This is a genomic window from Actinophytocola sp. NPDC049390 (assembly GCF_044466355.1).
Taxonomy (GTDB): Bacteria; Actinomycetota; Actinomycetes; order Mycobacteriales; family Pseudonocardiaceae; genus Actinophytocola.
This window is the reverse complement of sequence record NZ_JBITMQ010000009.1, coordinates 1-56,714: the sequence shown is the minus strand read 5'-3', so window position 1 is coordinate 56,714 and position 56,714 is coordinate 1. Positions and strand designations below refer to the sequence as shown.

Here is a 56,714-nt window from a genome sequence, read left to right as displayed (position 1 = left end):
CAGCTGCCACCGCTGGAGGACGTGCGCGACCCGGAGCTGCCGGAGGACGACGAGGAGACCGAGGGCACCACCACGTCCGACGGCGAGCCGTTCCCGTGGGCCTGGGTGCTGGGCGGTGCCGGGGTGCTCGTCGTCGCGTGGGTCGGTGGCGTGCCCCTGTTCCGAGCGCTGCGAACACGACGGCGGCGCCGCCGTCCCGGCGCCGCGGCGGTGGTCGGCGCGTGGGCGGAGGCGAGGGACCGCCTGAGAGCCCACGGCGTGCCGTACACCCCGGGCATGACCCCCCGAGACCTGGCCGCCGCGACGAACGACCCGCTGGTGGTCCCCGGCCTGCACGCACTGGCACGGTCCGTGGACGTCGCACTGTGGTCACCGACCGGCCCGGCACCGACCACCGCGACCGAGGCGTGGACGGCGGTGCGTGCCGTACGCACCGGACTGGCCAAACGGCCCTTCGGTGCCAGGGTGAAGGCCGCACTGGACCCGCGAACCCTGGTGTCACCCCGCTGAAAGCGGGCGGAACCCGTTGGTACTGGCCGGAAGCGGCCAGCAGGCCACCGGGTGCCGCGCCGGTGCCCGACACTCCCTCCAGGAACTGACCGACGGGTGGAGGTCGCGGTGTACGGGAGTGCCGGGCTACCGGGTGAGGTGGCCGAGCGGGAGCGAATGGCCCGCGCGGTCAGGCGGGTCCAGGACAAGCTGGTCGACATCGAGGTCACCGAGGAGTCCGACGACGGGCTGATCGCGGCGACCGTCGGAGCGCGCGGGGAGTTGCGTGCGCTGGACCTCGATCCGCGGATCTACCGCACCCAGGACGCCACCGCGCTGGCGGACGACATCCTCGCGACGGTCAGGAAAGCCGCCGACACGGCCGGGCGCCGGGCGTACGACGCCGCGGTCGAGGTGCTGCCGCCGGGCGCGACCTACGAGGACACGGACGTCGCGTTCGACCCGGTGCTGCACCGGCTCGGCGCGTTCACGGGACGGCGGTGACGGGCATGGCGGGCGAGGGAGACCGCGCGACGATGGATCCGGCCGCGGTCGCCGACGCGATGCGGGCGCTGCGGACCGCGGGCACCGACTTCGTCAGCGGCTGGTCCTCGGCAAGCTCGCGGATCAGCGGACTCGACGGTCAGCTCGGCAAGGGCCCGCTCGGGCAGGCGTTCATGGCCGGCTATCGCCCCGGGGCAACGGAGATCGCCGGCTCGGCCGACCGCGGCTGCCGGATTCCCGGCCAGTACGCCGATGCGGGCGAGGGGTGCATCGGCCACTACACCGGCATGGACGCCGACTCCGCCGCGGGCTTCGGTGGGGCGGGCGGTCATGGGCCTGCCTGAACCAGCGGGTCCACTGTGGACCGAAGTGAAGGGCGTCTACGACCCGTGGCCGCCCGACGACGAGCAGGCGGCGCTCGACCTCGGCCTCGCATGGGAGCAGGCGGCGACGACCGCGCGCAGGGCGGGTGAGCAGTCGGTCGCCGCGGGCGGCAACGCCTACGCGGCGTGGCAGGACGACGCCGGGCAGCTCCTCGACGCCCACACCCGCGCCTACGGCGAGCAGGTGGGCGTGCTCGACCAGGGCATGCTGATGCACCGCGACGCCGCGCGGCGCTACGGCGAGCAGGTCCGCTCGGTGAAGGAGACCATCCAGTCGGTCATCTCCACCTACCAGCCCTTCTACGACCTGTTGAGCAACCCCCGGTTCGGCGAGGCGGGCCGGGCCATGCGGGACTGGCTCGTCCAGGACGTCGCCGGCCGCCTCCGCGACATGGTGCTCGGCGCGGCGGACCAGCTCGGTCTTCAGCTGTCCGGGACCGGGCCGGGCGCCGGCTTCGAGATGAAACCCCCCGAGGGCGGCAAGCTCGGCGAGATCAAGGCGTGGGCGGACCTGTTCAAGGTCGGTGCCCAGAACGCGGACGGCACGTTCAAGGCGGAGGCCAACCTCGGCGCCGAGGCGTCGGCGTCCGCCGCGCTGACGAACGAGGGCCTCAAGGCACAGCTCGAGGCGGCTGCCGGGCTGAAGATCAAGGGGGAGTACAAGAACGCGGTCGGCCCGAACGGCCTGGTCGGCTACGGCGGGGAGGCGGAGGCCTTCGCGGGCGGCAAGGCGGGTGCCGGGCTCAACGTGGGCCCGAACGGGGTCGAGGCCAAGGCCGAGGCGTTCGCGGGCGGGCGTATCGGGGGGAAGGTCTTCGGTGACGTCGGCGGTATCGGCCTCGGGCTCACCGCCGAGGGCTGGGCCGGGCCGGGCGCCGAGGCCGGGGTGACCGCCAAGAACGAGAACGGTGTCTTCACCCTCGGCGCCTCCGCGGGCGCCTCGCCGATCCTCGGTGGGAAGCTCGGCGTCGAGTTGCGGGTGGACACCAACAAGGTCGTCGAGACCGCGGGCCACGTCTGGCAGGCCGTCGAGGACGGCGTCGCGGAGGTCGGCCGGGGCTATGAGACCGTCAGACAGGGCGTGGAGGACGTCGGCCGCGACATCGGGGCGGGCGTCGAGGACTTCGGTCGAGACGTCGGGCGGGGCGTCCAGGACATAGGCGAACGCGTTGGCAAGCTGTTCTGACCCAGGGAGTTGAGCACGATGGCCACGGATCTTCCGGTTCCGATCGAGTTCCGGCTGCCTGACGGCTGGCACGCGGCGTCGCCGGACGAGGCCGGTCTGCCGGACGTCGCGTTCATCGCGCTCAACGCGGCCACGCACGGCTCGGGCTTCACCGCGAACATCACCGTCGACGGCGAGGTCCGCACCGACGGGGCGTCGCTCGCCGAGATCGCCGACCAGTCGGTGGCGAGCCTGCGCGGCACCGCGCCGACCGTGACCGTCGCGCACCGGGCCGACCTCGGTGTCGGCGACGCCCCCGGGCTTGCCCAGGACCTCCGCATCACCCTGCGCGAGGGCGCGGTCCGTGAGCTGGTCCAGTCGCAGGTGTACCTGACCGTCCCGGACGCCGTGGACACCGCGCGACGCGCCGTGGTGCGCGCCTCGCTCACCGCCGCGCTGGACCAGGTGGACACGGTGATGGCGGACTTCCGCGAGTTCCTCTCGTCCATCCGGCTGGACACCCACCGGACCTGACCCCCGTCGGTCCACAGTCGACACACATACGACAGCGGCCCCGGACTCTCGTCGCGGGGCCGCTGTGCTGTGCCGGTGCCGTCGGGTCAGCCGCCCACGGCGCGCTTGGCCGCGTCCAGTGCCTGCTGGCCGTTCATCTGTGCGATGCCGACCTTGGTGGACAGCTCCATCTGGAAGTCGTTGGTCGCCTGGGTCGCCTTGTCCCAGATGGTGTTCAGCTCGCCGAACAGGCCACCCGCGCCGTCCAGCCAGGTCTCCATGGTGAGACCGACGGTCTGCATCCAGGTGTCCTTCTCGGCGCCGATCTCGTTCGCCGACGCGGCCAGCTGCGCCTGGCCGTCCCCGAGCGCGCTGAACTCGTAACGAATGGGGCCACTCATCGCGTCTCCTTTGGTGCTCGTGCGGAACTACCCGCGGAAGTTCAGTCCAGTGAGGACAGTGCTGTTGACCTGGCTGGTGGTGTCGTCGTCGGAGGAGGTGTAGGCCGTGCCGGAGGTGTTGGCGGCCGCCCCCACCCGCTCCAGCTCGGCGACCAGCGCGTCGACCTGCTGGCGCCATTCCCGGTGCTTGCCGTCGAACGCGACGGGGGCCCGGCCCTGCCAGGTGGCCATCATCGTGGCCACCTGACCCTCGATCCGCCCGATCGCCGCCTGGATGTTCGACGCCGAGTTGTTCGCCGCGACGGCCGCGTTGTGCAGGTCCTCCGGTGTGCCCCACTGGAGATCGCCGTTGGGCATCGATCGCTCCTTTCCGGTCATGTGTCTATGTCGGATGGGCCCGATGAGCCCACCGCGCGAAGGCGGTCACCTGAAAGCTAATTGGGACAACGAGTTCCGGACGGCGCTCCGGCACGTTCCTGCCAACCCCCGCCCACGGGCGGTCCGCGACGGCGACCATTCATCGGGTAAGGCAGCCGATGGAAGGGGCCGAGGAACGTGGCGACCGTGGTGGTGCGCCGGCCGTTGCGCCGGCCCGCGCCGGACATGCCGTCCGGCGAGCTGGTGCTCGAGGCGCCGCCGGAGATCCCGGCGCCACCTGCCCGGCAGTGGACCCAGGTACTGATGGTGCTGCCGATGGTCCTGATGATGGGCGCGATGATCCTGCTGTTCAGCGGGCGGTTCGGCGCGTCGGGGCTCGGCGCGCTGCGCTACGTGGTCTTCGGGGTCTTCGGCGTGGCGATGCTGATGATGGTCGGCGTCTCGCTCCTCAACGGTGGCGGACCGAGCAAGCGCGAGATGGGCAACGCCCGCAGGCTGTACCTGCGTGGTCTTGCCCAGCACCGGGTCCGCGTCGGCCGCACCGCACGCAGGCAGCGGACCGCGCTCTGGTACCTGCACCCCGATCCGGCGACGCTGTGGTCGGTGGCGGCGAGCTACCGGCTGTGGGAACGCCGCCGCCTCGACGCCGACTTCGGTGTCGCCCGCATCGGAGTGGGCCGCCAGAGCCTCGCCACCACGCTGGTCGCCCCCGACACCAAGCCGATGGAGCAGCTCGAGCCGCTGTCCGCGCTCGCGCTGCGGCGGTTCATCACCACCTACTCGGCGGTGCCGGACCTGCCGCTGGCCATGGCGGTCAACGGTTTCAGCCGCATCCACCTCCGCTCCGCGAACCCGGCCGACGGCCACGCCGCCGAGCACGTTCTCGGCCTGGTGCGCGCGATCATCGCCCAGCTGGCCACCCTGCACTCGCCGGACGACCTGCGCATCGCGGTGTGCGTCGCGCCGGAACGCCGCGCGGGCTGGGAGTGGCTGAAGTGGCTACCCCACGCGCTGCACCCGGAGCGGAGCGACGCGCTCGGCCCCCAGCGGCTCGTCGCGCACACGATCCCGTCGCTAGAGGCGGTCCTGGACAACCTGCTGGCCGACCGGCCGCGGTTCGACCCCGAGGACGGCGGCAGCCGGTTCGCGGGCCCGCACCTCGTCGTCGTGCTCGACGGTGGCGCGGTCGCCGGTTCGGACCACCTGCTGGCGGGCGCCGGTGTCGAGGGCGCCACGGTGATCGACCTGTCGACGGTGCCGCCGCGCGTCCCGGACCGGTCCGCCGTGGTGCTCGACGTCGCCGCCGACGCGACGCTGACCAGCCGCACCGCGGACGGCGAGATCGAGCTGGGCCGCGCCGACTCGATGCCGGTGGTGGCCGCCGAGGCGCTGGCCCGCCAGCTCGCGCCGCTGCGGCTGACCTCCGGCGCGCAGGGCGAGGCGCCGATGAGCGCGGAGCTGGGGCTCGAGGACCTGCTCGAACTCGGTGACCCGTTCGCGTTCGACCCCGCGGACACCTGGGTGCAGCGGCCGAACCGGGACCGGCTGCGCGTCAAGTTCGGCATCCGGCCCGACGGCACCCCGATCGAGCTGGACCTCAAGGAGTCCGCGCTCGAAGGCATGGGCCCGCACGGGCTGCTGATCGGCGCGACGGGGTCCGGCAAGTCCGAGCTGCTGCGCACCCTGGTGCTCGCGCTCGCGATCACCCACCCGCCGAACTCGCTGAACTTCGCGCTGATCGACTTCAAGGGCGGCGCCACGTTCACCCGGCTGGACCGGCTGCCGCACACCAGCGCGGTGATCACCAACCTGGCCGACGAGCTCCCGCTGGTCGACCGCATGGCCGACGCCATCAACGGCGAGCTGCTGCGCCGACAGGAGCTGCTGCGCGCCGCGGGGAACTTCGCCTCGCTACGGGACTACGAGAAGGCGCGCGCCGCCGGGGCGCCGCTGCCCGAGGTGCCGACGTTGTTCGTGGTGGTCGACGAGTTCAGCGAGCTGCTGTCGGCCCGGCCGGACTTCATCGACATCTTCGTCCAGATCGGCCGGGTCGGCCGGTCGCTCGGCGTGCACCTGCTGCTCGCGTCGCAGCGGCTCGAGGAGGGCAGGCTGCGCGGGCTCGACGCCCACCTGTCCTACCGCGTGGGCCTGCGCACCTTCTCCGAGATGGACAGCCGGACCGTGCTCGGCGTCTCGGACGCGTTCTCGCTGCCCGCACGCGAGGCGGGCCACGGCTTCCTGCGCCACGGCGACGAGCCGTTGACCCGGTTCCGCGCGGCCTACGTCTCCGGCGTGCACAGCCCGGAGCTGCCGAGCAGCGCGTCCGGCGCGCCGGAGCCGATCGGACTGGCCGAGTACTCGACGACCTTCGTCGCGCTGAAGGTCGAGGACAAGCAGGACACCGAGAAGAAGGACACCGGAAGCAAGGACGACGACGCCGTCGGCGAGAGCCTGCTGGACATCCTGGTCGACCGGTTCGCGGGCCGCGGCGTGCCCGCGCACCAGGTGTGGCTGCCGCCGCTGGCGGACCCACCGCCGCTCGACGAGCTGCTCGGCGGGCTCACCACCGACCCCGAGCGCGGGCTCCAGCCGACCGACCGCTCGATGCGCGGCGCGCTGCGCGCGGTGGTGGGCGTCGTGGACCGCCCACTCGACCAGCGGCGCGACCCGCTCGTGTTCGACCTGTCCGCCGGTGCCGGGCACGCGGTCGTCGCGGGCGGCCCGCAGTCGGGCAAGAGCACGGCCGTGCGCACCGTCATCGCGAGCCTCGCGCTCACCCACACGCCCGCCGAGGTGCAGTTCTACTGCCTGGACTTCGGCGGCGGCACCCTCGGCTCGATCCGCGGGCTGCCGCACGTCGGCGGCGTCGCGGCCAGGCTGAACGTCGGCGCCGTCCGCCGCACGATCGCCGAGGTGGCCTCGGTGCTCGCCGAGCGGGAGCGGCGCTTCGCCGAGCAGGACATCGACGGCATGGCGACCTACCGGGCCATGCGGGCGGACGGCCGGGTCACCGACGACCCCCACGGCGACGTCTTCCTCGTCATCGACGGGTGGCTGACCCTGCGCAAGGAGTTCGAGGACCTGGAGGACGTGGTCACCAGCATCGCCACCCGCGGTCTCGCCTACGGGGTGCACCTGATCGCGACGTGCGCCCGCTGGTTCGACCTGCGCCCGCAGGTCCGCGACCTGTTCGGCAGCAAGCTCGAACTGCGGCTCGGCGACCCCATCGACACCATGGTCGACCGGACCAACGCGCTCCGGGTGCCCGAGAACAGCCCCGGTCGCGGTCTCGCGCCGAGCAAGCACCACGTGCTGACCGCCGTGCCGCGCAGCGACGGTCGCGCCACCGGCGAGGGCCTGTCCGACGCCGTGGCCGCCATGGTCGCGTCGGCGCGCGAGGCGTGGACCGGCGAGCCCGCGCCCGAGGTGCGGATGCTGCCGGGCAAGCTGCCGTACCTCACGTTGCCGTCGACCGACGACCCGGCCGCGCTGGCGCTCACCGTCGGCATCGCCGAGCAGGACCTCGCGCCGGTCCGGCTCGACTTCGGCACGGACGCGCACCTGCTGCTGTTCGGCGACGGCGACTCGGGCAAGACGACGTTCCTGCGCACACTCGCCCGCCGGATCGTGGACTCCTACCCGCTCGAGAAAGCCCGGATGATCATCGTCGACCACCGGCGCGGCCTGCTCGGGGAGGTGGGCACGGAGCACCTGCTCGGCTACGGCACCGACCGGCAGACGACAGGCGCACTGGTCGCGGACGTCGTGACCGTGATGCGCGACCGGCTGCCCGGCCCGGACGTGACGCCCGAGCAGTTGCGCAGCCGCAGCTGGTGGCAGGGCCCGGACCTGTTCCTGCTGGTCGACGACTACGACCTGGTCGTGACCGGTGCGGACAACCCGCTGCTGCCGCTGATGGAGTTCCTGCCGCAGGCGCGGGACATCGGCCTGCACATCGTCGTCACCCGCCGCACCGGCGGCGCGGGCCGGGCGATGTACGAGCCGTTCCTGACCCGGCTGCGTGACGTCGGGTCGATGGGCCTGCTGATGTCCGGCAACCGGGAGGAGGGTCCGCTGCTCGGCGGGCTCAAGCCGGAGGCCCTGCCGTCCGGCCGGGGCCGGCTGGTCTCCCGGCGCGGCGAACCTCGGCTCGTGCAGCTCGCCTGGCTGCCGCCCGCGGACGAGTGACCGACCACAACCCGACCAGAAAGTCGATCAGGAGGAGACATGGGCGATCTGCTCGCCGGGACACCGGCCACGATGATGGCGTTCACCGCGGACGCGCCGACCGTGAACGGCTCGGGGGGTGGGCTGCAGGGCGCGATGGAGGAGAGCGAGGCGTTCCGAAGCGCGCACGAGCAGGCGTTCACACGGCTGCAGACCTTCATCGCCGAGACCAACACGCGCGTCGCGAGGCACATCGACGTCGCGAAGGGTGCCGGCCGGAGCTACCTGGAGACCGACGAGGTCAGCGCGGCCAATCTCAGCATCGCCGACTTCAAGCGACCGAGGTGACCCATGGACTACACGACGATGGAGCTCCCGCAGCAGCTCGAACGGATCAACGCGGAAGTGGCCAACAAGGGACCGCTGCAGGACAAGGCGATGGTGTGGAGCGTCGCGCAACACGAACTCACCGTTTCGGCCCAGACGTTGGGAGCCGCGACCAACCGGATCGAACCGGACTGGCCGGACTCGTCAGGTGACTCGTTCATCGCCGATGCACGGGAGACCGCGCGAAAAGCCGACATCTGGGCCTCGAACATCGGCTCCGCGAACCCGCAGCGGCTGATGCGTGACGTGGCAGGTCTGCTCGGGCCGACCCAGAAGGTCGTGCAGGAGAACCACGACCGGTGGCAGCAGGCGGTGCGGGACTCGGCCGTCGCGGGCGGGGGCACCCCCTCGGCGGCGCTGGCGATTCCGTACCAGATCGCCGCGGGCAACGCGATGAACGCGTTGGCAGACCTGTACGACAAGGCGGCCAAGGCACTCGCCGACGCGAGCACCGGTGAGGCGATGGGTGGACCGTCGAGCACGGCGGCACCCACCGCGAGCCCCACCGCCGTCCCAGGCGGTGCTCCTGGTGGTGCGCCGGGCGGTGCGCCTGGTGGTGCGCCTGGTGGCGCTCCTGGTGGTGCGCCCGGCGGCGCCCCGGGCGGGGCACCCGGCGGCGCGCCCGGTGGGGCTTCCGGTGGGGACCCGTCACTGGCCGGTGGGCTCGGCACCGCGCCGCCGGTGGCTCCGCCGGTGCCGCCGCCCGCGGTGCCACCCATCGCTCCGCCGAACATCCCGCCTGTCGGCGCCATGCCCGTGATGCCGCCGCCGGTGATGCCGTCCTCGGTCGGTGGACTCGGCCGTGGCGGCGGTGGTGCCGGTGGTGTCGGTGGTGCGCGGATCCCGGGCGTCAGCGTCGGTCCCGTGCCCGGCGTCGCCGCCATCCCGGCGGCGGCCCAGCCGGTCAACTCCGCCTCGGCCCCGAAGCCCGCGGTGCCGCCGACCGGTGTGCCGGCGGCACCCGGCGGTGGGTCGTCGCCGACCACGGGCGGCGGCGTACCGATGATGCCGATGGGCATGGGCGGTATGGGAGCCGGCGGCCGCGGCGGTGGTCCCGGTCCCGGCTCCGGCGCGGTGCGGCGGCCGGGCGGGCGTGGCCGCACCGACGGACCGCCGCCAGGGCTCCCACCCGCGCTCAGCGGCAAGGCGGGCCGCAAGGACGCGCACGGCTTCGTCGTACGGACCCGTGACCAGTCGGCCGAGGCGGACGTGCCGAGCACCGTCGAACTGATCGACGAGGACCTGTGGCGGGTCGAGGAGAAGGCCCCGGCCGTGGTCGCGGCCGAGCCGCCACCCCGGACCCGTCTCCGCCGCTGACCCGATCGACGAAAGAGCAGGACGGCCCCGGGGAGCGTGACCGCCCCGGGGCCGTCCGTGCGCCGGAAGGAAACGACATGACCAGCAGGACCGCCGCCGTGCTGATCGCCGCCGCGGTCGCCGCACCGGTGTTCATGGCCGCACCGGCGCACGCCGCGCCGCCCGAGGGTGCCTGCCGCGACCCGGAACCCGCGCACCCGGTGGTGACCGAGGAGCCGTGGGCGCAGAAGATGCTCGACCTGCGCGGCACGTGGAAACACAGCACCGGAGCCGGTGTCGTCGTCGGCGTCGTCGACTCCGGAGTGGACGCCGACCACCCGCAGCTGCGCGGCAAGGTGCTGCCCGGCCGGGACTTCTTCCTCGTCGGGCAGCTGCCGGGCAACTTCGACTGTGTCTCCCACGGCACCGCCGTCGCCTCGATCATCGTCGCGTCGCCTGCCAAGGGCACCGGTTTCCGCGGGGTCGCGCCGAACGCACGGGTGCTGCCGGTCCGGATCACCGACCGCGATCTCAACGACTCCGGCGAACCGACCCCGATCGACCCGAACGCCATCGCGCGCGGCATCCGGTACGCCACCGACCAGGGCGCCAAGGTGATCAACCTGTCGCTGTCCGGGTACCGCGACTACCCGGCGGTGCGCGGCGCCGTCGCGTACGCCCGGTCGAAGGACGTGCTGCTGGTCGCCGCCGCGGGCAACCGGCAGACCGACGGGACGACCACGATCGCCTCGTTCCCCGCCGCCTACGACGGCGTGCTGGGCGTCGGCTCGATCGACGTCGCGGGGCAGCGCTCGGGCGACTCGCAGATCGGCCCGTTCGTGGACCTGGTCGCACCCGGCGACGCCGTGCTCGCCGCGACCAGGGCCGGCGGCCACAACTACTGGAAGGGCACCAGCTTCGCCGCGCCTTTCGTGTCCGGCGTCGCCGCGCTCGTCCGATCGGCGTGGCCGGAACTGACCGCGGCGCAGGTGGCGCGGCGGCTGGTCGCGACCGCGGCACCGGCATCGGGCGGGGCGGCCAGCCCGGAGTACGGCGCGGGCATCCTGGACCCGTACCGCGCGGTCGTCGAAGGTCTGTCCGATGTGGACCCCGCCGGTCTGCCCGCCGTCGTCACCCCGCCGAGGGACCTGGCCCAGGAGCGGAACATCGCGTGGTGGCAGGACATGGGTACCGGCGCGAAACTGGTCGCGGGCGGCGTCGTCGTGGCGATCGGGCTGGCCGCGTTGCTCGCCGTCGTACTACCGCGTGGCGGCCGCCGCCGCTGGGCCCCGGCCCGCGCCGCCGCACTACCGGCCGCACCACCCCGGGACGAACCTCCGGAGGAGGTCTTCCTCTTCCCGCCACCGCCGATGGAACGCACTTCGGGCTGAGCACACGAGGAAGGCCCCGGGCGTCCGGGGCCTTCCTCGTGTTCAGGCCGTGAACGACACGGTGGAAAGGATCTCGGCGAACAGGTGGGCGTCCGCCGCCCGGCGCTCGCCGTCCTGGACACCCAGCGTGAACACGACCACCCGGCCGGCCGGGTGGTCGACGAACGCGTGCTCCTGGACCAGGGCCGGTTCGCCGGGGAGGCGTACGTGCTCGGTGCAGGTCAGCGCCGGGCCACACGGCAGCTCGACCGGGCGTACGTCACCCGGCAGCCGCGCGGCCAGCGCCGCGAGGTCGGCAGGCGCACCGTCGGGCTCGGTGATCGCGAAGTAGGCGGGCCGCCGCGGCGGCAGCATGAACACCGCCCCGTAGCAGGCGCGGCTCGCCAGCAACCCCTGGGCGAACTCCTCGTGGCGCGCCACCACGTCGTCGACACCGGGGACGGCCGGCAGCCCGGCCCGCACCGCAGCGGCGCGTCCGGCCGGGCTCACGGTCAGGTCGACGGGTGTGAAGCCCGCGGGCACCTGGAAGTTCACCGGCGCCTGGGTCGTGCTCAGCGCCGTCATCGCAGCGCCCCGACGATGTCGACGCCCCGGCCTGCCGTGTACCCGGCGGTGCCGAGATCCGAGGCCCCCTGGAGTTCGGACTGCGAGCCCGGCGTGGTCAGGTCGATCACGGTCGGCACCTGGGGCAGGACCTGCGTCCCGGCCTGCAGCCCGGTGGCGACCTCCGGGGCGTTCGCGCCCAGGCCCGTCGCCACGTGCGTCCAGCCCGGGGCGGTGCTGCTGACCGCGTCGGCGAACGCGTTCGCGCCCTTGCCGAGCGCACCGACGCCCGGAATGAGCGAGAGCGCGTCACCGCCGGCGGTGACGATGTTGCCTGGCGTGGGGTCCGCGACGGCTTCCCGCGTGTGCTGGAAGAAGGCGAAGGCGCCGGTGGCCAACGCGACGGCGCCGAGCGCGAGCGCGACCGGCGGGAACGGCGCGGCGGCCAACGCCGCGGTGGAGGCGACGGCGGACACGGCACCGGCCCAGTCGGCCGCTTCCGCCATGCCGAAACCGTCCAGGTCGTCCGGGTCGATGTCCACCTTCGGCCGCTCGGCCTGCGAGGCGACACCGGGCCGGCGCCCGGCGACGATCGCGGTCATCTCGCCGACGAACGCGACGATCGCACGTGCCACCTCGGCGGCGAACGTCTCCATGGCGGCCGCGCCCGCGCCGTCGGGCAGGGCGGCGAGTTCGTCGAAGCCCGCGGCGTTGGCCTGGATCGTCTGGACGATCTGCTCCTTGGTGTGGATCACGTCGTCGGCGAACGCGGTGGCGTGCGCGGCGAGGGTCCGCATCTCGGTGCCCTGCTTGGCCAGGTCGGCGCCAAGACCCAGCCGGCGGGTCGTCCACGTGATACCGGCGTCGTCGGGCCACGCGTCGCCCTCGTTCGCCACCGGGCCCACGAACCCCGGCGGCCGCTGGTTGCCCGACATCGCCGAGCCGAACACCGCACCGGCGTTGGTCCACTGCGTGGCGAGGGCGCGCACGGCTTCCTCGTCGGTGTCGATCCAGCCGCTGCCACCGAGCGCACCGGCGACCTGGGGCTTGACCGCCGCCCAGAGTGGCGACTGTGGTTCCTGGATGGGCATGTCACCGTCCTCCGAGCGGGCTCGACGGAGCGCCCGCGCCCCCGAAAAGCGCGGTCGTCCCGTCGTCCATGCCTGTGTAGATGCCGGAGGCGAGCGAGGTGTCGGCCGCCAGGTCGGCGAACTTCGGCGGAAACGCATCGGCGTTCGTCCGGACCGTCTGGCTCGCGGGCAGGTACGTCTGCCGGAACGCGTCCGCCAGCCGCCCGGTCCCGATGCCGCCCTCGGCCCCGGCGATCCCGGACTTCGCCGTGCCCCAGTCGGTCGCGAGCTGCTCCCCGTACTGGCGCAACCGCTGCGCGGCTGCCTCGACGGGGGCGGGATCCATGGCGGCGAACCCGGTCATCGGTGCACGCTCCCCGGGTCGGCGAGCAGGGAGCGGGTCAGCTCGTAGAGTCGCGTGCGTACCCGCTCGGCCGCCCGGCGCGTGGTCGCGAGGATGTCGGCCGCCAGCGCGGTGGAGTTCGGCGAGCGGAGCACGCGCGGGTCGAGCCTCAGGTCGAGCAGCTCGGTGCGGGCACCGACCGTCACCGTGATCAGGCCGTCGTCGGATTCGGCGGTCTCCCGCACGTCGGCCAGCCGTTCGCGCACGGCCAGCAGTCCGGCCCGCATCCTGTCGTGGTCGACCGTGGGGCCGACCCGGGGTCGTGGAGCCATCGCATCCTCCGGGGTGGGTGTCGATGTCGCGCTAGGCGACAGGTGGTCGGCGCATGGCCGCGTCGTGCGAGAGTCCCGGCCCCATCGGGATCCGGCTGACCACACCGGCCGGCAGGCGCACCGGTTCGACGTCCCCGTAACCGAGCACCGGCGGCACGTCGCGGCCGGCGAGCGGGTAGCCGACACCCATGTCGGTGACCAGCACCAACGTGCCGGACGGTGCGGACGCGCTCGCCATCGACTCGACTACGGCGGCGCCGCCCGGAGGGACCACCACGCGGTCGGCCAGCGCGACACCGTCCTCGGTGCGGCGCGGCGTGGCCATCATCGGGTCGATCTCCGGCAGCGCCGGGTCCAGTGCGAACCTCGGCGCGGACGAGCCCGCGTCGAACGTCAGGCACAGCGTGGCGGACACCCCGGCTTCCGCGAACTCCGGGCGGACCGTCGGCGGGTCACCGTCGGCGGGCTCGGGCATGGCGGTCTGCTGGGCGGACGCGACGTGCGCCATCCCGACCACGATGCCGGACACGTCGGCGTCCGGGTACGCCTTGGCAGTCGAGGCGAAACCGCGCTGAAGGTCGTACTGCAGCGCGGTGATCGGCCGCAGCCGCGTCGGCTCCACCAGGTAGTACTGGCTGCCCGCGGAGGTCTGCACGACCACCAGCTGACCGGAACGCAGGTCGGGACGGCTGGGGATCGCCTTCGACGGTTTGCCGATCTCCGCCACCGCGATCGGCGCGATCGGCTTGCCCGCCGGAACCGACTCGAGCACGGCCGGGCTGACCCGGATCGGCGGGGTGGCCCGCAACGCGAGCGACACCGCGACGATGTCCGCCTTGCTGATCTCGTGCCGGTAGCCGTTCAGGAGCAGGTGCCGCTCGCCGGTCTCCGGGACGTACGCGAGCACGGCCCGCTCGCCGACGTCGGCCCGCGGCTGCGTGCCGACCAGCATGACCGACTGCGGCCGCAACGTCCCGGTGTCGTCGGGCGACTGCCGCGAGCACAGCGTCCAGCCGCCGCCGAGGAGCTGGTCCGGGCCGGGCAGCGAGTCCGGTGCGTCCGGGATGCCGATCCTCGGCCCGCGTGGCACACCTGCCAGCGAGTCGCGCGAGATGCTCGTCGTCTCGGCCTTGCCGCCGAGCGCGAGCAGCGCCGACGTGTAGTTCTCCACCGGGTGCAACCGCTGGTCGAGGTACACGTACCGGGTGCCGGTCTCCTCCTCGACGATCACCGACTTGCCGTCCCGCCAGGAGTCGTTGCCGCCGGGGTTGATCAACCCGTACACGCCGACAGCGGCGAGCGCGACGAGTGCGATCCCGATCCCGGCGAACGCGGCGGTGCCGGGGCGGCGGAACGGCGGTTGTTCCGGGTCGGTCTCCCTGGTGACGAGCGCGGAGACGGTGCGTTGCACCAGGAACTGGTAGGCGTGCAGCTGATCGCGTTTCGATGCCATGTCAGCCGCCCAGCCCGCGCATCCAGCCGTACAGGCCGAGCACCGAACAGGTCACCGGCACCACCGCCAGCACCACGAGCACCTCCAGGATCTCCGCGTACCGGCCCAGGTACGGGTTCGCCGTGCGGGTGCTGTGCACGATCCCGAGCAGCGCGACGAACGCACCGGCGATCAGCAGGCACGGGCCGGCGACCAGGAGCAGGTCCTCCCGGTCGGCCATCAGCGGCCCCACCGCGAGACAGCACGCCCCGGCCAGACCCGCGCACAGCATCGACACCCGCTGCCGGGTGATGGGGTAGAGGCGGGCACGCAGCAGGTAGCCGACGGTCAGCAGGCCGACCAGCAGGAGACCGGCCTCGCTGGTGCTCCGGACGAGCAGCACCAGGCAGACCGACGCGACGACCGCCAGGCCGGCGACCATCCCCGTCAGCAACGCGTCGGCGCGCAGCACCGCGGCGTAGACGGCGCCGCGGGGCGGCTGCGGGTCGTCACGCACGAGGTCGGCGGCGCCGCGCGGCAGCACCGGCATCGGCACCCGGCACAGCCGCAGGGCCAGCGGGGCCAGCGTGGGTGAGAACGCCAGGCCGATCCCGGCGACCAGTGCCGCGGTCTCGTGGGCCTCCAGGGCGTCCCAGGTCGTGAGCCAGCCGCCGACCAGTGCGAGCAGCCCGACGGTGGCCCCGGCGACGAACACCGTCGCCCGGTCGACCACCCCGAACAGGCCGACCATCGCCGCCAGCAGCAACGCGGCGCCCGCGGCCAGCAACTGCGGGGCGCCGAGCGAGGTGAGTGCCCGATCGCCCGCGAAGAGCAGGCCGCCACCGGCGAAGGCGAACGGCAGCGCGACGATCCCGCAGACCGCGCCCGTACCCGCGTCGCCGCCTGCCCTGGCGAGCGCGACCCCGGCGGCCAGGAGCAGCGCCGCGGCCCCGAGCGACCACAGCGCCGGGCCGGACCACGGCGGTCCCGCCCGCAACACGGCGACCAGGCACGACACGACCGCCAGCGCGCCGATCGCGAGGCTGGCGTGCCGGGTGTGCCGGGGTCCCCAGGTGCTGCCCGCCCGGGCAGAGCCGCTGGCGATCGCGTCGACCAGGTCGTCGTACTCGAGTTCCGGCCAGTCGGTGTGTGCGTGCGTGAGGTGCAGGACCTCGCCGTCACGCACGCGCTGGGCGGCGAGCGGCCGGGCCGGTTCCAGCACCGTGCCGTCCGGGCGGCGCAGCACCCAGCCACCCGCGCGGGCGCCCGTGTCGGCCAGGTCCTCGCCCGCGTGGCGGAGGAGGCCGGGCAGCAACTCGGCCAGGGGCGAGCGTTCCGGCAGGGCGAGGTCGATTCGTCTGGCGGGCGCCGCGACGGTCACCCGGACCAGGCCGGTGGTGTTCATGTCGTCTTCCTGACGGGTTCGTGCGGCGGCGGCAGCAACATGCCGGTCCGGCCCCCTTCGTCGGCGGGCAGACCTACCATGACTGGGAGAACAGGTGACCGGTACCGGTTCGGCAGCTAGCGGACATCTCTGGAGGTGGCTCGGTGGAGGGCGGCACAGGGGTGCTCCGGAACGGCTGCGCGCGTCTCGACCTGGCACGGCGGTGACGATGGCGACGATCGACAGCACGGGACTGACACGCATCGACGACGGCCCCGTCGCGACTGTCTACTCAGGACAGCACGCCGGGGTCGTGGTCGCGCTGAAGGTGTTCCCGAAGCGTCTCGACAAGCGCACGCTGGCCGCCTTCAACAAGGAACAGGCCAAGCTGTCCACCGTCCGCAGGGTCACCTCGATCCTGCCGGTCCACGGTGTCGACGAGCTCACGACCGGCGAGTTCGCCGTCCGGATGGAGCGCTGCACCCAGTCGCTGGCCGCCCTGGTCGACCGCGTCGGCTCGCTGCCGCCGGCCGATGTCGTGGTCCTGGGCCGTGTCGTGGCCGAGGCGCTGGCCGCCGCCCACGGCGCCGGGGTCGTGCACGGCGGGATCTCACCGCACAACGTCCTGTTCCGCACCACCGGAGAGCCCGTGGTGGCGGACTTCGGCGTGACGCTGCGCCAGGCCTTCGCCCGGGATCCGTTGTACGCCATCGAGTTCCTGCCCCCGGAGACGCTGCGCACCGGCACGCTGAACGAGGCCACGGACCTCTACGGGCTCGGCGCCGTGTTGCACTACGCGCTCAGCGGGCGCTCACCCCACCCGGGCCGCCTCGGCGAGCAACCGGGCGAGCGGGTGCTGCGCATCCTGGGCGAGCCGGTACCGGCGATCAACAACCCGGACATCCCCGTCGGACTGTCCACTTTGGTCGCACGGCTGCTGGCCGCCGACCCGGCCCGCCGCCTTGGCGACGCCGCCGCGGTCGCCGACCAACTCGGCGCCATGTTGCCGAACGCCCCCCGCCGCCCGGCAACCGACGACTTCGACGACTTCAGCGCAGCCCACCCGGCGACGCCCACACGCCATGCGCCGCCGCCGCGCCCGGTGACGAGCTTCGCGGCAGACGGCGACGACTTCGACGACTTCGCGGTCCCCGCCTACCACGCGGTACCGCCACGTCCGGCCCCCCGACCCACGGTCTCACCACGGCCCGTCGCCCGCCCGCCGCACCCCCCGGTGCCCGTCGCCCAGCCTCCCGCGCCCTCGCCTGTGGCGCCTCCGGTCGTCTCGCCTTCGATGGAGCGGCCTCCGGCGGCGCCATCGGCCGCGGTGCCTCCTGTGGTCCTGTCGCCGGGTGTCCCACCGTCGGCGGAGCGGCCTTCGGATGCCGGGCCTCCCGCTGCGCCGCCTCCTGCTGTGGCGCCGTTCGTCGCGGTGCCTCCGGTTGCGGTGCCTCCTCCGGTTGTCTCGTCGGTGGCGGGGCCTTCGGTTGCCGCACCCGCCGATGCCGGGTCGTCGGTGGCGGCGCCTTCGGTTGCCGCACCCGCCGATGCCGGGTCGTCGGTTGCCGGGCCTCCGGTTGCGGTGCCTCCTGTTGTGGTGCCGTCCGTTGCGGTGCCTCCTCCGGTTGTCTCGCCGGTGGCGGCACCTTCGGTTGCCGCATCCCCGGTCGCCGGGCCTCCGGCTGCGGTGCCTCCGGTTGCGCCGCCTCCTGCTGTGGCGCCGTCCGTTGCGGTGCCGTCGGTTGTGCCTCCTCCGGTTGTCTCGTCGGTGGCGGAGTCTTCGGTTGCCGCGACCCCGGTTGCCGGGCCGTCGGCTTCGGCGCCGTCGGCTGTGCCTCCGGTTGTCCCGCCGGTGGAGGGGTCGTTGGATGCCGCACCCCCGGTCGCCGGGCCTCCGGCTGCGGCGTCTCCGGTTGTCCCGCCATCGGTGGTCCTGCGTCCGGTTGCCGGTCCGTCGGTCGCTCCGCCCTCGGCCCCCGGTCCCGAGGCCGACGAAGGCGCCGACCCGCACTGGCTGCCGGAAACCGAACCGGAGGAGAAACCCGCCGCAGGGACAGCCGACCAGCCGCACCCGCCGAGGCAGGAACCAGCAGGCCCCGCGGACAGCGGACCGGCCGAGTCACCGGAGCATCCGCCACACGACGCCCCCGCCCCACCCGAGCTGCCTCTGGCCACACTGACCCCCGCGGAACCGCCCACCGCGGCCCTGCCCGTACCGGCGACCGTCGAGTTCGCGGCCCAGGCCCGGCCGCCCGCGTCCGCGGCGGTCGCGCGGCCGGACTTCGACATCGACGACGACTTCGCCGACGCCACCGATCCGGTTCGGGGGCGGGCGCGGGCTCGGGTGCTCGCCAGTCCGCTCGCGCCGCCCGGGCAGGCACCCAAGAAGCTCGTCCGCTACGACGTGCTTGCCGGGGCCGCGCTTCTCCTCGCCCTGCTCGCGCTCGTGCCGTTGCTCCTGCTCCGCGGTGACCCGGAGGAGATCTCCAGCACCCCGCGGGTACCGGCCGCGAACGGTTCGGCGGGCGGGGACGTCGAGATCAAGCTGGACGAGCCCGTCGACCTGACCGACGAGGTGCGGCTGAGCTGGACCGCGCCCGACGACCTCGACTTCATCGTGGTCGTCGCGGCCGAGGGCAAGGAGACCGAGTACGAGCTGGCCGAGCGGAACCGCTCGATGACGCTGACCGTCGACGGTGACCTCAAGTACTGCTTCCGGGTACAGGCGACCGACGGGAACGACACCTACGAGAGCAACGTGGTGTCCTTGCGGAACGCGACCTGCAAGGTCTAGTCAGCCGCCCGAGTGCATCATGTCGGCGCCCGCCGGGACGGTCGGGTCGTCCGGGTCGTCGAGCCAGCCGTACGGGAGGGTGACCTTGCCCGGCGAGCCCTGGCGGCCGCGGGGGCCTTCGCCCGTGGTCGGGAACGGGGCGTCGTGTTCCAGTTCGCCCAGGTAGTCGTCCAGTTCGGACAGGGCCGTCACCATGGCGAACTTGCGGCGCAGGGCGGGTCCGACCGGGAAGCCCATGAAGTACCACGCCATGTGTTTGCGCAGGTCACGCATGCCCTTCTCCTCGCCGTCGTGTTCGACGAGGAGTTCGGCGTGGCGGCGCAGGACCTTCGCGACCACACCCAGGTTCGGCGGGGTGGGGAGCGGGCGGCCCTCGAACGCGGCCTGCAGTTCGCCGAACAGCCACGGGCGGCCGAGGCAGCCGCGGCCGACGACGACACCGTCGCAGCCGGTCTTCTCCACCATGGCGAGCGCGTCGGCCGCGGTGAAGATGTCGCCGTTGCCCAGCACGGGGATCGACGTGACCGCTTCCTTCAGCCGCGCGATGCGCGTCCAGTCCGCCTGGCCCGAGTAGCGCTGCGCGGCCGTCCTGGCGTGCAGGGCCACCGCCTGCGCGCCCTCCGCCTCCGCGATGCGGCCCGCGTCCAGGTACGTGTGGTGCTCGTCGTCGATGCCGATGCGGAACTTCGCCGTCACCGGGATGTCGCCCGCGGCGTCGACCGTCGCGCGGATGATGTTCGCGAACAGCTTCCGCTTGTACGGCAGCGCGGCGCCGCCGCCCTTGCGGGTGACCTTGACGACCGGGCAGCCCCAGTTCGTGTCGATGTGGTCCGCGAGCCCCTCGCCGACGATGATCTTCACGGCCTCGCGCATGGTGGCCGGGTCGACGCCGTACAGCTGCACCGACCGGGGGTGCTCGCTCGGGTCGAACGTCATCATGTGCCACGTCTTGGGGTCACGGATGACCAGCGCCCGCGCGGTGATCATCTCGCAGACGTAGAGACCGGCGCCGTACTCACGGCAGAGTCGCCGGAACGCCACGTTCGTGATCCCCGCCATCGGGGCGAGCACCACCGGCGGGTCGACCTGGTACTGGCCGATCCGCAGCGTTGTCGGCACCGTGGAGGGGGCTGCTGCCATGCCTTCCATTGTGAGCGGTGTCCGGCGCCACTCGCCGTGGGGGTTCACACGAACAGTTCGCGCACCTCCTCCGCGGTCAACGCCGGGCTGAACAGGTCGCCGTCGTCCATGACGCCCTTGAACAGCGCCGCCTTCCTCCGCTGCAGCGCCAGCACCTTCTCCTCGATCGTGCCCCGCGCGATCAGCCGGTACACGAGCACGGTGCGCTGCTGGCCGATGCGGTGTGTCCGGTCCACCGCCTGCGCCTCGGCCGCCGGGTTCCACCACGGGTCCAGCAGGAAGCAGTAGTCCGCCTCCGTCAGGTTCAGCCCGAACCCGCCCGCCTTGAGGCTGATCAGGAACACCGGCGCGGCGCCGTCCTTGAACCTGGCCAGCACCTCGGCACGGTCGCGGGTGCGGCCGTCGAGGTAGCAGTACTCGATCCCCTCGGCCTCCAGCCGCTCACGCACCGTCGCGAGGAACCCCGTGAACTGGCTGAACACCAGCGCCCGGTGCCCGCCGCCGAGCACGTCCCGCAGCTGCTCGACCAGCGCGTCCACCTTGGCCGACGGCAGGTCGGCGTGGTCGGCGTCGACCAGGCCCGCGTGCAGGCACAGCCGGCGCAACGACGTCAGCGACCGCAGGATCGTGAACCGGTTCTGGTCCAGGTCGTCCAGCAGGCCGAGCACCTTCTGCCGCTCCCGCTGCAGCACCGTCTGGTAGAGCTTGCGGTGCTTCGGGTGCAGGTCCACCTCCAGCACCTGCTCCACCTTGGGCGGCAGGTCCTTCGCCACCTGTTCCTTCGTGCGCCGCTTCACCAGTGGCCGCACCCGCCGCCGCAGCTGCGCCAGGAGCGCCGCGTCGTCGTCCTTCTCGATCGGGCGGGCGTAGTAGTCCTTGAACCGGGTCGGGCTCGGGAACAGCCCGGGCGCGGTGATCGACAGCAGCGACCACAGCTCCATCAGGTTGTTCTCCATGGGGGTGCCGGTGATCGCGAGCTTCACCGGCGCGGGCACCCGCCGCAGGCACTGGTACACCTTCGACTGGTGGTTCTTGGTGAACTGCGCCTCGTCCATGATCAGCCCGGCCCACGACACGTCCGCGTACGCCTCGACGTTGAGCCGGAGCAGCGTGTACGACGTGACGACCACGTCCGCGTCGACGGGTAACGGCCCCCGCTTCGTCACCGCCGCCACCCGCAGGTGCGGTGCGAACCGCGCCGCCTCCGCCACCCAGTTGCCCACCACGCTGGTCGGCGCGACGATCAGGAACGGCTCGTCCGCGGCCGCGTGGCAGATCAACGCCAGCGACTGCAGCGTCTTCCCCAGCCCCATGTCGTCGGCCAGGATGCCGCCGAGCCGGTGCTCCCACAGGAACGCGAGCCACTGGAACCCGTCCACCTGGTACGGGCGCAACGTCGCCCGCACCGTCGAGGGCACCGCGGCCCGCCGCACCGAGTCGAGCGACAGCAGGCCGTTCACCTGCCGCGACCACGCGCTCGCCTGCCGTTCGACCACGCCGAGCCGCGCCAGCTCCTCCCACAGCCCGGCCTGGTAGCGGCTGATCCGCAACGTCCCGTCGGACGCCTCGTGCAACGACCGAGCCTCGTCGATCAGGTCACGCAGCGCCCGCAGTTCCGGTTTCTCCAGCGAGAAGTACGCCCCGTCGGGCAGCAGCAGGTGCGACCTGCCCCTGGCGAGCGCGACGAACACGTCGAGGAACGGCACCTCGCGTCCCTCGACCGTGATGGTCACGCCGAGCCCGAACCAGTCGTTGTCGCCCGGTATGTCCGACGTGGACACGCCGATCGTCAGCGAGTCGCCGACCTCGCGGTAGTCGGCGGGCTCCCCGTCCGCCGAGACGAGCACGCCGGGCCGGGCGAGCAGCGGCAGCACCTCGGTGGTGAACCGCATGGTCTCGATGCCACGTAACCGCCCCGGTCGCAGCCGTCGCCCACGGCGCAACCCGAACCCGTCCAGCGGCAGGTCGTCCAACTCGGCCAGCAGCGCCGACTCGGCCGCCAGGTCGCGGTGCGGCTCCGGCTGCTCACCCGGCACGCTGCGCACCAGCTCGTCACCGACCTGGTACTCCCACGCCCACGACACCTCCAGCCGGTGCTCCTCGCCGTAGGCCGCGTGCACCACGAGCGTCGGCGGCGAGACCTTCGGCGGGCCGTTGCGCCAGGCCTCGGTCGCCGCCCGCAGCATCGACCACAGCTCGGCGCCCACGTCGGGTCGCGGCGACGACTGACCCGCCGCGGTCAACACCAGCGCCACGGCGTGCTTGCAGTCCATCTCCACCGGGCAGCTGCACTCGCCCTCCGCGAACGTCAGCGCCGGGCCGCGGCCGGAGCTGAAGTACGCCGTCGTCTCGTAGACCTCACCCCACGAGCCCCGCACCTTCCCCCGCACCGCGTTCGCGTCCTCGTCCCACCACAACGACAGCACGGCACGCTCACGCGCGTACCTCACGCCACGCGCGTACGACGTCCGCCCGGCCGCCTCCTCGAGGCCGGAGATGTCGACACCGGACAGCAACGCTGACTGCATGCCCGCCAAGCTATCCGGCGGCACCGACAATTTCGGCCCGCCGCGCGGCGGGCGCCGCGACCAGCCACAACACCCCGAGGCACGCGACCACCCCCGACCACAGCAGCGTCGCGCGGGTGCCCAGCACGGTCCCGAGCACGCCGCCGAGCAGGCTCCCCAGCGGGATGACGCCCCACATCGTCAGCTCCATCGTGGCGGTGACCCTGCCGAGCAGCGCGGACGGGCACACCGTCTGCCGGATCGTCGCCATCACGACGTTGGTCGCCACGATGCAGAAGCTCGCCACGAACCCGCTCACCACCCACCACACCAGGCCCCAGCCGGGCGTGGTGAAGCCCTGCACGAGGAACCCGGGCCCGAGGCAGGCAGCGCCCACCAGGAGCACCCTGACCTGCCCGAACCGGGCCACGAGCCGCCCCGTCACCGCCGCCGCCAGCAGCGCGCCGACCAGGCCGATCACGCCGAGCAGGCCGATCACCCCGGCGGACAGCCCGATGTCCCGCACCAGGAAGACGATGCTCACACCCATTCCCGCCGCCTGGCACAGAACCACGGTCGCGGTGTTCAGCGCCATGGGCCGCAGCAGCGGGTGACGCGCCACGAACCGCACGCCCTCGGCGATCTCACGACCCAGGTGGCGGTCGGGGACACGGGGTACGGGCGGCTCGCGGTGGGAGATCGACCGGACCCACAGCGCCGACCACACCATCGACAGCGCGTCCACCACGAACACGAACGGCGCGGTCAGCAACTGCACGAACCACCCGCCCGCACCCGCCCCGGTCAGCGCCGCCACGGACGCGTTCGCCGCCAGCTTCGCGTTCGCGTCCACCAGCTTCGCCGGCGGCAGCAGGCGCGGCAGGTACGACTGGTGCGCCACGTCGAAGAACACGGTCAGCAGTCCGACCGCGAACATCACCACGTACAGCTGCCACAGCGCGAGCACCCCGAACAACGCGGCGGCGGGCACGGTCAGCATGAGCACGGCCCGGCCGAGGTCGGTGGCGATGAGCACGGGCCTGCACCGCACCCGGTCCACCCACGCGCCCGCCAGCAGCCCGAACAGCAGGTACGCGAGCGACTCGAACGTACGCACCAGCGCGACCTCGAACGTCGACGCGTGCAGGTACAGCGTCGCGAGCAGTGGCGCGGCCAGGAACGTCATCCGGGTGCCGATCTGGCTGACCGCGTCGGCCAGCCACAGCCGGCGGAAGTCCATGACGACACCCTAGCAACCGCTAGGGGGTGAGATACTCGGAACATGGCAGATCCCGTGCTGCGTGCCCTGGGGCACCCGACCAGGCTGCGGATGCTGTCGCTCATGTGGAGCGGCCCGCTGTCCGCCGCCGCGCTGGCCGTCGAGCTGGGCATCTCCCACGGCCTCGCGAGCCAGCACCTGCGCACCCTCGACCGGGCGGGGCTGGTCCGGCTCGTCGAGGTGCGCCCGAAACGGGGCGGCCGCGAGCGGCTCTACCGGACGGTGAAGGGCAGCCCGCTGTCGGACCGCACGGACGCGTCTCCGCTGCTCACCGAGGCCATGGTGAGCAACCTGCGCCAGCGGCTCGCCGAGCGCGTGCCCGACTCGGAGATGGTGGTGACCGACGCCGAGCTGTGGCTCGAACCCGCGGTCTGGCTCGACGTCCGCAAACGCTTGCGCGACCTGATGCACGAGCTGCACGAGCACTCACGGCCACCACGCACCCCGGGCACGACACCGATCGGGGCGACTCTGATGGCCTTCGAGATGACCGTGGGCGATCCGCCGGGGACCGGTCCCCGGCACACGGACTGATACTGGGGACGAAGCACGGACCCGGGGAGGTCGCATGGACGGGAGCACCCAGCTCGCCGACGGTCAGCGGCTGTCGAGCAACCACGACAGCCTGGCGTTCGGGGTGCCCCGCTCCGCCCCCGGCGCGATCTACGCACTGGCGATCGGCGGCGGGTTCGCCGTCGGCCCGCGCGAGGGGCGCACGGTCGTGTTCGGCCGCAACAAGCCGGAGGTGCACGTCTGCATCGGCGAGGACGACCGGCGCGTCAGCCGCCAGCACGGCCTGCTGACCTGCCAGGACGGCCGCTGGTGGGTGCGCAACACGGGGCGTCTGCCGATCCGGATGCCCGGCTCGCAGTGGCTGTTCGCCGACGAGGAGTCGTTGCCGCTCGCCGCCGGGTACACGCCGCTGTTCGTGCCCGGCACTCGCGGCCGCGAGCACCTGCTGGAGCTGTACGTCGCCGGTGACGACGGGTCCCGGCCCGCGCCCCGCCCCGGGGACGTCACCGAGCCGCCCCGCACGTGGCGGCTGCTTCCCGAGGAACGCCTCGTGCTGATCGCCCTCGGCCAGCGCTACCTGCTGCACGAGTCCGACCCGCAGCCCCTTGGCCGTCAGCAGGTCGCCGAGCAGCTCAACGAACTGCAGCCGGAGACGTGGACACCGCGCAAGGTCGAGCACACGGTCGCGGCCGTGCGCGCACGCCTGTCCAAGGCCGGGGTGCCCGGGCTGACCCGCGAGGAGGTCGGCGAGCCGGTCGGCAACAAGCTCAACGACAACCTGCTGCGCGAACTGCTGCTGTCGACCACGCTCGTGCCGCCGGACCTGCGCGCGATCGACCCCGACGACGGGGACACGCGGAGATGACGGGCACCTTCCCGCCGCAGCCGCTGCCGCCGTCACCGGGTGGGCTCGCGGGCCGGGTGCCGCCCGCGCCGCCGGGCAGCCTGTTCGTGCTCGCCGCGGGCGGCGGGTTCGCCGCACCGCCGAGGCCGAAGTTCGAGGTGGTGTTCGGCCGCAAGGAACCGGACGTGCACGTGTGCATCGGCCCGGACGACCCGAGGATGAGCCGTTTCCAGGGCCGTATCACCCGCGGCGGCGACGAGTGGTGGCTGCGCAACGAGGGCCGCCTCCCGATCCGGCTGCCGCAGTCCCGGTTCCTGCTGTCCGGCAACGAGATCCCGCTCGGCGAGGGCTACAGCCCGCTGTTCATCCGCACGTCCAGCCGCCGCGAGCACCTGCTGGAGGTGCGGATCGTCGGCACGGGCCGCAAGGACACGCTCGCGGGCACCGACCAGCCGACCGAGACGGCCGACCCGGACAGCTGGGAGGTCGACGCCACCGAGCGGCTCGTGCTGACCGCGCTCGCGGTGCGGTACCTGCGCCAGGAGCCACACCCGCAGCCGCAGTCGTGGAAGCAGGTCGCGCTCGACCTGAACGCGGCGATGGGCACCCGCTCGGACTGGACGCACAAGCAGGCCGCCAACGTCGTCCTGAAGGTCCGCGAACGCCTCAGCCCGTACGTCGAGGGCCTGCGCCTGGAGGACTGGGGCGACCCGGCGGGCAACATGGTCAACCACCAGCTGATCCAGGAACTCCTGCAGACCGCCACGCTACGCCCACCCGACCTACGCCTCCTAACCACAGAACCCGACTGACAACCCCGCGAGTCGCGCGCCAAAACACCGCGAGTCGCGCGCCAGGACACCGCGAGTCGCGCGCCCGGACATAGCGAGTTGGTGGTTTCGTGCAGGTGCGGGGTGTGCACGAAACCACCAACTCGGTGTGCGTGGGGGCGCGACTCGCGGGGGGTGGTGGTTACGCTGGGGCGGGTGGGAGATTCTTCAGCGCGTCGGGTGCCGCTCGCCTTCGGGGTCGCGGCCGCGGTGGTCGTGGTCGACCAGGTCACGAAGTTCTGGGCGGAACGTGCGCTCACCGGGCGCGAACCGATCCCGGTCATCGGCGACTTCATCCAGTTCCGGCTGTTGTACAACCCCGGCGCGGCGTTCTCCATGGGCGCGAACGCGACGTGGCTCTTCACCATCATCGCGGCGGTCGCCGCGGGCTGGCTGCTCTGGTACGTCACGCGCCCGCACACCGTCAGCCAGGTGGTCGCGTTCTCGCTGCTGCTGGGCGGTGCGGTCACGCACCTCGGCGACCGCCTGTTCCGCGACCCCGGCTTCGCACGCGGGCACGTGGTCGACTTCATCGACTACAACGGCTGGTTCGTCGGCAACGTCGCGGACATCGCGCTGACCCTCGGTGCGGTGTTCGCGATCGTGGTCAGCGCCAGACAGCCCGAACCGGCCGAGCCCCGCGACTAGAGCGCGGGCCCGGCGCCGGCCCGCCACCACGTGATCAGGTCCTGCTGCGTGTACCCCTGGAACGCGAGGCCGAGGATGTTGGTCCTGTCCGACGTCCAGATCAGGTAGTAGTTCTCGTGCGGGCCGGTGCCGCACATGAGTTTGCCCGTGTCCCCGCCCCGCGAGTACGCCGCGTCCGCGCTGAACCGCGGCGGGTTCGCGAGGCAGTTGCCGCCGCTCACCGTGGACTGCGCGGTGTGCGCCGCGTCCATCGTCGCCTTGTCGGGGAACTGGTAGTAGAAGACGATCCGCGCGCCCGGCGACGGCCCGCACACGACCGCGGCGGTGCTCCCCGACGCCTCGTTCGTCTCGACCTGCCCTGCCGACGGGCGCATGCAGTTCTTGCGGGTGTTCTCCGGGACGTGCCGCAGCAGCTCGGCCTCCGCCGGCTGCGGGAACGACGGCGACGCGGTCCGGTTCGCCGCGTCGACGACCTTCCGCAGCGGCAGCCCGTACGTCCGCTCCCACCAGTCCACGAGGTCCGCGGGCGCGTCGCCGCCGGTCGCGCGGACCAGGAGGCGCAGCGGTTCGATCGTCCACTCCAGCACCGGTTCGCCCCGCGCACCCTGGTAGCAGAGCATCGAGCCGAGGTCGACGCTGCGCAGGTCGAACGGCCGGTTGCCGAGGAAGTTCGCCGGGGCGGGATCGGCGGTGCAGTCCACACCGGTCGGCGCGTTCGCCTCGTCGACGTGCTGGTCGTACGTGCGGCGCAACGAGTCGAGGTCGCTGAACCGGTAGTACGACACGGCGGCCGCGCCGTCGTTGACCGGGTCGCAGTCGATGGCCGCCTCGAGGTCGCGGAACGTGCCGAGCGTGCCGGCCCGCGTCCGTTCACACCGTTGCAGCTCGACCAGGTCGACCAGCGACTTCTCCGCCGCGGTCGGGAACTCCGGGATGCCGACCCAGTCCCGCCACGCGTCGACGAGCCGCTGGTCGTCCGCCTCGCGGATGTTCGCCTGGGCGACCGTGCGGGCGCTGTCGTTCGTCCACACGAGACGCGTCGTGCCGCCGTCCCCGTAGCACAGGACGCGGCCGACCTGGTTGCCCCCGTTGGGATAGCGGTGTTCCGCGCCGGTCGAGACCGTGCAGTCGCCCCGGTCGCGCGGGACGCCGGAGTCACGCGCCAGCCCGGCGTACGCGTTGTCCATCGCGGACTGGTCGGCGAAGAGGGTGAACCGCACGTGCTGGTCGCCGTCCCGGCAGTCCAGCGCGTCCTCGGCGCCGGGCAGCGACGGGGACACCTCGTCGCAGTCCCCGCGCAACGGTGGCGGGACCCGGAAGACGGGGCTGGCGCTGGAGGTTCCGCCGGGCAGGTTGATCACGACCACCACCGCGACGGCGATGACCGCGACCGCCGCGGCGACGGCGGCGAACGGCTTCCACCGCCCCGGCCTTCGCGGTGCCCTGCGGCGCCGGGTGCCGCGCACCGGGCCACCGCTGACCGCGTTCGCGAAGTCCGTGGCCAGTTCGGTGCACGACGCGTACCGGTCCGCCGGCCGCTTCGCGAGTGCCGTCGCCATCACCTTGTCCAGCGCCGCGGGCAGTTCCGGGCGCACCGCGGTCACCGGCGGCGGCTCCTCGTGCTGCTGCGCCCACAACAACGCGCTGGTGTCGGACTGCACGTACGGGGCGCGGCCGGTGAGGCACTGGTACAGCACCACGCCCAGCGAGTACACGTCCGCTCTCGGGTCGACGGGCGCCGGTTCGGCCTCACCGCCCGGGATCAGCTCCGGCGCGACGTAACCCGGCGTGCCGACGCGACGGCCGACCTCGGTGAGCCGTTCGCCGAGCACGGGCGCCGCGATCCCGAAGTCGCACAACTGGACCACGCCCGACCGCCGGTCCACGAGGATGTTGCCGGGCTTGACGTCCCGGTGCACGACACCCTTGGCGTGCGCGAAGTCCAGCGCCGAGGCCACCGACTGGATCATGACGACGGTCCACCGGAGGTCCGGCGGCCCCGCCCGGAGCAGGTCGCGCAGGTTCGGGCCGTCGATGTACGGCATGACCAGGTAGAGCAACTCGTCGTCGTCGGGCGCCGAGTAGAGCGGGACGATGTTGGGGTGGCTGAGGTTCGCGGCCGACAGCATCTCCCTGCGGAACCGCTCGCGGAACGACGGCTCGAACGCGAGCGCGGGCGCGATGACCTTGAGCGCGACCGGCCTGCCGCCGAGGTGCTTCTCCTCGGCCAGGTAGATGACGCTCATCCTGGTCTCCGACAGCTTCCGGATCAGCCGGAACCGAGGAAGTTGGTCGGACAGCTCCGGCTGACTGGGAAACTGGTCCTCGGTCATGTCGTCCAACCAGAAACTCCCCCCGCGAAGGACTGGACTCGCCGTGCCGATTCATGATGCCAGGCGCCTCGTCGCCGTTTCAGCGCTGACGCTGCTCCTCGCCGCCTGTACGAACGAGATGGCCGGGTCGCCGATCGGCACCGGCCAGATCGTGGACGAGGACCCGTCGGCGTCCGCGCCGGGCCCGTCCGGCACGGGCACACCCGCGCCGCCGTCGCCGACGAACGAGGACATCCCACCCGCGGCCGACGGCTCGGACGTGAAGGCCTGTTACGACGGGACGTGCGAGGTGATGCTGCGTGCGCCGGTGAAGATCCCGTTCGACCCGAAGACCGGCCTGGTGGAGCTGAACCTGACCAGAGTGGACGGTGTGGACGGCGCGCAGCTGTCCGGCACGGCGGTCGGCGGCGGCACGGTGTCGGTGTCCGTGTACGCGGATCCGGGCTTCGAGTCGACCGCCACGGTCAACGGTTTCACCATCACCGCGCTGTACACGGTGGACGGAGTGGCCGTACTGCGGATGTCGCCGCCGTCCTGAACCTGCCACCCCGGGCGTGAGAAAAGCTCACGTCGACGCTTCCCAGTTTCACTGGATGTATGTACAGTCAACAACGCACGGGACACCTCAGAAAGGGGGATTTGGCCGAACCGGGGCACGAATGGTGGGGTGGAACGCGTGTCGCCACGATCGGCCGAGGTCAACGAGCACCTCAGGGAGCAGTCGCGCGAGCGGATCCTCGCGGCGGCCCTGGCCGTGTTCGCCGAGAAGGGCTTCCACAACGCGACGATCTCCGAGATCACCGCGAGAGCAGGGGTCTCGCGGGGTCTCATCACCTACTACTTCCCCGGCAAGCTGCAGCTGGCGCACGAGCTGCTCGGCCGGTACCTCGACGGCATCGCCGCGCTGACCGGCGTCACCGGCACCCCCGACGAGCGCCTCGCCTCGATCATCGACGGCGTGCTGCGCTCGGTCGGGGAGAACCCGGCGGTGCAGCGGATGGCCATCAGCCTGATGACCCACCCGTCGACGCGGCCCGCGTTCGCGGCCGTGGAACAGCAGAAGGACCGCGAGCTGCGAGCCGTCGAGGACACGCTGCGCGACCTGTTCGCCGCGCGAGGGGCCGAGGACCCGGCACTCGAGGAGGTGACGCTCCGCAGCGTGCTGGAGGGCGTCATCTTCAAGGCGACCATCTACGAGGACACCTTCCCGCTGGAGCGGATGCGCCGCCGCCTCTACGCGATGTACGACCTGCCCGGCCCGTGCGGCGCGCTCAGCGGCGACGAGGCCGACGACGACCCGCCGCCGGTCGGCCGCCTGCGCGCCCCCGGCGCGTAGAAGGAGAGAAAGTGAACGCACAGGCGCTCGCCGCGTCGTTCGACAGCCCGACGGGCTTCGCGGCGGTGATGAAGGGGATGTTCAGCAGCGGCAAGGCGAAGAAGGCCCACGCCGTGTGGACTTCCGCGCAGCGCAAGGGGGTTCACGCCGCCGTAGAGCTGCGGTTCGCGACGCACGAGTCGTTCGGCTACGCCGTGATGGCGTTCGCCTCGGACGGTCCGCTCGACGTGCCCACCCGGGAACACCTCGCCGCGCAAGCGGACCGGTTCCCGCTCGGTGTGCTCCGGTACGAGTCCATGTCGTACACGTCGCTCATGCCGTTGCACCGGCACCCGCGCTCGTACGACCGGAACGCCCACACTGTCGAAGCCCTCGGCGAACCGCATCCCGGTGTGCACGTGTTCGTCGCGGTGACGAGCCCGAAGGGGCCGGGCCGGCCGTACGTCGCGCACTGCGTCGTCGACGGCAGGGACTGGATCTACCCGATCCCCGGCGACCGGGTGCGCTGACGTGGCCGTCGACCGCCGCCAGGGTTTCGGGTTGGCCACCGCGAGGTAACCGAGGGGGATGTCGGTGAGTTCTCCGGAGAACACGTCCGAGTCCCGTGACCAGAAGCTCGCGCGCAACGTGAGCGAGCTACTGCAGGAGCTGCGTGTCGCGCAGGCGGGCGTGCAGTTCCTCTTCGGCTTCCTGCTGGCGGTGGCGTTCACCGAACACTACGCACGGGCGTCCGGGTTCGAGCAGGCCGTGCACCTGACCGCGGTCGTGTTCGCGACGGCTGCGGTCGCGCTGCTGACCGCGCCGGCCGCGTGGCACCGGCTGCTGTTCCGGCAGGGGGAGCGCCCGCGCATTCTGCGGGTCGCGAACGGGCTGACGGTCGCCGGTCTCGCGTGCCTCGCGGTCGCGATGGCGGCGACCGTCCTGCTGCTGTTCAAGGTCGTCGCGGGCCCGACGGTCGCCACGGTGTTCACCGTGCTGGTCGCGCTGATGTTCCTGGTGCTGTGGTTCCTGATGCCGTTGCGCATCCGGCGCAACGGCAACGACGGGGACCACTAGGTCATCATGTCGTCGTACCACTCGCTGATCGAGTCGCGGTCGACGTCGGGGGCGTCTTCGAGGGTGTCGAACAGGCCCGTCGCGTCGCCGTCCTCGTCCTCGTGCGGTTCGTAGTCGGAGGAACCGTCGGTGCTGCCCTCGTCCTCGCCGTCCGGCATGGGCACGTCGGTGTCGCTGCCCGCGTCCTCGTCGCTACCCGGGTCCTCTTCGCTGCCGTCCGGCGCGGGAACGGCCTCGGGCGTCTCACCGCTGCCCGCGTTGTCCTCGTCGTCGCCGTAGGGCTCGTACCCGTTGTCGGTGTCGTCGCCCTCGCCGGTGTCGCTGCCGGGGTCCTCGGTCTCGCCGGTGTCGGTGGGGTCGGCCGGGTCGGACTGGTCCGGCACGTCGTCGGTGTCGGCGGGCCCCGGCGACGGCTGCGGCTCGGGCGCGGGCTCCTCGGTGGCGGGCTGGGCGGCGCCGCCCTGACCGTGCTCGTTCCAGGTGCCCTGGCCTGACGGGTCGCTGTAGGCGTCCTCGGCGACCCCGTCGTCGTCCATGTCGAGCAGCGCGGTGTCGGCGACCCCGTCACCGTCGGAGTCCCACATGACGTCGTCGACACGCCCGTCGCCGTCGAAGTCCAGCGCGACGCCGTCGGCGACACCGTCACCGTCCACGTCGACGTTCGCCTCCGAGTGGTGGACGTTCGGCGCGCTCTCTCCGGTGCCGAAGCTGTACTCGATGTCGGACATGTACTCCCCCGGGGGCCTCTGGTCAGGATCTCGGAACGTAGATGCACGAGCCGCCGCGGCGGTTCCGCCCGGAGTCTGCCAGGTTTGCCCACCGCCCGACGAAGGATTGTTCCGGCACACGGGAAGGAGGTGGCGGCCGCCCCAAAACGACCGCCACCTCCCAAAACGGACAGGACCGTTCACCAGGGTGCCACCACGTCACCCGGAACAGCCGGTGCCCGCGCCTGGGCCCCCAGTTGTCCACAACCGCCCCGGTTGTCCACAGCTGACCGCTCGCACCCCCAGAACGTCACCCCCCACCGGTACGCTGGCAAGGCGGGTGGCCCCCGGGATCGGGTGGGGGTTGAGGTTACGTACTGGGCGCGATGTTTTCGCAGGTCATCGTGGTTGTCGGTGTCCGGTTGGGCTGGTCACGCGGCCTGCAGGTGGTCGGATCCCGCGAGCCGCCTGGCCACCGCGATCACGGCGTACGCGGGCGGCAGCACCCGCGCCGGTGCCGGCCGTTCGATCCACCGCCACACCAGCCCCGTCGTCAGCGTGGGGCTCGCCGGGACCACCACGTAACTGCCGCGCGGCGCCACCGTCACCCCCATGTGGGACAGGTCGGCCGTGGTGTTCGCGCGCAGCCGGTCGACCGGCTGCGTCAGGAAGGTCCACCGCCCGCCCTCCGGGTTGGTCGTGACGGGGCCCGACTGCATCGCTATCGCCAGCTGGGCCTGCACACGCCTGCCCAGGCCCACGGGCATCGTCACCGCCTCGACGGTCTGACCGATCGCCACGATGAGCAGTCTGTTGCCCACCTGTACAGAGACCGGCCACCCGAGTAACTCTTCGTATTCGGCGCGGCCGTGGGCGAGTTCTCGTAGCCACGCCGGCGCCGGCCGGTTCGTGATCGAGATTGTCATGATGTTCCCCGTTTTTTATGTCGCACCGGGTGAAACCGGCACGCACTCAGGCTTTCACGGCGCGGACGACCGCCACTGGAATCGGCATGGAATGCGCAACCGGGAAATGCGCCGCGACGCCCCTCCTGACCTGGTCCGTACGTCGTGTCGTACATCACAATTACAAAACCAACCGGCCGGTATGTCAATACCGACCGGCCGGTTTTATTAGAGAACTTCGGTCAGTGAGCGAAAGAGGTGTTCAGGTCACCGAACGTCAGCGCGGCGTCCGATTTGTCGTACGTCCCGTCGCCCAGGATTTCCGCCGCGGCCGCCGCGACGAGCGAGTACGCCGCCACCGCGTGCGCGGGCCCGACGCTCACCCGCCGCACCCCCAACTCGGCGAGCGCCGCCACCGGCGGTGCGCCAGGCCCGGCCATCACGTTCACCGGCGCCGGGATCCGCGACACCAGTTCCGCGATCACGTCCGGGTCGTGCACGCCCGGCACGAACACCCCGTCCGCGCCCGCGTCCACGTACGCCTTCGCCCGCGCGACCGTCTCGTCCACCCCGCCGACCGCGAGCAGGAACGTGTCGATCCGCGCGTTCACGAACAGGTCCCCGCCCGCCGCCCTGGCCGCCGCGATCCGCTCCGGCGCCGCGACCGTCCCGTCCTCGATGCTGATCCCCACGACGCCCGCGTCCCGCATCCGCCGCACCGTCCCGGCCACGTCGCCGTAGCCGCTCTCGACATCGGCGGTCACCGGCACGTCGACCGCACGCACGATCCGCGCGACCGCGGCCACGGCGTCGTCCACACCGAGCCGGTCCCCGTCCGGCACGCCGAGACTCCACGCGACCCCGGCGCTGGTCGTGGCGACGGCCTCGGCGCCGGCCCGCTCGACGAGCCGCGCGCTGGCGGCGTCCCAGGCGTTGGGGAGGACGAGGGGCGCACCGGTCAAATGGCGTTCACGAAAGGTCATGACACGTACCCCACCAGCACGCCCGCCGCGGTTCCGGCCGTTTTCGGACACGACCACGTCGATGTCCGAAAACGGCCAGCGACCACGCACGCGAGCGGGCACGGTGGTCCCATGCGCACGCACACCGTCATGGACAGTCCCGTCGGCCCGCTCACGCTCGTGGCGAGCGACGGAGTCCTGTGCGGCCTGTACATGGACGAGCAGCGGCACCGCCCGGCGGAGGAGATCTTCGGACCGCGCGACGACCGCAACTCGCATGATGTGATCGAGCAGCTGATCGCGTACTTCGAGGGCGACCTGACGGAGTTCGACGTACCGTTCGCCATGCACGGCACGGAGTTCCAGAGTCTCGTGTGGACAGAGCTGACGAAGATCCCGTACGGCGAGACCACCACGTACGGCGAACTGGCCGAGCGCCTCGGCCGGCCGTCGGCGGCCCGCGCGGTCGGTCTCGCGAACGGCAAGAACCCGATCAGCATCATCGTCCCGTGTCACCGCGTCATCGGCTCGACGGGCAACCTCACCGGCTACGGCGGCGGCCTGCCCCGCAAGCGCTACCTGCTCGCGTTCGAAAAAGGCACCCCGGTCCTGCTGTAGGCCCGGAGTTGTCCACAGGTGGGTTGGTTGTCCACAGCTGACCGCTCGCGCCCTGGTTCTGTCGGTGGGTACCGGTAGACTGGCATGGCGGGTGGCCCCCGGGATCGGGTGGGGGTTGAGGTTACGTACTGGGGGCTTGTTTTCGCTGGTCAGCGGGGGGTTTGGGTGCTGTCGTGCGCGGGGTGGTGTCCTTGCCGGACGGGCTGATCGCGGGGACGGTAGGCAGGCCGTCTTTGTGGGCTTGCGCCCGGTCTGCACGGGGCTGGTGCCCGGCCTGCTACAGGTACTGCCCGGTGCCGCGAATGCCCGGCGCGTCCGGCATCTCGCCGCCACCGGCGCCCGGGGGCAGTCCGCGCCGCATCTGCTCCAGTTGCACCCGCGCCGCCATCTGCTGCGCGAACAGCGCCGTCTGGATCCCGTGGAACAGGCCCTCCAGCCAGCCGACGAGCTGGGCCTGCGCGATCCGCAGCTCGGCGTCCGACGGCGTGTTCTCCTCGGTGAAGGGCAGCGACAGCCGCTCCAGCTCCTCGCGGAGCTCGGGCGCGAGCCCGTCCTCCAGCTCGGCGATGGACCGCTTGTGGATCTCCCGCAAACGATTGCGTGACGCCTCGTCCAGCGGTGCCGCCCGCACCTCCTCCAGGAGCTGCTTGATCATCGTGCCGATGCGCATGACCTTGGCGGGCTGCTCGACCATGTCGCCGACCTGCTCGGTGTTCTCGCCGTCCTTCAGCGAGGCGGCACCGACCGGGGCGCCGTCCGGGCCCATCACGACCACGTGCTGCGGCTGCTCGTTCTCCTGGCCAGGGTTCATCTGCACGGGTCCGAGGGTAGCCGTCTTCGCGACCCCGCAAACGACGGCCCCGCGCGCCTCCGTACGGTGTTGAGCCATGGCGTTCGACGTCGCTGCGATTCGGGGTTGGTTTCCCGCGTTGGGTGATGGCTGGATCCACCTGGACGCCCCGGCAGGCATGCAGGTGCCCGAGCAGGTCGCCACGGCCGTCTCCACCGCACTACGCGCGCCGGTGTCCGGGCCGGGCGGAGTGTTCCCGGCGTCCCAGCGCGCGGAGGCCATCGTCGACGCCGCCCGCCGCGCCATCGCCGACCTCGTCGGCTGCGACCCGGCAGGCGTCGTGCTCGGCCCCAACCCGGCCGTGCTGCTGCAGCGGCTCGCCGAGGCCGTCGGCGGCGGCTGGGTCATCGGTGACGAGGTGGCGCTGTCCCGCCTCGACCACCAGCAGAACATCGCGCCGTGGCTGCGGGTCGCGCAGCGGGCCGGTGCGACCGTGCGGTGGGCCGAGATCGACATCGAGACGTGCGAACTGCCCGCCTGGCAGTACGAAAGCCTGATCACGCACCGCACGAAGGTCGTGGCCGTGACCGCCGCGTCCGGTGTCGTCGGCACCCGGCCGGACCTCGACAAGATCACCGCGCTCGCCCGCGAGACGGGGTCGCTGGTCGTCGTGGACGCGTCCTCCGCCGCCCCGTTCGTGCCCCTGGACATCAAGGCGCTGGGCGCCGACGTGATCGCCGTGAACGCGACCGCGTGGGGCGGGCCCGCGGTGGGCGCGCTCGCGTTCGCCGACCCGTCGCTGCTGGACCGGCTGCCCGCGTCGGCGCTGGGCCCGAACCAGACCGGGCCGGGCCGCATGGAGCTGGGACAGCACGCGTATCCGCTGCTCGCAGGCCTCGTCGCGTCCGTCGACTACCTCGCGAGCCTCGACGACGCCGCGACCGGCAGCCGCCGCGACCGGCTGCAGACCTCGATCGGTTCCGCGAAGTCCTACCAGGCCGGCATGCTCGGCAAGCTGATCTCCGAGCTGCGCGGCCTGCTGTACGTGACGGTCATCGGCGACGCCATGCGCCGCGTCCCCGCGCTGGCGTTCACGGTCGCCGACGTCAAGGCGTCCACCGCGGTCGCACACCTGGCCGACCGCGGCATCTGCGCGTTCTCCGACGACGTGCCGAGCGGCGTGTTCGCCGCGCTGGGTGTGGCCGAGGTCGGCGGCGCGGTCCGCATCGGCCTCGCGCACTACACGACGTCGGCCGAGATCGACGCGCTCGTCGAGGCCGTCGCCGCGCTGACGTCGATCAGCTAGGCATCCTCAGCAGCAGCTTGCCGAGCACGCCGCCCTCCTCGAGCTTGCGGTGCGCCTCGGCGGCCTGCTCGACCGGCAGCACCTCGTGCGTGATCGGCCGGACCTCACCCGCCTCGACGAGCGGCCACACCTTCTCGGTCACCTCACGGCAGATCGCGGTCTTCTCGGCGACCGGCCGGTACCGCAGCGACGTCGCGGTGACCGTGCCGTTCTTCGCCAGCAGCTTGCCGATGTTCAGCTCGCCCTTGACCCCGCCCTGCATGCCGATCACGACGAGCCTGCCGAGCCGCGCGAGCACGTCCACGTTGCGCGGCAGGTACTTCGCGCCCATGTTGTCGAGCACGACGTCCGCGCCACGGCCCTCCGTCGCGTCCCGGACCGCCTCGACGAAGTCCTGCTCGCGGTAGTTCACCAGGATGTCCGCGCCCAGCTCCGCGCACCGCGCCAGCCGCTCGGCCGAGCCGGCGGTCACCGCGACCCGCGCGCCGAGCGCCTTGGCGATCTGGATGGCGTGGGTGCCGATGCCGCTCGCGCCGCCGTGCACCAGCAGCGTCTCGCCTGCCGCGAGACCGGCGAGCATGACCACGTTGGACCACACGGTGGCCGCGACCTCGGGCAGCCCCGCCGCGGTCACCACGTCCACAGTGGAGGGAAGCGGCATGACCTGACCGGCTGGCACCACGACCTTGGTCGCGTAACCGCCGCCGGCCAGCAGCGCGCACACCTCCTCGCCGACCGCGAAGCCGGTGACGTCCTCGCCGAGCGCGGCGACCGTGCCCGCGCACTCCAGACCCGGCACGTCGGTGACGCCGCGCGGCGGCGCGTAGTTGCCCTGGCGCTGCAGCAGGTCGGCGCGGTTGACGGCGGCGGCGGCGACATCCAGCACAACCTCGCCTGGTCCGGGCTGCGGATCCGGTTGCTCCGTCCAGGCCAGAACTTCCGGACCACCCGGTCGCGTGATCGTGATCGCGTGCATGGAGAAACGGTAATCCGCGGCGCATAACAGTCCGTGTGCGGGTCTTGACCAGTACGGAGTTCCCGACAAAGCTGCGCACGCCGGGCGCGGCGATCGAGATCGGGACGATCCAGGCACCGGCGCCTGAGCCGTAGACGAGAGGAACGTTCCATGCCGTCCCGCAAGACGACATTCCGCACCGGGGTCGCGCTACTCGCGGCCGCCACCAGCGTCGGCCTCGCGGCCATCCCCGCGGCGGCTGCCCCCCGTGCCGCGTCCCCGATCCCGGACGGGCCCGCGCTGGCCCGTCAGCTGGTCAAGAAGGTCGACGTGGCGAACACCAACCGCCACCTGATCGCCATGCAGCGGCTCGCCGACCGCAACGACGGCAACCGCGCGGCCGGTACCGCGGGGCACGAGGCGTCGGCCGAGTACATCGCCACGAAGCTCGAAGCGGCGGGGTACACGGTCGAGCGGCAGGAGTTCCCGTTCGTGTACGACGAGACCCGCGGTGCGTCGCTCACCGTGGCCGGCACGGACATGCCCGTCATCCGCATGAGCTACAGCGAGTCGACGCCGGCAGGCGGCGTCACGAGCACGCTGCACGTGGTGCCGTCGGACGCGACACCGGGCTGCGAGGCGGCCGACTACGCGGGCGCCGAGGGCAAGGTCGCGCTGGTCAGCCGCGGTGCGTGCACGTTCGGTGCGAAGGCGCTGGCGGCCGGTGAGGCCGGTGCCGTCGCGGTCCTCGTGTACAACAACGCGGCGGGCACCCTGAACGGCACGCTGGGCGCGCCGGTGCCGGGCAGCGCGCCGGCGGGTGGTCTCACGGCCGCGCAGGGCGCGGAGCTGGCCACGCAGAACGGTGCCGCGGTCACCATCGACCTGCAGGGCTTCATGGAGGACCGCGTCTCGTACAACGTGATCGCGGAGACCCAGACGGGCCGGCACAACAACGTCGTCATGGCAGGTGCGCACCTCGACAGCGTCGCCGTCGGCCCGGGCATCAACGACAACGCCACCGGTTCCGCGGCGCTGCTGGAGACCGCGCTGAAGCTCGGCAGTTCGCCGAGGGTCAACAACGCCGTGCGGTTCGCGTGGTGGAGCGCGGAGGAGCTCGGCCTGGTCGGGTCGGAGTACTACGTGCAGAACCTCGACTTCGAGGAGCAGCTGAACATCGCGTTGTACCTGAACTTCGACATGATCGGCTCCCCGAACGCCGGCTACTTCACCTTCGACGGTGACGACTCCGACGGTGTCGGCGCCGGCCCCGGCCCGTACGGCTCGGCGCAGATCGAGCAGGCGTTCGTCGACTACTTCGAGTACACCGGCATCGAGGTCGAGGGCCGCGACTTCGACGGCCGCTCGGACTACGGCGAGTTCATCCTCAACGGCATCCCGGCGGGCGGCCTGTTCACCGGCGCCGAGATGGTGAAGACCGAGGCCCAGGCCGACAAGTGGGGCGGCATCGCGGGCGAGGCCTTCGACCAGTGCTACCACCAGGCCTGCGACAACCTGGGCAACGTCGACCGGGTGGCGCTGGACCGCAACTCGGACGCCATCGCCTTCGTACTGGGCTCGTACGCGATCTCGACGGAGGACATCAACGGCGTCCCGCCGCGCGCGACCCGCGCCAAGACCCGCGCGGCCGCGGCCCGCACCGCGGCCACCTCGGTCGCGACGGCGGCCCCGGACGACCACCACGGCGTCCTCATCTAGTACCGGAACCCGACGAGGGCCGCACTCCGAAGTACGGGGTGCGGCCCTCGTCGTTTCGAGCACCTGGGCGCGGCGCTCATCCGGCGACCGCACCCAGGCTTGTCGAAGTTCTGTGGTGGCCCACTCGCGTCCAGACTGGCGTGGATCCACACCGGACAGCGCCGGAATGCTGCCCAGACGGTGGGATCAACAACGTCGAGGCGCGCGGGAGGTGCGTTGTGCGCACTCGAGCGCCCGAACTCTGGCGCTGCTCCGCAATCGCGACCGAGCCGATGCCTGTCAGCTCACCCGCGGGGTCACAGCGAGCTGCGGCCCACCACGCCTGTCACCAGACATTGCCATGGCACCACCTGCCCTTTCCCGACGGGCCCATGCTCGGCCGGTCGTACCTCCAGCATGCACCCGTGTGTCCCGTGTCACAACCCCAGGCAGGGGTCCTGAACTGGTGAAACTGATCGTCACTGTCCGAAACAGACAGTGACCACCCGCGAGCCCCGGAAGCCCCGGAAACCGTCCCCGACGGGCCCGCTACCCTGCAAGCAGGGAGGCGTGGCAGAGCGGCCGAATGCACCTGTCTTGAAAACAGGAGTCCTTCACGGGACCGGGGGTTCAAATCCCTCCGCCTCCGCTCTCTGACCGGCGGGAACTGGGTGAAGTGCGGCGAACTGCAACATCGTCGTGCGGCACCCGTCTCATTTGCAGTCTCATCCGGCATGCTGCCTGTGGTCGCGTCGGCTCAGGCTTCCTTGCTTAAGAGGTGTGCGTGGAGTGACCCAACGAGGCGTTATCAGTTGCTCCGTCCCGACTGCCGGGTTGTCAGACCCGTGCGCCAAATGCTCGTCGACCAGGACCCGCGCACCGTCGCCCGCGTGACGGTCTACGACCCCGGCCTGGACCTTGGCACGAGCCACTCCGCACACGTCCTGGTGACGACACGGGCGGCCTCGACGAGCGACCCGGTCCACTCCCGCCTACAGGCCGCGGCGTACCGTCGAGAGATCACCGCCGTGAAGCACATCGGCCTGTTCGGCGCGCTCCGGTGCAGGTGAACCGCACAACGCGATGGATTCAACGGCGTCCTGTTCCTGAACGAGGATGGCACCATTTCCGAAATCGCCACGTCGAACGTCGGATTTGTGCGCAAAGGAAGCATTGTGTGGTCGCGCTCGGAATGGTTGATCGGCGGCATCGCGATGACGCTGCCGAACCACGCACTCGACGAGCCGATTCACTCCGAACCGCTCACCCTGAAGGGCCTTCGCGACCAACGCGGCGAGTGGCATCCGCCTCGGTGGCGTCCGTGGACAACCACTCGTGGCCCGGCGCTGAAGCAGCTGCGCGAGCTGTACGCGAACATCCCGCCTAGCAGATCTGATCGACTGTCATCTTCCATAGTGGTGGTACGGGTGCTCTCAGAGCGCAACCGGCAGAAGGCGTTCGCCGTGGAGACACTGCTGCCGCCAAGGCGACTTCATCGCTTGTCCCGACGGCGGTCCGGGGGCACCAAGATCTCAGCGGTCGAAGGTGCCCCGACGCGGGTAGACGTATCGCACAATCAGCAGGAGGGCAGCTGCCAGGATGCCTGTCGCCGAGATCAGCGCCGTCGGAACTGAACCAGTAGCGATGGCAACCACGCACACAGCCGCCAAGCTGGCGATCAGCGCCAAGCTCACCCACAAGAGGGCATCACGCTGCAACCGCTGGTCAGGAACCACGCGGTAGAGCGGTTGATCAGATGGCACCTCGCGCTCTTCGATCTCATGCGGGACTTGTGGGTTCCGTGTGCCCGGTCTTGACTCGGGCGGCTGCGCGGACCTCCGCTTCCGTGCTACTGATTGGTTCGTCTTCTCGGGCAACGTCACGGTCGGGCTTCCCTCTCGGGGATGACTGGTACTCCGCCAGTCCTTGGATACGAAGTTGTCCCAGCTTCGGGTGCCGCTACTGGGCCAAGCAGTTGACTACGACGTGTGTGCCATCAGTAGGGTCACACTCTCGTGCACGTTGGGCTACTCAGGTGACGCGTCGACGGTCGGCAGCAGAGGAGCCGCACATTATGCGTGGTGCATCATCCTGAACGTCACTCGATTTGGTATCGATAGGCGTATGTCACACGCATCCTGGCCTGTTTCGTGCCACACTGTACGGGTAACAAGATCACTCTGACGTCGCAATGGTCAGGCCACCGCTCGGAGGTAGGTCGGATCGGCGTCACGCGGCGAGAGGAATGCGGCATGGAAGCCTCGGTTGACCGTCCGACCGGCACTCGCGGTACAGCCCCGCCGCCGAGGGAGTCGAACGATAGTCACCGATCCAAGCCAGGTCGCCTCAGTGTGAACGTCACCCCCGCAACTCAGGCGGCGCTGGACCGCCTGGTTGAGCGTGAAGGTGTCACAGTGACCGAGGCTCTTCGTCGCCTTATCGGCTATGGCGACCTGGTGTACGAGACCACCCAGGTCAACGGCGACGACTTGCTCATCCGTCGTGGCGACACGACTGAGCGCATCGTCTTGATATAGAGATCTCACGCTTGCCCCGTCTCCTCGCCGTTCAGCAGTGACTGTTGGTCAGTCGTTGGTGAACGCGAGCCACGGTGAGAACTTCCTCAACACCAAGAGGGCCAGGCGTTCCCGCCACGATCGAGAGCAGTGTCCGACGTGGAGTTCTGTGCCGCCCTCGTCGCCGGCGGGTGTGATTGGCACGTACGCCCTCGTACCATTTGGCCCACTCGCGGACCATCCATAAGAGGAGTGCTATGCCGCCAAGCAGACCCACGGCACATGCCGCTTGAGGTGACGAAAGCAGTGCCGCACACGCGGCGCTGGCGACAACCAGACGCTTCCGCTGTGGCCAAAGGGATGGATCAGGGGTGTCGTCGTAGTCGAGGTCGTAATCCGTGAGGTAGACCGTCAGGCGGTCGAACCTGCGCTCCGCACGCAGGGCGCTCACTTTGCCCCACTCGTGAAAGATCACTGGTCGGCGGAGGTCGCAGATGGTCTGTTGCCAGTCAGCTGGCTCATGCCCCAGACGTCTGTCTGCAGTCTCTATGCTCATAGTGGCTCCTCGTCGCAACTGGCATGCCGAGGGGCTTGTGCGCTGGCTCCCTGCTCGCAACAGGGAGCCAGCCACCCCAGAGACAGATGATCTGTCGTTGATGTAACTATGACACGACGATCATGTGCACATCGCGCGTATAACGACCACATCGACAACTGGTCCGTCTAGCGCGACGAACGGTCTTGACATGCGTCAAGGGGGGGAAACTCATCCGGCAGAAGTGTGCGCACTTCGCCGATTTCACTCGTTAGAACGTGCACAGGGGGTGCACACGTTCGGCGTGTCTACTTGCATAGGTCGCAGCAGTGAGCTATGCAGCTCGCTGCGCCGTGGGCGTCGCTGGCAACTGGAGCTGGACTGGGGGCTTGTGCCCGCGCACTTGCTGCGTGCGGAGGATGCGGTCTACCGGGACTACGCGGCGGGAGTCAGACCGGATGGCCGTCACGAACCCAACAGACCGACGAACACAGGCAGAGTTGGCCAGGCTGGCCGTGGCATTGGGATGTGGCCGACGTTGCCGGGCAGGCAGGCGGCTATCTCGATCATCGATCGCTTCGACCAGGAGGGTCGGGTCGCACACAGATCCCGCAGCTTGTGGCTAGGCGAGACTGACACCACATGGCATACCCATTACGAGGGTTCGCCGACGAGCACCAGCCGCTTTGGTTGGGAGGCAACCCGGCTGATCGCAGCCCTCACAATCGAGGGCGCTGTCACAATCGCTACCGGGCCACACGGACTGCGTTACGTGATCGACACCTTGCGTGACAACGCCATGCCGGTCAGCCCAAAGGGAACGCGCTCGTGTTGCAGCGTCTCAAGCGGTCGTTGTTCTCGGCCAGCGTGACTCCGGGTGGGAGAACGCGCTGGCCGCGACGCTTGAGTTCACGTTCCGAAACCCAATGTTTTGGAAGACCGCTGAACATTCAGGGACCAACTGGACAGTGCTGCTCGGCGAGCCGCTTGAGACGCTTGCGGCGCAGGCCTCCGCCAAGTTGGAGGAGATGAGACCGGCGAGGACCAACGGTCGCTGCGGTCCTGCGCAGCGTGCTCTGGGCGCGGTCGCGTTAGCCGCCAACCCGGAGATGCTGGCGAAAGATCATGCACTTCCCAAACCGGACGCGGTGGTGGCGGACAGAAGGTGAAGGTCTCGGCAGCCGACCCGCCGCGTCTGCTGGCCGAGATGCCGCGTGACCAGCACGTGATCGTGTCCCCTATGACACATCGCAGGCAGTGCCGTCGCCGTCTCGGTCAAGGCCGGCGCGGTAGCCAGGCTCTCCGCGGTGGAGGGGCGCTGCGCCAGCCGCTCGGGCTGCGTCGCAGTTCTTGTAGTAGACGTCGGCGGGTTCCGCTGGTGGCGGCTCGACAGGCGGGGGTTGTACCGGTGGAGGTTTCGGTGCTGGCGGCTGGACGGGCACGACGGGTTCGGTCGGCGGCGGGGGCGGCGGGGTGGTGGTTGTCGTCGTCGTTGTGGTGGTCGTGGTGGGTGCTGGCGTGGTCGTCGTGGTGGGTTCGGGTTCGGGTGGGGGGCTCGGGTTGGTGCCGGAGTCGGTGTCGGCGCACGCGGTCAGTGCGGCGAGGAGAACAGCGGCGAGCAATGCGCGCTTCATGCTGGTGACTCGCCACGCCGAGCCGTCACGTTAGCCATTGGCCAGTTGTTGTCATGTCCGGTCCAATGGTCGCGACCCAGGGCGCCGTCCGCTCGCTCTCAGGCGTGATTGGAGCGCTCCCGTTTCCTGGTTCGAATCCTGATCATCTCCTCCTTGTCCTGCAACAGGGTGCTCGTCCTGGGGCTGGATGAGTTCGGACAATCGCGGTACGGTTGGGAGCGCTCCCAGACGTTGTCCACCCTGCCCCAGGAGCCGAAAATGTCGCGACGGCGTAGTCGCCCGGCCGTGTTGGCCTGCTTGCTTGTTCTTGCCCTGTCCGCGTTGTTGGCGCCGTCAGCGGCCGCCGACAGACCCCGGCACCGGTCCGTGCCGCTTGCCGAGTTGACCGTGGTGTCCGAGCAGGTGGCGTCCGGCCTGCGGCGGCCGATCGCCCTCACCGGGTTGCCGGACGGCCGGATGTTGATCGCGGAGAAGAACGGGACCGTGCGTGCCTACCACCCCGACACCGGGCTGGCGGCGGAACCTGTGCTCGACCTGACCGACCGGATCGACACCTCGGACAACGAGCGCGGTCTTCTCGGCATCACGCCGGCGCCGAACTTCGCGTGGACCGGGATCCTCTACGTCTCCTACACGAGCCTGCCCGCCGGCGCGTTGACCCTGGCGCGTGTGCCCCTGGGCGCTCCCGACCAGGCGCAGGTGCTGCTCACCCAGGAGCACGCCGAGTACGGCAACCACAACGGTGGGCAGGTGGCGTTCGGTCGCGACGGCTACCTCTACTGGTCGACCGGCGACGGCGGGCACGCGAACGACCCCTTCAAGTCCGGCCAGGACCTCGGCACTCTGCTCGGCAAGATCGTGCGGATCGACGTCAACCGCACGTGTGGCACCAAGCCCTACTGCGTGCCGTACGGCAACCCGTTCGTCGGCGTGCCGGGGGCGCGGCCGGAGATCTGGCTGTACGGCCTGCGCAACCCGTGGCGGTTCACCGTCGACCCGGTCGACGGCTCGTTGTGGATCGGGGACGTCGGGCAGGGGCTCGTCGAGGAGATCAACCACATCCGGCCGTGGCAGGGTGGGGCGAACCTCGGCTGGTCCTGCCGGGAGGGCGCCCCGGTGTTCGACCCGGAGCAGTGCCGGCCCGGCGTGCGGTACACCGATCCGGTCTTCGCGTACGACCACTACAACGACAACTGCTCGGTGACCGGCGGCGTGGTGTACCGAGGCTCGCGGACCCCGGAGGCGTGGGGGACCTACGTCGCGGGCGACTACTGCTCGACCCGTGCGTTCGCCGTGCGGCCCAAGCCCCGGGGCGGCTACGACACCGCGGTGATCGGCAACTTCCCGATCCAGCCGACCGCGATCGACGTCGACGTGCACGGGGAGCTGTACGTGCTCAGCGACCTTCCGGGGTGGCTGAGCCGGGTTCGGTTCGAGCGCGTGCCGCCGGCGTGAAACAACGGCGGCTGGGTGGTCAAGAGTCACCCAGCCGCCGCAGTCTCGGCCGAATCACGTCGTCGACACAGGCGAGTGAATCGGCCCGTGTCCTCCCTCCGCAGGTTTGTAAGAAATTCCCCTGCTGATCGATACGTCTTGTGGACACGCCACGTTCGGCGTGCGCACACGGAGGAGGACGCTTGAGATTCCGACTACGTGCGGCTCTGGGGGCCGCGTTGGCCGTCTGTCTCGTTGCCGGTGGGATGGCTGCCACCACGGTGCCGGCGGCGGCCGTCTCGTACACCTCGATCCAGCCTGGCTCATGGGCCACGATCGACTCGTCGTCTGTCGGTGACACCATCACCGTCGGCGACGCTCTCGTCGGCGCGTACCGGGACAGTCAAGGCAAGCACCACCTGACCAAGTCCTACTTCACCTTCGATCTGACCACGTTCCGCGGCGCTGAGATCGTCACCGCCGAGTTCGTCGCCCCACAGGTCGCCGCCGCTGACTGCGGCGCCGGGCTCGCGGTCGAGCTGTGGCGGACCGCGCCCGCGGCCGCGCCGAGCTGGGCCGAGCAGCCTGCCGAACTCGCCCGCTTCGCCACGCCGAACCAGCTCGGTTGCCCGACCGGCCAACTCGGCTGGGATGTCGCCGCCACCGTCGCCGCCGCGGTGGCCGACGGCAGGGAGTCGATGACGCTCGCGCTGCGGGTCAGCGAAGCCCGCCAGGGCGACGTCGCGTACGGCCGCACCTTCTCCAACGCTCCGTACCTGCGGTTGAGCCACAACACCGCGCCGAACCCGCCGACGGAACTCGCGGTGGGCTACCGCATGTGCGAGGCCGCTGCCGTGGGCGTCGCACCCGACCAGGACGGGTTGACGGTCCGGGGCCTGGCGAGTGACCCGGACGGCAACGACGGCCTCACCACCCGAGTCGAGGTCTGGGACACCGCGAACCCGGCCGACGTGTACGTCGCCGAGCCCGGTGTCTACGGCGGCGTGTTCAACGCCGTGTTCCCGTTGTCGCGGATCGCCGAAGGCCATACCTACGGGTGGCGGGCCCGTACCGTGGACGGCGACGGTGCGACCTCGGCGTGGTCGAGTACATGTGAGTTCACCGTCGACCAGACCAGGCCCTCGGTTCCGCCGACCGTCACCTCGGATCACTTCGTGGAGAACAGCGGACCGCCCGGGGTGACCGGCCCGGGCACGTTCACGTTCACCGCGAACGGGGTCGCGGACGTCGTCGCGTTCCGGTGGCACGGCATCGGGATCTCCCGCGGCGTCGTCTCGGCCGACCGGCCGGGCGGGTCGGCGACCGTGAGCGTGATGCCGACCATCGACGGGCAGGAGAGTCTCACCGTGGTCAGCCTCGACGCCGCCGGGAACGCGTCCGACGCGCGGATCTACCAGTTCTGGGCGGCCACCAACGCGCCGACGATGTCGCTTGCCGGGCCGTACTACTACGGCGAGCGAGTACCGGTGACGCTGACTGCGCGACAGCAAGGCGCGGAGTACTTCGTCTACGCGTTCGAAGGCGATCCGAGCGGGGTGGAGCGCGGCGTGTATGTCGGCCCGGACGGCACGGCCACCGTGTACATCACGATGCCCAGGTCCGGGCAGACGGCCTACGACTTCCAGGTGTGGACAGTCGCCGACGGCATGCGGTCTGTGGTTGCCCACTCGACGGTCGACATCAACGACGCGAGCCCACGAGTCTCGGTGAGCCCAGGCACGATGCCGGTCGGCGGGTCGGCCACGGTCATCATCGAACCCGACGACGCGATGGGCACTGACGTCGTGTCCTACACGTGGCGCGTCGACGACGGGGGCTGGACCTCCGTGGTGCCCAGCGAGGACGGCACGGTCGTAGGAACGATCACACTGACCGAGCCCGGTGGCCACACGGTGAGCGCGTACGGCAACTACGCGAACGGCGGATTTTCCGGCACTCGCACCGTGAGCGTCCTGGTGGAGTAGAGCTTCACGACACGGCGGGTGGGCGAGCAGTTGTCCACCCGCCGCATCGTGAACCATTCGGAGAGACCACGAAACAGGTGCGACTTGACAGCGGATGGACAATAAAAAATCGGCGTGCTCTCCGAAATTGTGTGGAGAACTCGCCGAACCTGGAACCAGATTAAGCGCTGTGAGGGGCTCGTGTCAAGTCAGGGGTACGAAGAGGAATTGCGGTCCGAGCAGGGCTACGTGGCCGGGCTCTACGAGCGGCTCGACGCCGAGCGGGTGCGGGCGAAGGAGCAGTTCAGGGCCGCTTTGCGGTACGACGGCGGGTCGCCGATGGACCAGGACGACAAGGTGCGCGCCACGGCGCGGGAGGTGCGGCGGCTCGACGTCGCGGACCACGGGTTGTGTTTCGGGCGGCTCGACGCCATTTCCGGGGAACATTCCTACGTCGGGCGCATCGGGCTTTTCGACGAGGAGAACGATTACGAACCGGTTCTGTTGGATTGGCGGGCGCCCGCCGCGCGGCCGTTCTACACCGCGACCGGCGCGAACCCGGAGGGGATGCGCAGGCGCCGGCAGTTCCTGACGCGGGGGCGGCGGGTGGCCGAGTTCACCGACGAGGTGTTCGGGCGGCCCTCCGACGACGTGCGGGGGGACACGGCGCTGCTCGCGGCCGTCAACGCCCCGCGCGGCGAGGGCATGCGGGACATCGTCGCCACGATCCAGGCCGAGCAGGACGAGATCATCCGGCTCGAGCACCCCGGTGTGCTGGTGATCGAGGGCGGCCCCGGCACCGGCAAGACTGTGGTCGCGCTGCACCGCGTCGCCTACCTGCTCTACACGCAGCGGGAACGCATGGAGCGGCACGGTGTGCTCGTCGTGGGACCGAACCCGGCGTTCATCAACCACATCAGCCGTGTGCTGCCGTCGCTCGGGGAGTCCGACGTCGTGTTCATGACGCCCGGCGAGCTGGTGCCGGGGCGCAGCGTCACCACTGAGGACGACGAGGGCGCCGCCCGTCTCAAGGGGTCGCTGAAGATCCTCGACGTGCTCAAGGCCGCGATCGCCGGCCGGCAGCGGTTGCCGGAGCAGCCGGTGGAGCTCGGCCTGCGGGAGACCCCGTTGCGCATCGACGCCGCGACCGCCGAGTGGGCCCGTGAGGAGGCGCGGGCGAGCGGGCTGCCGCACAACGAGGCACGCGCGACGTTCGTCGAGATCATCACGTACGTGCTCACCGAACGGGCGCTCGGCCGGATCGGTCGCGGGTGGCTGACCAGGGACGACAAGCAGGCATGGGAGCGGCTGCGGGCGGAGCTGGTCAAGGAGCTGGAGGAGGACGACCGCTTCACCGCGACCATCGACGAGCTCTGGCCGATCCTGACCCCGGAGTCGCTGCTGGCGTCGCTGTACGAGTCCGAGGAACAGCTGACGGCCGCGGGCGGGGACCCGGTGCTCCACCGCGTCGACGGCGCCGCCTGGACGGTGTCGGACGTGCCGTTGCTGGACGAGCTGGTGGACCTGCTCGGCCCGGACAAGCCCGCCGACGACACGGCCGCGCGGGAACGCAAGGCCCAGGCCGAGTACGCCGCCCGGGTGCTGGACAGCCTCGTCGGCCGCGCGGACTCGATGGACGACGAGGACCACCTGTACGCCACGGACCTCCTCTACGCCGAGGACCTGGCCGAGCGGTTCGTCGAGACCGACACCCGTGACCTGGCCGAACGTGCCGCCGCGGACCGGGACTGGACGTACCGGCACGTGGTGGTCGACGAGGCGCAGGAGCTGTCCGAAATGGACTGGCGGGTGCTGATGCGGCGCTGCCCCGGCCGGTCGTTCACGGTGGTCGGCGACCTCGCACAGCGCAGGTCACCGGCCGGTGCGACGTCGTGGGCCGCGATGCTCGACCGGTACGTGCCGGGCCGCTGGGTGTACCGGTCGCTGACGGTGAACTACCGCACCCCCGCGGAGATCATGGCCGTCGCGGCGGCCCTGCTCGCCCGGTTCGCGCCCGACGTGCAGGCGCCGGAGTCGGTGCGTGCGACCGGGGTGCGGCCGTGGGCGCGGCGGGTCGGCGACGACGACCTGCCCGCCGCCATCGACGAGTTCGTGCGGGACGAGGCGGGCCGGGAGGGCACGAGTGTCGTGATCGGGCCGCCCGGGGTGCCCGGCACGGTGCCCGCATCGGAGACGAAGGGGCTGGAGTTCGACGCCGTCCTGGTCGTCGACCCGGACCGGATCCTCGCCGAGGGGCCGCGGGGCGCGGCCGAGTTGTACGTGGCGCTCACCCGTGCCACGCAGCGGCTCGGCGTCGTGCACCGGGGGCCGTTGCCGCGGGCACTGTCCGGGCTCGCCGAAGGCACCCGGCGGTCGGCGTAGCCGAGGTGGCCGGTCCTCGCCCGAGGACCGGCCACCTCAGTGCTCGGGGTGGCCCAGGTGGTCCAGCACGCGTTCGAAGATCTCCGCCAGCGTCACCTGGTCGGTGGGCGTGAGCAGGTCCACCAGGTGGGCGCGGACCCCGGCGACGTGCGTGGGCGCGGTCTCCCGCAGGCGTTCGCGGCCCGCCTCGGTGATCTCCGCGAACACGCCGCGGGCGTCGTCCCCGCACTCGACGCGCTGGACCAGGCCCGTGGTCTCCATGCGGCCGATCTGGTGGGACAGCCTGCTCTTCGACGACGCGACCTCACCGGCGAGGTGCGCCATCCGCATCCGGCCACCGTCGTGTTCGGACAGTCGAACCAGGACCTCGTAGTCCGCGAGCGCCAGCCCGTGGCGTTCCTGCAGCTCTCTGTTGAGTTGCTTGCGCAACAACTCGCTGCCGATCACGTACGCGCGCCATGCCCGCATCTCGCTGTCGTCCAGCCAGCGCGGCTCTTCTGCTGTCGCGGTCACATCCACCAGATTAGATCCTCCTCCTTTCGGCGCTGGCAGACACCGGTCCCGTTGTGCAGACTGCCCACCGCGTGCCCGGCGGGGATACCGGGCGCCTGGACGGAGGATCATGAGGGCATTCACCACGCTGACCGCCGCCGCGGCCGCCGCGCTCACGTGCGCCGGGCTGGCCGCCGGACCGGCGGCCGCCGCGCCCAGCACCACCACGGACGTTCGGCTGATCACGTTCAACGACTTCCACGGCAACCTGCAGCCGCCCGCCGGGTCGTCCGGCCGCGTCACGCTGCCCGACGGCACGACCGTCGACGCGGGCGGCGCCGCCTACCTGGCCACGCACGTCAAGCGGTTGCGCGGCGAGGTCGACAACTCGGTCGTGCTGTCCGCGGGCGACAACGTCGGCGCGTCACCGCTCGACTCGGCGCTGTTCCACGACGAGCCGACCATGGCGCTGCTCAACGAGATCGGCGTCGAGGCCTCCGTCATCGGCAACCACGAGCTGGACGAGGGCTACGAGGAACTGCTGCGCATGCAGGTCGGCGGCTGCCACCCCGACGACGGCTGCCAGTTCCGGGACAGCTACCCGGGCGCGGAGTTCCCGATCCTCGGCGGCAACGTCTACTTCGACAACGGCGTGAACGCCGCGCTGCCGTTCACCGTCACCGTCTCCGGCGGCGTGCCGATCGGCGTCATCGGGGTGACGTTGGAGGACCTGCCGCTGGTCGTGACGCCGGAGGCCGTCGAGGGCCTGGAGTTCGGTGACGAGGTCGAGGCCATCAACTCCTCGTCACGTCTCCTGGACCGGCTGGGCATCAGGACGCAGGTCGTGCTCGTGCACCAGGGCGACAACACCGAGGGCGGCGGCCCGGACGACTGCCGAACCGTGCCCGGCCCGGCCACCGCGATCGCGCGGGCCGCGTCCCCGTCGGTCGACGTCGTGTTCACCGGCCACAGCCACCAGCAGTACAACTGCACCGTGACCGACCCGGCCGGCGAGCCGCGCACGCTCGTCCAGGGCGCGTCGTTCGGGCGGCTGCTGTCCGTCGTCGACCTGAAGATCGACAAGCGGACCCGGGACGTCGTCCGCGCGGCGACCACGGCGCACAACGAGATCGTGACCCGCACGGTCACGCCGGACCCGGCGATCCAGGCGCTGGTCGACGAGGCGAAGACCAAGGCGGCGCCGATCGCCAACGAGCAGGTCGGCACGATCACCGCGGACCTGGTGCGTGCCGCGCCGGAGTCCGGTGAGTCGCCGCTCGGTGACGTGATCGCCGACGCGCAGCTCGCCGCGACGGCGTCGAACGACGCGCGGATCGCGGTCACCAACCCGGGCGGTATCCGCACCGACCTCACCCACGCCGGCTCGTCCGCGGGTGAGGGCGACGGCGTGGTCACCTACGGCGAGGCGTTCGCGGTGCAGCCGTTCGGCAACATCATGCAGACGATGACGCTGACCGGTGCGCAGCTGAAGACCGTGCTCGAGCAGCAGTGGCAGCCGAAGCCGGACGGCACCGTGCAGGTGCGGATGCTGCAGATCTCCTCGACGCTGCACTACTCGTGGTCGCGGTCGGCGCCGGTCGGGTCGAAGGTCTCGGACATCGCGGTCGCGGGCGAACCGGTCACGCCGGACGCCACCTACCGGGTCTCGGTGAACAACTTCCTCGCCGCAGGCGGCGACGGGTTCGCCGAGTTCACGAACGGCACCGACATCGCGGGCGGGCCGGTCGACCTGGACGCGTTCACCGCCTACCTGGCAGCGAACCCGAACATCGCGCCCCCGGCGGCGGACCGCGTCACGGTCCTGCCCTGACCCCACGACGTGGCCCGCGGTCGACGTGACCGCGGGCCACGAGGTCACGGCTTGCGGTAGACGGAGATGTGCAGTTCGGACTTCGGGCCGAACGTGCCGCCCTTCCAGTCGCCCCAGCGGTGTTCCCGTTCCAGGCCCGCCAGCCGCGCCATCAGGTCCATCTCGTGGTGGGTGACCTGCCGTCCGCCGATCGGGTAGAACGTCGTGCCTGACGGCGTGACGACCATCCACTGGCCCCGGTAGTTGCCGGTCACCGGGTCGACCTTGCCGCCCGCCAGCGTGACCTGGTCGGCCTCCACCTCCACCACGGACAGCTTGCCCTCGTCCGTCGACGGCTTGAGCACCGCGGTCTCCAGCACGAACCGGCCGCCCGGCCGCAGGTGCCTCGCCGCGTTGCGGAACAGCGCGACCTGCTCCTCCTGCGTCTCCAGCACGAAGATCGAGTTGAACGCGATGAAGGCGACGGCGAACTCGCGTCCCAGCGTCACGGTCGTCATGTCCGCCTCGACGACCGTCACCGCCGACTGCTTCTCCCGCAGCTTCGCCAGCATCTCGGGGCTGACGTCCACCCCGACGACCTCGACGCCGCGTTCGGCCAGCGGCACCGCGAGCCGGCCCGTGCCCACGCCGAACTCCAGCGCGGGCCCGTCGGCCGCGAAGCCGGCGAGCGCCGCCACGGCGCCCTCGTCGTCCATCAACCCCTTGTGCCACTCGTCGTACCTGTCCGCCCAGCGCGCCCCGTACAGGCGCGGATCGAAAGTAGCCATGCCGACCAACGTGACAGCCCGCCATGACCGTGCCAACGTTTTCGGTCCAGAACGAAACCGTTACGCCTGTATTGGTAACGGTTTGAGCGTCGATTCAGAGCGTCCCTGATTGTTAGGCTTGCTCACCTTCATGCGACTGGGGAATCGGGGTGTGAGATTTCGTGAGCTCACGCGTTCTCCCTGAAGACGCGGCCGAGTCCAGGACGAGGCCGTTCGAGCAGGTGTACCGCGACCACGCAGCACGCGTGTACCGGTACTGCCTCTCGCAGGTGAGTGACCGGGGTGACGCGGAGGACCTGGCGGCGGACGTGTTCGCGGCCGCGTTCCACGCTTACGCCGGCGCGGACGTGCCACCGGAGGCGGAGCCGTCGTGGCTGTTGCGGATCGCCCGCAACGCCGTGATCGACTACCGGCGCAAGCACTCCAGGCGGTCCGCGCTGGTGGCGCGTTTCCTCGGCGGGCAGACGGAGGCCGACCCGAGGGTCGACGTGGAAGGCGAGGTCGTGGTGCGGGACGAGGTGCGTCAGGTGCTCGCCGCCATGGCCCACCTGTCCGACAAGGACCGGATGGTGCTCGGTCTGCGCATCGCGGCGGGCCTGTCCTACGCCGAGGTCGGCGCGGTCATGGGCCTGACCGACCACGCGGCGACGATGGCGTGCAAACGGGCACTGGTCCGGCTGCGGCGCCACATGGGGGTGTCCGCATGAGCGACGAGCAGCGCCTTCAGGAACTCTTCGCCGAGGTCGAGGCACCGCCCGGGCTCGACCGGTGGCGGGAGCGCATCGCCGACGTGCACGTCGAGCACGAGCACACCGAGCACGACGGCGGGACGGTCACCGAGCTGCGGCCCCGCAAGCACAAGGCCCGATCGCTCGCCGTCGCCGCGGCCGTGGTGGGGATCGTCGGCCTCGGCTGTGTCGTGGTCATGGGCAGGTTGCTCGAGGACGCGCCGTCCAGCGACCCCACGATGATCATCGACGGGCCGGACCGCACGACCAGCCCGGCCCGGACGACCTCTCCCACCAGCCCTTCGAGCAGCCCGTCGACCATCCCCAACACCACCGGGCCGACGGGCCGCTGACCGTCAGACGGCGACCGCTTCGGCAGGCTCCTCGACGCCGAGCGCCGTCAGCAGCCGGTCGAGCACGTCCTCCGGGGTCGCGTTGTGCGGCAGTCCACGCAGGTCGACGAGCTGCCTGCCGGTCTGCGAGACGAGTTGGCGCAGGTTGTCGGCCACGGTGGCGCGCCCACGCAACGGGGCGATGGGGGTGGGCGTGCCGAGGCGCGCGGCGTGCTCGAACGCGGCGCGGTCGGCGCCGCTCAGCCGCAGCGCGTCGGCCAGCAGACGCACCGAGTCGCGCCGCGGTCGGCTGACCCGGCCGCGCTCCAGGTTCTGGATGCTGCGCGGGCTCAGCCCCGACCGTTCGGCGAGCTCCTCCTGCGTCAGGTTCGCCACCTGCCGCCACCCGCGCACCATCCCCGCGAAGGTCTCGCCCACCACGTACCCACCCATAGCGCCCTCCGATCTCCTTCTTGTACGGGAAGACGCGCGACGCGACGAAACCTCACACGTTGGGTCGACCAGTGCGTGTCCATCCGGCAAACGGGTGAACTTCCATGGTCATTTCTGGGTTAGGGTGCGCCGCGTGCGCAAGTTGCAGATCAGCCGCCGCGCCGTGCTGGCCGGCGCCACCGCCACCGCCGCGGCGGCCGTCGTCGCGTTCGACCCCGCCAACCTCGGCTGGCTGACCGAAGCAGAAGCCGAGACCCAGCCCGCCGCCATCCGCGTGCCGGGCCTGGACGGCGAACTGGTCGTCGACGAGGAGTCCCGCACCGAGGCCGCCGACGACTACGGCCACATCGTGCACCGCATGCCGGTCGCCGTGCTGCGCCCGGGCTCGGTCAGAGACATCGCCACGGTCATCCGGTTCGCGAACAAGCACGGGCTGAAGGTCTCGACCCGCGGCCAGGGCCACTCGACGTTCGGTCAGGCCCAGGCAGGCGACGGCATCGTCATCGACTCGCGCACCCTGGCCACCATCCACCGCGTCGGCACCGGCCACGCGGTCGTCGACGCGGGCGTGCAGTGGCTGGACCTGATCAAGGCCACCCTCGCGCAGGGCCAGACCCCACCGGTGGCCACCGACTACCTCGGACTGTCGATCGGCGGCACCCTGTCCCTGGGCGGCATCGGCGGCGCCACGTCCCACCACGGCCTGCTGGTCGACAACGTCCTGGCGCTGGAGGTCGTGACGGGCACCGGCGAGATCGTGCGGTGCACCCCGTCCATCCGACCCGACCTCTTCCACGCCGTGCTCGGCGGCCTGGGCCAGTTCGCGGTGATCGCACGGGCCACGGTCCGCCTCATCCCGGCGCCGACGACGGCCCGCGTGTACCACCTGTCGTACCCGGACCTGCCGTCCATGACCGCCGCCCAGCGCACGGCCCTCGCCGACCGCCGCTTCAGCTACCTGGAAGGCCAGCTCACCCCGACGGAGAACGGGTGGACGTACCTGCTCGAGGGCGTGCAGTACTACACCCCACCGTCCGAACCGGACGACGAGGCGCTCATCGCCGACCTGGCCCCGGCCAGTACCGAGATCACGGACATGCCGTACTTCGCCTGGCTCAACCGGATCTACGACCTCGTCCAGCAGCTGATGGCCCTGCGCCTCCCCGGCCCGTGGATCAACGTCTTCATCCCCGACGAGGCGACCGACGCCTACGTCACCGAGATCCTGGCCGAAACGACCCCGGCCGACGCCGGTGGCGTCGTCCTGTTGTACCCGGTGCCGAACGAACGGATCAGGCAGCCGTTCGTCCGGCTTCCCGACAGCCCGGTGGTGTTCCTGCTCGCGTTCCTGCGCGCGGTCAACCCACCCGACGAGGCCGAGACCCAGCGACTGATCGCCGTCAACCGCTCGCAGTACGACCGCGTCGTCGCGGTCGGCGGCACCCACTACCCGGTGGGCGCGATCGAGCTGACGGAGGAGGACTGGAAGAAGCACTACGGGCCGGCCTGGTCCGCCTTCCGCGCCGCCAAACACACCTACGACCCGAACAACGTCCTCACCCCAGGCCACGCGATCTTCCGATAGCCCCCACGACCGCCGCACAGGCCCTGGGTAGCATGACTCCCGCGGGCCGTTAGCTCAATTGGTAGAGCTGCGGACTTTTAATCCGTAGGTTCTGGGTTCGAGCCCCAGGCGGCCCACGCTTGGCATGTTCGGCGCTTGCGCGCCTTCCCCATGCCTTTGTTCGTTGTGGGGGGCGACCCCCCACACCCCCACGGTGCGGTTGGTCCCTGACCCAGCGTGGTTGTGGTTCGTATTGTGGTACATCGCGTTCACCCTTTCGCCTGGTCGGCAAGGCCGTTCGCTACCGGAGGCTGCCGTTGAGGCGGCCTGTTGGGAGAGGACCCTTGTGTCTGACACGATTCCCGCTGTGGTCCACGACGATGTGGAGATCCTGTGGACCTATCACCGGCTGGGGCATGAGTTGCGGCATGTGGAAGTCGGCATTGGCCTCGGGAGTCATGACATCGGTGTCGCTGTGCGCACTGCTGAGCTGTACAGGCGGTGCCTGTTCTCGTTGATCGTGTTCACCGGTGCCAACGCGCCGACGACCATCGACCGTTTCCCGCGGGGTGAGGCGGTGCACTATCGCCTGGCTTCCGCAGCTGTTGTAGCGAGATAGTCCGTGAATCTGGGGGTTGACGTGCGGAAACGTGCCGTCGGTTGGTGGGACGGTGTGTATCTAG

51 protein-coding genes, 2 tRNA genes and 1 pseudogene (1 of these 54 running past the window's edge) are annotated in these 56,714 nt (G+C 71.2%); 33 read left to right on the top strand and 21 right to left on the bottom strand.

Annotated features, from left to right (window positions below; all coding sequences use genetic code 11):
- The 5 genes from ACIBVP_RS24605 to ACIBVP_RS24585 all read left to right on the top strand — a co-directional run.
- Positions 1–510, top strand: partial view of a transglutaminaseTgpA domain-containing protein gene (locus ACIBVP_RS24605; RefSeq protein ID WP_396108641.1) — the final stretch only. It extends 1,602 nt beyond the left edge of the window; only the last 510 of its 2,112 coding nucleotides appear in the window; its start codon lies beyond the left edge, outside the window; it ends in the stop codon at positions 508–510.
- A gap of 96 nt (positions 511–606) precedes the next feature.
- Positions 607–993 (top strand): YbaB/EbfC family nucleoid-associated protein, encoded by a 387-nt coding sequence (locus ACIBVP_RS24600; protein WP_396108640.1) that lies wholly within the window; start codon positions 607–609, stop codon positions 991–993.
- 5 nt (positions 994–998) lie between these two features.
- On the top strand, positions 999–1,337 hold the full coding sequence (locus ACIBVP_RS24595; protein ID WP_396108639.1) for a hypothetical protein: 339 nt from the start codon (positions 999–1,001) through the stop codon (positions 1,335–1,337).
- A 25-nt stretch (positions 1,338–1,362) separates the two neighbouring features.
- Positions 1,363–2,562, top strand: a complete 1,200-nt coding sequence (locus tag ACIBVP_RS24590; protein ID WP_396108638.1) for a hypothetical protein — start codon at positions 1,363–1,365, stop codon at positions 2,560–2,562.
- Between the two features lie 18 nt (positions 2,563–2,580).
- Positions 2,581–3,075 carry a hypothetical protein gene (locus ACIBVP_RS24585; RefSeq protein ID WP_396108637.1) on the top strand — a complete coding sequence of 165 codons (495 nt, stop codon included), beginning with the start codon at positions 2,581–2,583 and terminating at the stop codon, positions 3,073–3,075.
- Positions 3,076–3,161: 86 nt separating this feature from the next.
- Here ACIBVP_RS24585 and ACIBVP_RS24580 read toward each other — a convergent pair whose 3' ends face one another.
- Positions 3,162–3,455 (bottom strand): hypothetical protein, encoded by a 294-nt coding sequence (locus ACIBVP_RS24580; protein ID WP_396108636.1) that lies wholly within the window; start codon positions 3,453–3,455, stop codon positions 3,162–3,164.
- A gap of 27 nt (positions 3,456–3,482) precedes the next feature.
- A complete protein-coding gene (locus ACIBVP_RS24575; RefSeq protein ID WP_396108634.1) occupies positions 3,483–3,812 on the bottom strand; it encodes a WXG100 family type VII secretion target in 330 nt (109 codons plus the stop codon).
- A gap of 198 nt (positions 3,813–4,010) precedes the next feature.
- Between ACIBVP_RS24575 and eccCa the strand changes: the two genes are divergently transcribed.
- The 4 genes from eccCa (at position 4,011) to mycP (ending at position 11,074) form a co-directional block, all read left to right on the top strand.
- Positions 4,011–8,021: a type VII secretion protein EccCa gene (gene eccCa, locus ACIBVP_RS24570; protein WP_396108633.1), complete on the top strand. Its 4,011-nt coding sequence runs from the start codon at positions 4,011–4,013 to the stop codon at positions 8,019–8,021.
- Between the two features lie 39 nt (positions 8,022–8,060).
- Positions 8,061–8,348, top strand: a complete 288-nt coding sequence (locus ACIBVP_RS24565; RefSeq protein ID WP_396108632.1) for a hypothetical protein — start codon at positions 8,061–8,063, stop codon at positions 8,346–8,348.
- A 3-nt stretch (positions 8,349–8,351) separates the two neighbouring features.
- Positions 8,352–9,704, top strand: a complete 1,353-nt coding sequence (locus tag ACIBVP_RS24560; protein WP_396108631.1) for a hypothetical protein — start codon at positions 8,352–8,354, stop codon at positions 9,702–9,704.
- A 77-nt stretch (positions 9,705–9,781) separates the two neighbouring features.
- Positions 9,782–11,074 (top strand): type VII secretion-associated serine protease mycosin, encoded by a 1,293-nt coding sequence (gene mycP, locus ACIBVP_RS24555; RefSeq protein ID WP_396108630.1) that lies wholly within the window; start codon positions 9,782–9,784, stop codon positions 11,072–11,074.
- 42 nt (positions 11,075–11,116) lie between these two features.
- Here the strand turns inward: mycP and ACIBVP_RS24550 are convergent, their stop codons facing one another.
- Genes ACIBVP_RS24550 through eccD form a run of 6 tightly spaced genes read right to left on the bottom strand, consistent with a single transcriptional unit; the run spans position 11,117 to position 16,199 of the window.
- Positions 11,117–11,638: a hypothetical protein gene (locus ACIBVP_RS24550; RefSeq protein ID WP_396108629.1), complete on the bottom strand. Its 522-nt coding sequence runs from the start codon at positions 11,636–11,638 to the stop codon at positions 11,117–11,119.
- Positions 11,635–12,708 (bottom strand): hypothetical protein, encoded by a 1,074-nt coding sequence (locus ACIBVP_RS24545; protein WP_396108627.1) that lies wholly within the window; start codon positions 12,706–12,708, stop codon positions 11,635–11,637. Before ACIBVP_RS24545 ends, ACIBVP_RS24550 begins: the two co-directional genes overlap by 4 nt.
- Before the next feature lies 1 nt (position 12,709).
- Positions 12,710–13,051, bottom strand: coding sequence for a hypothetical protein (locus ACIBVP_RS24540; RefSeq protein ID WP_396108626.1), 342 nt, complete (start codon positions 13,049–13,051; stop codon positions 12,710–12,712).
- Complete coding sequence (locus ACIBVP_RS24535; RefSeq protein ID WP_396108625.1) at positions 13,048–13,362, bottom strand: YbaB/EbfC family nucleoid-associated protein; 315 nt, start codon at positions 13,360–13,362, stop codon at positions 13,048–13,050. Before ACIBVP_RS24535 ends, ACIBVP_RS24540 begins: the two co-directional genes overlap by 4 nt.
- Positions 13,363–13,393: 31 nt before the next feature.
- Positions 13,394–14,815, bottom strand: a complete 1,422-nt coding sequence (gene eccB / locus ACIBVP_RS24530; protein ID WP_396108624.1) for a type VII secretion protein EccB — start codon at positions 14,813–14,815, stop codon at positions 13,394–13,396.
- A gap of 1 nt (position 14,816) precedes the next feature.
- Positions 14,817–16,199 carry a type VII secretion integral membrane protein EccD gene (gene eccD, locus ACIBVP_RS24525; RefSeq protein WP_396108623.1) on the bottom strand — a complete coding sequence of 461 codons (1,383 nt, stop codon included), beginning with the start codon at positions 16,197–16,199 and terminating at the stop codon, positions 14,817–14,819.
- A 208-nt stretch (positions 16,200–16,407) separates the two neighbouring features.
- On the opposite strand from eccD, the gene ACIBVP_RS24520 reads away from it, so the two are divergent.
- Positions 16,408–18,972 carry a protein kinase gene (locus ACIBVP_RS24520; RefSeq protein WP_396108622.1) on the top strand — a complete coding sequence of 855 codons (2,565 nt, stop codon included), beginning with the start codon at positions 16,408–16,410 and terminating at the stop codon, positions 18,970–18,972.
- Here ACIBVP_RS24520 and dusB read toward each other — a convergent pair whose 3' ends face one another.
- Genes dusB through ACIBVP_RS24505 form a run of 3 tightly spaced genes read right to left on the bottom strand, consistent with a single transcriptional unit; the run spans position 18,973 to position 23,859 of the window.
- The gene (gene dusB / locus ACIBVP_RS24515) at positions 18,973–20,112 is read right to left on the bottom strand and encodes a tRNA dihydrouridine synthase DusB (RefSeq protein WP_396108621.1); all 1,140 of its coding nucleotides are present in this window, start codon (positions 20,110–20,112) and stop codon (positions 18,973–18,975) included.
- 44 nt (positions 20,113–20,156) lie between these two features.
- Positions 20,157–22,640, bottom strand: a complete 2,484-nt coding sequence (locus ACIBVP_RS24510) for a DEAD/DEAH box helicase (RefSeq protein WP_396108620.1) — start codon at positions 22,638–22,640, stop codon at positions 20,157–20,159.
- A 10-nt stretch (positions 22,641–22,650) separates the two neighbouring features.
- A complete protein-coding gene (locus ACIBVP_RS24505; RefSeq protein ID WP_396108619.1) occupies positions 22,651–23,859 on the bottom strand; it encodes an MFS transporter in 1,209 nt (402 codons plus the stop codon).
- 42 nt (positions 23,860–23,901) lie between these two features.
- On the opposite strand from ACIBVP_RS24505, the gene ACIBVP_RS24500 reads away from it, so the two are divergent.
- The 4 genes from ACIBVP_RS24500 to ACIBVP_RS24485 all read left to right on the top strand — a co-directional run bounded on the left by ACIBVP_RS24500 (position 23,902) and on the right by ACIBVP_RS24485 (position 26,733).
- A complete protein-coding gene (locus ACIBVP_RS24500) occupies positions 23,902–24,432 on the top strand; it encodes an ArsR/SmtB family transcription factor (protein ID WP_396108618.1) in 531 nt (176 codons plus the stop codon).
- Positions 24,433–24,466: 34 nt separating this feature from the next.
- On the top strand, positions 24,467–25,276 hold the full coding sequence (locus ACIBVP_RS24495; protein WP_396108617.1) for an FHA domain-containing protein: 810 nt from the start codon (positions 24,467–24,469) through the stop codon (positions 25,274–25,276).
- A complete protein-coding gene (locus tag ACIBVP_RS24490; RefSeq protein ID WP_396108616.1) occupies positions 25,273–26,067 on the top strand; it encodes an FHA domain-containing protein in 795 nt (264 codons plus the stop codon). Before ACIBVP_RS24495 ends, ACIBVP_RS24490 begins: the two co-directional genes overlap by 4 nt.
- A gap of 174 nt (positions 26,068–26,241) precedes the next feature.
- A complete protein-coding gene (locus ACIBVP_RS24485) occupies positions 26,242–26,733 on the top strand; it encodes a signal peptidase II (protein ID WP_396108615.1) in 492 nt (163 codons plus the stop codon).
- On the opposite strand, the gene ACIBVP_RS24480 is transcribed toward ACIBVP_RS24485, so the two are convergent.
- Positions 26,730–29,066, bottom strand: a complete 2,337-nt coding sequence (locus ACIBVP_RS24480; protein WP_396108614.1) for a serine/threonine-protein kinase — start codon at positions 29,064–29,066, stop codon at positions 26,730–26,732. The two genes, ACIBVP_RS24485 and ACIBVP_RS24480, sit on opposite strands and share 4 nt — an antisense overlap.
- A 43-nt stretch (positions 29,067–29,109) precedes the next feature.
- Between ACIBVP_RS24480 and ACIBVP_RS24475 the strand changes: the two genes are divergently transcribed.
- The 4 genes from ACIBVP_RS24475 (at position 29,110) to ACIBVP_RS24460 (ending at position 31,458) form a co-directional block, all read left to right on the top strand.
- Positions 29,110–29,604: a hypothetical protein gene (locus ACIBVP_RS24475; RefSeq protein ID WP_396108613.1), complete on the top strand. Its 495-nt coding sequence runs from the start codon at positions 29,110–29,112 to the stop codon at positions 29,602–29,604.
- Positions 29,605–29,742: 138 nt separating this feature from the next.
- Positions 29,743–30,402: a TetR/AcrR family transcriptional regulator gene (locus tag ACIBVP_RS24470; protein ID WP_396108612.1), complete on the top strand. Its 660-nt coding sequence runs from the start codon at positions 29,743–29,745 to the stop codon at positions 30,400–30,402.
- A gap of 11 nt (positions 30,403–30,413) precedes the next feature.
- Positions 30,414–30,911 (top strand): hypothetical protein, encoded by a 498-nt coding sequence (locus ACIBVP_RS24465; protein WP_396108611.1) that lies wholly within the window; start codon positions 30,414–30,416, stop codon positions 30,909–30,911.
- Positions 30,912–30,975: 64 nt separating this feature from the next.
- The gene (locus ACIBVP_RS24460) at positions 30,976–31,458 is read left to right on the top strand and encodes a DUF6328 family protein (protein ID WP_396108610.1); all 483 of its coding nucleotides are present in this window, start codon (positions 30,976–30,978) and stop codon (positions 31,456–31,458) included.
- Here ACIBVP_RS24460 and ACIBVP_RS24455 read toward each other — a convergent pair.
- The 3 genes from ACIBVP_RS24455 to ACIBVP_RS24445 form a co-directional block, all read right to left on the bottom strand.
- Positions 31,455–32,186 (bottom strand): hypothetical protein, encoded by a 732-nt coding sequence (locus ACIBVP_RS24455; RefSeq protein ID WP_396108609.1) that lies wholly within the window; start codon positions 32,184–32,186, stop codon positions 31,455–31,457. The genes ACIBVP_RS24460 and ACIBVP_RS24455 overlap by 4 nt on opposite strands.
- 410 nt (positions 32,187–32,596) lie before the next feature.
- Entirely contained in the window at positions 32,597–32,965 is a 369-nt protein-coding gene (locus ACIBVP_RS24450) for a bifunctional DNA primase/polymerase (protein ID WP_396108608.1), read from the bottom strand.
- Between the two features lie 347 nt (positions 32,966–33,312).
- On the bottom strand, positions 33,313–34,053 hold the full coding sequence (locus ACIBVP_RS24445) for an isocitrate lyase/phosphoenolpyruvate mutase family protein (RefSeq protein WP_396108607.1): 741 nt from the start codon (positions 34,051–34,053) through the stop codon (positions 33,313–33,315).
- Positions 34,054–34,164: 111 nt separating this feature from the next.
- Here ACIBVP_RS24445 and ACIBVP_RS24440 point away from each other — a divergent pair, with 111 nt between their 5' ends.
- Positions 34,165–34,650, top strand: coding sequence for a methylated-DNA--[protein]-cysteine S-methyltransferase (locus ACIBVP_RS24440; RefSeq protein ID WP_396108606.1), 486 nt, complete (start codon positions 34,165–34,167; stop codon positions 34,648–34,650).
- Between the two features lie 277 nt (positions 34,651–34,927).
- Here the strand turns inward: ACIBVP_RS24440 and ACIBVP_RS24435 are convergent, their stop codons facing one another.
- Entirely contained in the window at positions 34,928–35,461 is a 534-nt protein-coding gene (locus tag ACIBVP_RS24435) for a bacterial proteasome activator family protein (RefSeq protein WP_396108956.1), read from the bottom strand.
- A 76-nt stretch (positions 35,462–35,537) separates the two neighbouring features.
- Between ACIBVP_RS24435 and ACIBVP_RS24430 the strand changes: the two genes are divergently transcribed.
- A complete protein-coding gene (locus ACIBVP_RS24430; protein ID WP_396108605.1) occupies positions 35,538–36,746 on the top strand; it encodes a cysteine desulfurase-like protein in 1,209 nt (402 codons plus the stop codon).
- Here ACIBVP_RS24430 and ACIBVP_RS24425 read toward each other — a convergent pair.
- Positions 36,739–37,722, bottom strand: coding sequence for an NAD(P)H-quinone oxidoreductase (locus ACIBVP_RS24425; protein WP_396108604.1), 984 nt, complete (start codon positions 37,720–37,722; stop codon positions 36,739–36,741). The genes ACIBVP_RS24430 and ACIBVP_RS24425 overlap by 8 nt on opposite strands.
- 150 nt (positions 37,723–37,872) lie before the next feature.
- Here ACIBVP_RS24425 and ACIBVP_RS24420 point away from each other — a divergent pair, with 150 nt between their 5' ends.
- The 4 genes from ACIBVP_RS24420 to ACIBVP_RS24405 all read left to right on the top strand — a co-directional run bounded on the left by ACIBVP_RS24420 (position 37,873) and on the right by ACIBVP_RS24405 (position 41,936).
- Positions 37,873–39,420: a M28 family metallopeptidase gene (locus ACIBVP_RS24420; RefSeq protein ID WP_396108603.1), complete on the top strand. Its 1,548-nt coding sequence runs from the start codon at positions 37,873–37,875 to the stop codon at positions 39,418–39,420.
- A 543-nt stretch (positions 39,421–39,963) separates the two neighbouring features.
- A tRNA-Ser gene (locus ACIBVP_RS24415) sits at positions 39,964–40,048 on the top strand.
- A gap of 205 nt (positions 40,049–40,253) precedes the next feature.
- Positions 40,254–40,469 (top strand): hypothetical protein, encoded by a 216-nt coding sequence (locus ACIBVP_RS24410; protein ID WP_396108602.1) that lies wholly within the window; start codon positions 40,254–40,256, stop codon positions 40,467–40,469.
- Between the two features lie 1,281 nt (positions 40,470–41,750).
- The gene (locus ACIBVP_RS24405) at positions 41,751–41,936 is read left to right on the top strand and encodes a hypothetical protein (protein ID WP_396108601.1); all 186 of its coding nucleotides are present in this window, start codon (positions 41,751–41,753) and stop codon (positions 41,934–41,936) included.
- A 1,752-nt stretch (positions 41,937–43,688) separates the two neighbouring features.
- Here ACIBVP_RS24405 and ACIBVP_RS24400 read toward each other — a convergent pair.
- Positions 43,689–44,084 carry an excalibur calcium-binding domain-containing protein gene (locus ACIBVP_RS24400; RefSeq protein ID WP_396108600.1) on the bottom strand — a complete coding sequence of 132 codons (396 nt, stop codon included), beginning with the start codon at positions 44,082–44,084 and terminating at the stop codon, positions 43,689–43,691.
- A gap of 297 nt (positions 44,085–44,381) precedes the next feature.
- Between ACIBVP_RS24400 and ACIBVP_RS24395 the strand changes: the two genes are divergently transcribed.
- The 3 genes from ACIBVP_RS24395 to helR all read left to right on the top strand — a co-directional run bounded on the left by ACIBVP_RS24395 (position 44,382) and on the right by helR (position 49,864).
- Entirely contained in the window at positions 44,382–45,539 is a 1,158-nt protein-coding gene (locus tag ACIBVP_RS24395) for a PQQ-dependent sugar dehydrogenase (protein WP_396108599.1), read from the top strand.
- A 245-nt stretch (positions 45,540–45,784) separates the two neighbouring features.
- Complete coding sequence (locus ACIBVP_RS24390; protein WP_396108598.1) at positions 45,785–47,503, top strand: hypothetical protein; 1,719 nt, start codon at positions 45,785–45,787, stop codon at positions 47,501–47,503.
- Between the two features lie 180 nt (positions 47,504–47,683).
- A complete protein-coding gene (helR, locus tag ACIBVP_RS24385; protein ID WP_396108597.1) occupies positions 47,684–49,864 on the top strand; it encodes an RNA polymerase recycling motor ATPase HelR in 2,181 nt (726 codons plus the stop codon).
- Between the two features lie 36 nt (positions 49,865–49,900).
- Here the strand turns inward: helR and ACIBVP_RS24380 are convergent, their stop codons facing one another.
- Positions 49,901–50,377: a MarR family winged helix-turn-helix transcriptional regulator gene (locus ACIBVP_RS24380; protein WP_396108596.1), complete on the bottom strand. Its 477-nt coding sequence runs from the start codon at positions 50,375–50,377 to the stop codon at positions 49,901–49,903.
- Between the two features lie 109 nt (positions 50,378–50,486).
- Between ACIBVP_RS24380 and ACIBVP_RS24375 the strand changes: the two genes are divergently transcribed.
- Positions 50,487–52,187: a bifunctional metallophosphatase/5'-nucleotidase gene (locus ACIBVP_RS24375; RefSeq protein ID WP_396108594.1), complete on the top strand. Its 1,701-nt coding sequence runs from the start codon at positions 50,487–50,489 to the stop codon at positions 52,185–52,187.
- Between the two features lie 44 nt (positions 52,188–52,231).
- On the opposite strand, the gene ACIBVP_RS24370 is transcribed toward ACIBVP_RS24375, so the two are convergent.
- The gene (locus ACIBVP_RS24370; protein ID WP_396108593.1) at positions 52,232–52,954 is read right to left on the bottom strand and encodes a class I SAM-dependent methyltransferase; all 723 of its coding nucleotides are present in this window, start codon (positions 52,952–52,954) and stop codon (positions 52,232–52,234) included.
- A 161-nt stretch (positions 52,955–53,115) separates the two neighbouring features.
- Between ACIBVP_RS24370 and ACIBVP_RS24365 the strand changes: the two genes are divergently transcribed.
- Both ACIBVP_RS24365 and ACIBVP_RS24360 read left to right on the top strand, forming a co-directional pair.
- Entirely contained in the window at positions 53,116–53,661 is a 546-nt protein-coding gene (locus tag ACIBVP_RS24365; protein WP_396108592.1) for an RNA polymerase sigma factor, read from the top strand.
- Positions 53,658–54,035, top strand: a complete 378-nt coding sequence (locus ACIBVP_RS24360) for a hypothetical protein (protein ID WP_396108591.1) — start codon at positions 53,658–53,660, stop codon at positions 54,033–54,035. Before ACIBVP_RS24365 ends, ACIBVP_RS24360 begins: the two co-directional genes overlap by 4 nt.
- Positions 54,036–54,038: 3 nt before the next feature.
- Here ACIBVP_RS24360 and ACIBVP_RS24355 read toward each other — a convergent pair whose 3' ends face one another.
- The gene (locus ACIBVP_RS24355; RefSeq protein ID WP_396108590.1) at positions 54,039–54,467 is read right to left on the bottom strand and encodes a helix-turn-helix domain-containing protein; all 429 of its coding nucleotides are present in this window, start codon (positions 54,465–54,467) and stop codon (positions 54,039–54,041) included.
- 133 nt (positions 54,468–54,600) lie between these two features.
- On the opposite strand from ACIBVP_RS24355, the gene ACIBVP_RS24350 reads away from it, so the two are divergent.
- From ACIBVP_RS24350 to ACIBVP_RS24340, 3 genes and pseudogenes are all read left to right on the top strand, one after another.
- Positions 54,601–56,052: an FAD-binding protein gene (locus tag ACIBVP_RS24350; RefSeq protein WP_396108589.1), complete on the top strand. Its 1,452-nt coding sequence runs from the start codon at positions 54,601–54,603 to the stop codon at positions 56,050–56,052.
- Between the two features lie 43 nt (positions 56,053–56,095).
- Positions 56,096–56,168 (top strand) — tRNA-Lys (locus tag ACIBVP_RS24345).
- Positions 56,169–56,377: 209 nt separating this feature from the next.
- Positions 56,378–56,620: pseudogene (locus ACIBVP_RS24340) on the top strand (YdcF family protein); the annotation flags it as partial.
- Between the last annotated feature and the right edge of the window lie 94 nt (positions 56,621–56,714).

Bases quoted from the DNA above. Each gene is read 5' to 3' on its own strand.
- ACIBVP_RS24595 (WP_396108639.1), top strand. From the start codon at position 999: ATGGCGGGCGAGGGAGACCGCGCGACGATGGATCCGGCCGCGGTCGCC.
- ACIBVP_RS24585 (WP_396108637.1), top strand. From the start codon at position 2,581: ATGGCCACGGATCTTCCGGTTCCGATCGAGTTCCGGCTGCCTGACGGC.
- ACIBVP_RS24580 (WP_396108636.1), bottom strand. From the start codon at position 3,455: ATGAGTGGCCCCATTCGTTACGAGTTCAGCGCGCTCGGGGACGGCCAG.
- ACIBVP_RS24575 (WP_396108634.1), bottom strand. From the start codon at position 3,812: ATGCCCAACGGCGATCTCCAGTGGGGCACACCGGAGGACCTGCACAAC.
- ACIBVP_RS24565 (WP_396108632.1), top strand. From the start codon at position 8,061: ATGGGCGATCTGCTCGCCGGGACACCGGCCACGATGATGGCGTTCACC.
- ACIBVP_RS24560 (WP_396108631.1), top strand. From the start codon at position 8,352: ATGGACTACACGACGATGGAGCTCCCGCAGCAGCTCGAACGGATCAAC.
- mycP (WP_396108630.1), top strand. From the start codon at position 9,782: ATGACCAGCAGGACCGCCGCCGTGCTGATCGCCGCCGCGGTCGCCGCA.
- ACIBVP_RS24550 (WP_396108629.1), bottom strand. From the start codon at position 11,638: ATGACGGCGCTGAGCACGACCCAGGCGCCGGTGAACTTCCAGGTGCCC.
- ACIBVP_RS24545 (WP_396108627.1), bottom strand. From the start codon at position 12,708: ATGCCCATCCAGGAACCACAGTCGCCACTCTGGGCGGCGGTCAAGCCC.
- ACIBVP_RS24540 (WP_396108626.1), bottom strand. From the start codon at position 13,051: ATGACCGGGTTCGCCGCCATGGATCCCGCCCCCGTCGAGGCAGCCGCG.
- ACIBVP_RS24535 (WP_396108625.1), bottom strand. From the start codon at position 13,362: ATGGCTCCACGACCCCGGGTCGGCCCCACGGTCGACCACGACAGGATG.
- eccB (WP_396108624.1), bottom strand. From the start codon at position 14,815: ATGGCATCGAAACGCGATCAGCTGCACGCCTACCAGTTCCTGGTGCAA.
- eccD (WP_396108623.1), bottom strand. From the start codon at position 16,199: ATGAACACCACCGGCCTGGTCCGGGTGACCGTCGCGGCGCCCGCCAGA.
- ACIBVP_RS24520 (WP_396108622.1), top strand. From the start codon at position 16,408: ATGGCGACGATCGACAGCACGGGACTGACACGCATCGACGACGGCCCC.
- dusB (WP_396108621.1), bottom strand. From the start codon at position 20,112: ATGGCAGCAGCCCCCTCCACGGTGCCGACAACGCTGCGGATCGGCCAG.
- ACIBVP_RS24510 (WP_396108620.1), bottom strand. From the start codon at position 22,640: ATGCAGTCAGCGTTGCTGTCCGGTGTCGACATCTCCGGCCTCGAGGAG.
- ACIBVP_RS24505 (WP_396108619.1), bottom strand. From the start codon at position 23,859: ATGGACTTCCGCCGGCTGTGGCTGGCCGACGCGGTCAGCCAGATCGGC.
- ACIBVP_RS24500 (WP_396108618.1), top strand. From the start codon at position 23,902: ATGGCAGATCCCGTGCTGCGTGCCCTGGGGCACCCGACCAGGCTGCGG.
- ACIBVP_RS24495 (WP_396108617.1), top strand. From the start codon at position 24,467: ATGGACGGGAGCACCCAGCTCGCCGACGGTCAGCGGCTGTCGAGCAAC.
- ACIBVP_RS24490 (WP_396108616.1), top strand. From the start codon at position 25,273: ATGACGGGCACCTTCCCGCCGCAGCCGCTGCCGCCGTCACCGGGTGGG.
- ACIBVP_RS24480 (WP_396108614.1), bottom strand. From the start codon at position 29,066: ATGACCGAGGACCAGTTTCCCAGTCAGCCGGAGCTGTCCGACCAACTT.
- ACIBVP_RS24455 (WP_396108609.1), bottom strand. From the start codon at position 32,186: ATGTCCGACATCGAGTACAGCTTCGGCACCGGAGAGAGCGCGCCGAAC.
- ACIBVP_RS24445 (WP_396108607.1), bottom strand. From the start codon at position 34,053: ATGACCTTTCGTGAACGCCATTTGACCGGTGCGCCCCTCGTCCTCCCC.
- ACIBVP_RS24440 (WP_396108606.1), top strand. From the start codon at position 34,165: ATGCGCACGCACACCGTCATGGACAGTCCCGTCGGCCCGCTCACGCTC.
- ACIBVP_RS24435 (WP_396108956.1), bottom strand. From the start codon at position 35,461: ATGAACCCTGGCCAGGAGAACGAGCAGCCGCAGCACGTGGTCGTGATG.
- ACIBVP_RS24430 (WP_396108605.1), top strand. From the start codon at position 35,538: ATGGCGTTCGACGTCGCTGCGATTCGGGGTTGGTTTCCCGCGTTGGGT.
- ACIBVP_RS24425 (WP_396108604.1), bottom strand. From the start codon at position 37,722: ATGCACGCGATCACGATCACGCGACCGGGTGGTCCGGAAGTTCTGGCC.
- ACIBVP_RS24420 (WP_396108603.1), top strand. From the start codon at position 37,873: ATGCCGTCCCGCAAGACGACATTCCGCACCGGGGTCGCGCTACTCGCG.
- ACIBVP_RS24410 (WP_396108602.1), top strand. From the start codon at position 40,254: ATGCTCGTCGACCAGGACCCGCGCACCGTCGCCCGCGTGACGGTCTAC.
- ACIBVP_RS24400 (WP_396108600.1), bottom strand. From the start codon at position 44,084: ATGAAGCGCGCATTGCTCGCCGCTGTTCTCCTCGCCGCACTGACCGCG.
- ACIBVP_RS24390 (WP_396108598.1), top strand. From the start codon at position 45,785: ATGGCTGCCACCACGGTGCCGGCGGCGGCCGTCTCGTACACCTCGATC.
- ACIBVP_RS24375 (WP_396108594.1), top strand. From the start codon at position 50,487: ATGAGGGCATTCACCACGCTGACCGCCGCCGCGGCCGCCGCGCTCACG.
- ACIBVP_RS24370 (WP_396108593.1), bottom strand. From the start codon at position 52,954: ATGGCTACTTTCGATCCGCGCCTGTACGGGGCGCGCTGGGCGGACAGG.
- ACIBVP_RS24360 (WP_396108591.1), top strand. From the start codon at position 53,658: ATGAGCGACGAGCAGCGCCTTCAGGAACTCTTCGCCGAGGTCGAGGCA.
- ACIBVP_RS24355 (WP_396108590.1), bottom strand. From the start codon at position 54,467: ATGGGTGGGTACGTGGTGGGCGAGACCTTCGCGGGGATGGTGCGCGGG.